The following is a 57,671-nucleotide window of genomic DNA, read 5'->3' on the forward strand; positions in this document are numbered from 1 at the left end:
CTCCTCTCGCATACCGCTACGCGACGAAGCGCGGCGGCATCATTCCATTTGAAGTCGCGAACGCGACGCGCTCGCTCCTCTCTCCTCTCGCATACCGCTACGCGACGAAGCGCGGCGGCATCATTCCATTTGAAGTCGCGAACGCGACGCGTTCGCTCCTTTCTCCTCTCGCATACCGCTACGCGGCGAAGCGCGGCGGCATCATTCCATTTGAAGTCGCGAACGCGACGCGTTCGCTCTTCGTCCGTTCCGTCGATCAATTATCAAACAAGCGATGCCCCGCGCCGCATCGCACCCTACAGGCCGGGAGGGACTCGAACCCCCAACCGCTGGTTTTGGAGACCAGTGCTCTACCAATTGAGCTACCGACCTACGCTCCACCCGCTCGTGCCTTGCTGAGGGTGACTGACGGGAATTGAACCCGCAACCCCCGGAGCCACAGTCCGGTGCTCTAACCGATTGAGCTACAGTCACCATGGAAGAGCATAGCCCTCATGCTCTTACAAGCAGACTCGAAGCTTAATCGAACTCGATCCCGCGATCAATCTCCGCGAGACCGCTGAGACCTGCGAACTCCTCGAGATCCTCGAGATGTTTTGCGGCCAGCGACTCAGAACGACCGGCCGCCTTCGCGCACCGTCGCTTCGCGCACCGTCGCGTCGCGGACGGTCACTTCGCCCGCTCCTGATACTCGCCCGTCGACGGATTCACCTTCACCTTGTCACCCGTCCCCACGAACTCCGGCACGTTGATCGTCACGCCATTCTCGAGCTTGGCCGGCTTCGTCGACGCGGTCTTCGTCGCCGTCTTCATCACCGGCGCCGTGTCCACGATCTCCAGCACCAACGAGTTCGGCAGCTTGATGCCCACCGGACGGCCATCGTAATACTCGGCCTGAATCTTCATCCCCGGCTGCATCCACTGCGCGTTGTCGCCCAACGTCTCCTCGTCCATCTCGAGCTGATCGTAGTTCTCCGTATTCATGAAGTGGTACGTATCGCCACCCTGATACAGGAACTCGAGATCGTGCGTTTCCATCGACGCCGGATCGATCGAGTCCGCGGCGCGAAAGCGATGCTCGAAGCTCGAACCCGTCCGAAGATTCTTGAGCTTCGCCTGCACCATCGCGCGCAAGTTTCCAGGGGTGTGGTGGCGAAATTCGACGATGCGACACGGTTCGCCCTCGAACACGATCACCATGCCGCGGCGAATCTGGGTTGCCGGAATTGCCATAACGCTGAACTCGATCGGGAAAACGGGTGAAAAACGCGAGGAAATCAGGACTAAAGCAAGACAGCCTTTGAACTTAGACAGTGTCAAGGACGAGGTCAAGCGCGCTGGGCGCTGGGCGCTGGGCGCTAACGGCAACGGGCGATGGGACCCTCGGTCGCCCTTAGGCTTTCACGCCCGGCGCCCAGCACCCATCGCCCAGCGCAAAACCCAACCATTGCAACTTTCAAATGCTCTAAAGCGTACACCACTCCCGGACGGACTCGGCCCTTGACGAATCCGTCCCACAGATGCACTGTATTATATCACCGATACAGTCTGAGGACGCCCCGATGCACGCCACCGCCCGCGCCATCGCCCTCGCCGCCTCCCTCGTCCTCGCCCGCTCGAGTCTGCTCGCCCCCCGACTCGGCGCGCAACAAGCCCAACAACCCCAGCAACCCCAGCCGCGCACCGACATCGTCCGCGGCCGAGTGATCGGCGCCGACACCATGCCGATCGCCAATGCGCAGGTCACCGCCGTCGACACGGCCGCCAAAGTACCGAAGCAGATGCGCACCGACGCCAAGGGCGCCTTCGCTTTCACCTTCGACAACGGCGGCGGCAGCTACATGGTCGCCGTCACCATGCTCGGCTACGCGCCCCAACGCCGTGTCGTCACCCGCGGCGCCGACGGGAAAATTCCGGATCTCCAATTCAAGATGTCGCAGGTCGCCGCGCAGCTCGGCGCCGTCCGCTCGGTCGGCGAACGGCCGCGCCCGCCGCGCTCCGAAGCCCAGGGCGACGCCGGCGTCGGTGGAACGCAAACCTTCACCTCGCTGTCGAACGGCCTCACGGGGGACGTCACGGGTGATCTCACCGCGGCACTCGCCACCATTCCCGGCATCACCATCACGCCCAGTGCCACGGGCGGCCTCGCCTCGGTCTCGGCGTTCGGAATTCCCGGCGAACAGAATTCCATCACGCTCAACGGACTCGGCTTCGGCGGCAACGTTCCCCGCGACGGCTTCTCGATGAGCGTCGTCTCCGCGTCGTACGACCCCAGCAAGGGCGGATTCGCCGGCGTGCAGCAATCACTCCGCATGCAGTCCGGCAGCAACTTCATCACGCGATCGATCCACGCCACGCTCGATGCGCCGACGCTGCAGTGGACCACGCCCGTCGCCTCGACGCTCAACACGCGCTACGATCAGCAAATCCTGAGCGGGACGCTCGCGGGCCCGATCGTGACGGACCATGTGTTCTACGCGACGTCATACCAGTTGCAGCGGCGAACCAGCGGTCTCACGAGTCTCGCCACGGCGGACGCGGCCTCGCTCGAGGCTCTGCGGATCAGCCCCGACTCGGTCAGCAAACTGTTCATCGCACTCGGACCGAACGGCATTCCGGTTCGCACGCCCGGCGTGCCGTCGCAGCGCGAGAACATGGAGACGCGCCTCGCGACGCGCATCGACTGGATTCCGCATCCGCAACCCGCGCCGTCGGGCGTCTTCTTCTTCGGGCCGCCGAGCGTCACGCAGGATGCGTATTACGTGGAGGCGGGTGGTTCGGTCCGGAACAATGACGGCGCCATGATCGGCGCGACGTCCGTGCCGTCGTTCGGCGGCGCACAGACGCATCGCGACGGCTGGGCGCAATTCACCGCCGCCAAGTATCTCCCGAAGTCGGTGCTCAACGAAACAAGCGTGAGCGTCAGCGGTGGCGTCGACCGCACCGACCCGTACCTCGCGCTTCCCACGGCGAACATTCTCGTCACCTCCAATCTCGACGACGGACAGCTCGGTCTCTCGTCGCTGCAGGTGGGCGGCAGCAGCCAGCCACGGAGCTCGTCGCGCAACTGGCTGACGGAAGTCCGCAATCAAACGTCGTTCACGACGTGGAATCGCAAGCACTCGGCCGCGCTGTCGCTGAGCGCATCCGAAGACGGCTACTCGTTTACGCAGGACGCCACCAACGGCGCGTTCACCTTCAATTCACTGGCCGATTTCGAGAATGGTGTGCCAGCGAGTTTTTCGAGAACACTCACGGACCAGCGGCGGAGCGGCAACGGGATGGCGGCCGCCATCGGCATTGGCGACGTGTACACGCCGAAGCAGCCCGACCCTCAGCGCGGACAGACCGGTCCCGTGATGCAGTACGGCGTGCGGTTCGAGGCGAATCGCATCGGCGTCCATCCGGCGTTCAACCGCGAGGTGGATTCGGTGTTCGGTCTTCGCACCGACCACGTTCCGACGACCACTGGCATTCTGCCGATGCTCGGCTTCCGCTGGCCGGTGTTCGGGAATTACACGACCTCGAGCGGCATCAATTTCGGCACGCGCGGGCAGTTGAGCGGCGGCATTCGCAAATATCGCGGAGCATTCAGCGCGCGAAGCATCGACTCGTACGCGCGACAGACGGGATTGCCCGACGCCGTGCAGCAGCTCTTCTGCGTCGGCTCGGCCGCGCCGGCGCCGACGTGGCAGAACTATGACGCGTCGACGGGTGCCATTCCCGGCGCGTGCGCGGATGGTTCCATCGGCAGCGCGCTCGCCCAGACCACGCCGCCCGTCGCCGTGCTCGCGCCGAATTATCAGTTGTTCGAGAGCTGGCGTCCGGCGCTCAACTTGTTGTATCGCGCCACGGATTGGCTGCAGACCACGATCAACGGAACGTTCGCGTCGAATCGCAACATGGCGTCGCCGGTGGACGTGAACTTCAACGGCGTCCAGCGATTCACGCTGCCATTGGAAGGCAACCGGCCGGTGTATGTCTCGCCACTGAGCGTCGTGCCGACGACCGGCGCGGCGGCGTGGACGGATTCACGCGTGTCGCCGCTCTTCGCGCACGTGGCGGAGACGCGATCCGACTTGCGAAGCGAGTCGTTCACGCTTGGCGGCACGCTCGGCTACTTCCCGATCTCTTTCAACATCACGAGCTGGTCGTTCAACGCCCAGCTTGGCTACTCGTACAGCGACTCGCGCGAGCAATTCCGCGGGTTCACGGGGGGCACCGACGGCGATCCGCGCGAGGTGGGTTGGTCGCGCGGTATTCAGGCGCGTCATTCGGTCACGATGCAGTTCACGGCGCGCCGCGATCGCTTGGGGTACGTGCAGCTCTTCGGGCGCATGCAGTCGGGCGCGGCGTATACGCCGACGGTGGCGGGCGACATCAACGGCGACGGATACTCGAACGACCGCGCGTTCATCTTCAATCCGTCGGCGACGGCGGACACGAGCATCGGGAACGCGATGTCGCGTCTGCTCTCATCGGCGCCGAGCGGCGCGCGCGCCTGCCTCGAGCGTCAGCTCGGCACCGTGGCCGGCCGGGCGAGTTGCGTGGCGCCGTGGGCGTTCACGAATCTCAGCGTGTCGATCAATCCGGATTCGTATCGACTGGGCCTGGGCAATCGCGGCAGTGTCTCGATTCTCGTCAACAACATTCTGAGCGGCGTCGATCAAGCGCTGCATGGCTCGAATAATCTGCACGGGTGGGGACAAGCCGCGATCGCGCAATCGCAACTGCTCACGGTGCGCGGGTTCGATCCGGCGACGCAGCGATTCCTGTATACGGTGAATCCGCAGTTCGGGAGCACCTCCGTGTTCCGCAATACGTTCCGGCAGCCGTTCCAGATTACACTCGATTTCCGGATGGACGTGTCACCCGATCGGGAATCGCAGTATCTCGAGTCGCTGCTTCGGCCGCGCAAGGCCGATGGCGTGAGCGTGTTGAGCGAGCAGCAGATCAAGCAAAAAATTGCGCGCGCGTACAATCCGATCGACGCATTGATCAATGTGAAGGACAGCCTCAAGCTCACCGATTCGCAGATCGACATGATGCGAAAAGGCTCGGCGAGGTACATGGCATCGCGTGATTCGGTCGTGACGCGGATCGCGAAATACCTGGCGTCGCGGAACGGGGACTACAGCGGCGAAGACGTGCGGCAGCGTTGGCACGAGGCGGGCCTGCAAACCTACGCCGCGTTTCTGAACGGCTATCGCTCCATTCTCGCGCTGCTGACGCCGGAACAAGTCGCGCGGGCGAACAAACTGCCGCAGACAGCGGGGCTGATCTCGCAGATCAACTCGATCAAGGAAGGCGACCTGGCGAACATGTTCCGCTCACCGTTGTCGTCGTTGCCGTAGTGATTTCTGTCATCGCGAGCGGAAGCGCGTGGTTTGTCATCCCGAGCGACGGCGCATAGCGCCGGAGTCGAGGGACCTCCGCCCCGACGGAGGAGCTCTCCTCGGCGACCGAGGGGTCCTTCGCTTCGCTCAGGATGACAACTTATCGAACCGAATCCAACACCGGCCGCAGCGCGCGCCACACATTTCCCGCCACGATCTTCTCGCCGGCGTCGTTCGGATGCACACCGTCGCCTTGATTGAGCTCACGCTTGCCGGCCACGTCGTTCAAGAGAAAGGGCAATAACGTCACATGCTCGCGCCGAGCGACGTTGGTGTACAGCTCGTGAATGCCGCCGGCGTATTGCGGACCGAGATTCGGCAGCGCCTCCATCTGCACGAGCGCGATGCGCGCATCGGGACGTGCCAGTTTGACGCGGTGCACGATAGTATCGAGATTCGCCTTCAGCGTCGCGACCGGAATGCCGCGCAACATGTCGTTGGCGCCGGTCTCGATGACCAGCACGTCGAACTTGCCGCGCAGCAGCCAGTCCAGCCTGTCGAGCAGGCCGGATGAGGTCTCACCGCTGACTCCCGCATTCGTAACCTCGAATGGCAGTCCGGCCGAGTCGATCTTGCGCTGAATGAGCATGGGATAGGCGCTGTCGGGGTTGAGCCCGAGCCCCGCCGTGAGGCTGGTCCCCGCAAAGACGATCATGTGCCGTCGTGACGATGTCGCGGGCGCCGCCGGCGCCGCGGGCGTAGTGACACCAGCCTTAGATTTCGCCGTATCGTTGGAGAGCGAGGCGGTCGTGTCCGAGGCGCGCTTCGCGCCGCCGGCGCTGCACGCGGCGCACACCGCGAGGATCGCCGCCAATAACCGTCCGTCGAGTCGCATCCAGGGTCCCATGCTCGTTGCTCGAGATCTCTCCAAGGAATATCGCAGCGGTGACAATACGCTCGCCGTACTCCGCGACGTGTCGTTCACCGTGCCGCAGGGCGCATTTGTCGCCATCATCGGGCCGTCGGGCAGCGGGAAGACGACGCTCCTCGGACTGCTCGCCGGACTTGATACCCCGTCGCGCGGCCAGGTGCTCCTGGACGGTGAAGATTTCACCGCGATGTCCGAAGACGAGCGCGCGCAGTTGCGTGGCCAGAAGGTTGGCTTCGTCTTTCAAAGTTTTCAGTTGATCGCGACGCTCACGGCGCTCGAGAACGTGCAGGTGCCGCTCGAGCTGCGCGGCGAGAGCGGCGCGGCGGAACGCGCGCGCGACTTGTTGCGGCGCGTCGGTCTCGGCGATCGCGTCGACCACTTCCCCACGCAATTGTCCGGCGGCGAGCAGCAGCGCGTGGCCATTGCGCGCGCGTTCGCGAATCAGCCGCGCATCCTGTTTGCCGACGAGCCCACCGGCAACCTCGACAGTGACACGGGAGCGCGGATCGTCGAATTGCTCGAAGCGCTCAATCGCGAATCGAAGACGACGATCATCCTCGTAACGCACGATCAGTCGCTGGCCGCGCGCGCGCAGCGCATCATTCGCTTGAGCGACGGACGCGTCATCTCTGACACTGAAACAGAGCGGGCCGCCTGATGCCCGGCACGGGAAAACTCTTCGGACTTGCGTGGCGGGAGAGCAGAACCGCGCGGCGGCGGTTGCTCCTCTACATGTCGTCGATCTCGCTCGGCGTCGCGGCGCTGGTGGCGATCGACTCATTCTCCGAGAACGTCATTCGCTCGGTGCACGAGCAATCGCGCGCGCTCCTCGGCGGCGACGTGCAGTCGATTCGCCACGCCCCGCCAACGCCGGCGATCGATTCGATGCTCGACTCGCTGCGCTCCCGCGGCATGCCGTCGGTGACGGCGACGAACTTCACGTCGATGGCGCTCGTGCTTCGCTCCGGCGGCACGCGGCTCGTGCAAGTGCACGCGGTATCGGCCGGCTATCCGTTCTACGGAAAGATCGTCACGGCGCCCGCGGCCGCGTGGAACACGCTGCAAGGCGCGCACAACATCGTCGTCGACCCTTCACTGCTCGTCTCGCTCGACGCCAAGCTTGGCGATTCCGTGGTGCTCGGCAACGCGCGCTTTCAGATCACCGGCGAATTGGAGAGCGTCCCCGGCGACGTCGGCATCAGCGCGGCGATCGGGCCACGCGTCTATATCGCCGAGCGGTACGTGCCGGAGACTGGACTCGTGGTGTTCGGCAGCCGCGTGGACTACGAGACGTTGTTCAAGCTCCCCGCGAATGTGGCGCCGAATTTCTTCATCGCGCGCTTCAGCCGGCGGATGCAGCATGGTACGACGGGCAACATGCGCAATGCGGGCTACAATGAATCTCGATTGGCGAGCGCGATCGATTCACTGCACGACTATCTCGCGATCGTCGGCCTCGTCGCGCTGCTGCTCGGCGGCATCGGCGTCGCGAGCGGCGTGCACGCGTTCGCGATGCGGAAGATCGATCCCGTCGCGATCTTCCGCTGCTTGGGCGCCACGAGTTGGCAGGTGCTGGCGATCTACACCGTGCAGGCCGCGATCATGGGCTTCGTCGGGGCGCTCGGCGGCGTTGTCTTGGGACTTGGCATTCAATTTCTGATGCCGATCGCGTTGAAGGATTTCCTGCCGGTCGACGTCGAAGTGCAACTCGCGCCAAATTCGATATTGCTCGGGCTGGGGATCGGCGTCTGGGTCGCGCTGCTGTTCGCCATGCGTCCGCTCGTGGCGCTGCGCAGCGTATCGCCGCTTCAGGCGTTGCGCCGGCAGGCCGACTCCGAGGCACTCAAGCGCGCGCGACGCGATCCGTTGCGCATCGTGTTGTCACTCGCGATCGCGGTGAGCGTGCTCGAGCTGGGACTGAGTCGCGCGAACACGTGGCAGCGCGGCGTCGGCTTCACCGTCGCGATCGCGTTTGCGATCGGCGTATTGTGGATGAGCGCCGTCGCGTTGTCGTGGCTCGCGCGCCGCGCGATTCGGCCATCATGGCCATTCCCGATGCGGCAAGGCATCGCCAGTCTCTATCGTCCCGGCAACCAAACGCGCGCGGTCGTGCTGGCGCTCGGCTTCGGCGTGTTCCTGATGGGCACCATCTATCAAGTGCAGCACAACATTCTGCGCGCGCTCAGCGTGCGCATGGGCGAAGCGCGCGCGAACGTCGTCTTCTTCGACGTGCAGGAGAATCAGCACATCGCGATCGATTCGATCGTGCGCGCGGGGCACAATGAACTGATCGACGAGACACCGATCGTGGCGATGCGCATTGCATCGATCAATGGAAAAGCGACGGCGGACATCATCGCGGAAGTCGAGCGCAGCTGGAAGGCGTCGGGACGCGGCGGTCGTCCGCGCGACCGGCGTGGTCCGTGGGCGCTGCGGCGGGAGTTTCGTTCGACCTATCGCGATACGCTCACGGCGTCGGAGCATCTCGTTGCCGGACGTTGGTTCAATCTCGATCGCAAAGGCGGCCTGGGCGAAGTGTCGCTGGACTCGAGCGTCGCCGGCGAGCTCGGTGTAAAGCTGCGCGACACGGTCACGTGGAACGTGCAGGGCGTCGAGGTGCCGACGATCGTCACGAGTTTGCGCGAGGTGAAGTGGGAGACGTTCGCGCCAAATTTCTTCGCCGTGTTCGATCCGAAATCGCTGGAGCACGCGCCGAAGCAGTTCGCGATTCTCGCGCGCGCCCCAAATGGTTCGGCGATCGCGCATCTCCAGCGCGACGTCGTCGCGGCGTATCCGAGCGTATCGAGTCTGGATCTTTCGCTCGTGCAGAAGACCGTGGCCAACGTGCTCGGCAAGGTGATCATGGCCGTGCGCTTCCTGGCGTTGATCAGTCTTGCGTTGGCGATTCCCGTGCTGTTCAGCGCCGTGTCCGCGACACGACGCGAGCGACTGCGCGAGGGCGTGCTGCTCAAGACACTAGGTGCGACGCGGCGTCAGATCGGACGGATCATGCTGGCCGAATACGCGTTGCTCGGGGCGCTCGGGGCGATAACGGGCGTGGTGTTGTCGACGCTGGCGGGCTGGGGGCTCATCCACTTCATCTTCCGGCAATCCTTCTCGCCGGCGGTGGGGCCGCTGGTGATCGTCGCGGGAGCGATGATCGGGTTGGCGGTGGCGATTGGTCTGCTCACCGGACGCGACGTGTTCGCGGAGACTCCGATGGCGGCGCTCAGGGAGAGCTAGTTCCGGGCGCGGCCGGAGCGTTCCCGTCTATCGGCTGACGGCGACCGGCGCAGGCGGCGTCTGCCCATTCGCCGCCGAGATGCGCGCCGCGCACGCCAGGAACAAACCGGTCGTGAACGCGAGCAGGGCGCGCTGTAGGAATAACTTCTTGTCGAAATGCATGTCGGGGAAAACGAAGGGAGGGATCGTGCTTCTCTATGACGACCGAGCCCGGCTCGGCGTCATGGTTCACTCGACGTAGACCGCTATGCGCGCGGCGGTTCCGTCACGCGTATCGGCGTCGCGCTGGCATTGGACATCGAGCCGTCGCCGCGCTGGCCCGAGCCGCCCAGGCCCCAGCAATACAGGTTGCCCTTGAGCGTCACGCCGCAGGTGTGGCTGCCGAATCCCGTGCTGATCTCTTCGAACTGCTGGCGGCCCACGACCGCCACGGGACGCGTCGCGCATGGCAGTGTGCCGTCGACGCAGCGTTCAGCCAACGCGCTGCCAGGAACACCGAGCTGGCCGAAGGAGTTGTCGCCCCAGCAATACGCCGTGCCACTCGTACTCAGGCCGCACGTCTGAAGAATACCCGCCGTCATCTGCACGAATTGCAGCGCGCCGGCGATCGGTTCCGGCGTCGTGCTGCCGTCCAGCGTGCCGGTTCCCATTCCGCCGCGCGGATTGGCTTCCCAGCAATAAGCGAGTCCCGTGCGATCGGTGCCGCATGTGGTGAACGAGCCCACCGTCACGGACGCGAGCGACGGCGCACCCGGAACCGCCTGCGGTGTGACCTGCGCGCGTGTGAACTCCAATCCATTCTGGCGATACTGCCAGATGGCACCCCAGCAGAACACGCTGCCCGACGTCGTGCGCGCGCACGTGCGCGACTGGCCGGTCGCGACCGAGGCGACGGCACCGGAGAGTGACGCGCGCACCAAGCCGTTCCCCGAGCCCACGCCGCCGTTGCCAAGCTGGCCGCGATCGTTCGAGCCCCAGCAAAAGAGCACGCCGTCGGAACGCACCGCGCACGAATGCGTATAGCCTGCGCTCACCTGCACCCACGGAAGCGTTCCCGGAACCTGCATCATCGTCGGGCCGCCATTGCCGATATCGCTGACCTGCCCGGCGTCGTTGCCGCCCCAGCAGAAGGCGCGGCGGTCCGTGGTGATCGCGCACGTGTGGCGCTGGCCGGCGCTGATCGAACTAAACTTCAGGCCGCCCGGCACGAGCTGCGGCGTGAGACTGCATGCGTACTTGTTGCCCTTCAGCCCACAGGCCGTGTCCGTGCGCGCCAGCCCCAGCTGGCCGTACTGGTTGCTTCCCCAGCAGTAGGCGGTACCGTCCGTCTTGATCGCGCAGGTATGATCGCCGCCGGCCGATACGCTCGCCCAGTCGCTCTGGCCGACGTCGTCGAGCACGGCGAAGCGCCGCACGGGCGCCGTCGTATCGCGGCACGAGATGCAGAAAGCCAGAACGAATGCGCCGGCAACGGCGAGCGCCGCGCGGCGCGCGAGCATGTTCAACGACATTAGCAAACTATAAAACCAGGCTTCGGATGGAGAATTCGGACGAGAACGGCGACCCCGCGGGCGAGGACGATCGGTCGCGACCGCGCAAAACACCAGAGGGGCGCCCGCTGAAGGTTGCTTTGATTTTCGGCGTGGTCGCCGCCACACTGGAGTTGGGACTGCTGCTGTGGTTCGCCTACTGCTAGTGGACGGCGCGGCCGGTCATAAAGGAGGACGGTTGAACCGGCCCTGACCCTGACGACCGCCGCGTGCTCCAGCAAGCAGCTGTTGGCAGTTGAAGTTCGGTGGGAAGTGATGCGTGCTGTCGGCCGTAGCTGCCCGGCACGTCTGAAACAGGCGCGCACCGGCATTCCGGACCATCATCTCCAGGTGAATGCTATCGGCCGCCGCGGGAAAAAGCAGCCGGAACATCTGCGTCTCGGACGAGAGGTCGCGCAGCTCGGACCGCACGTGAGGCACGTCGGCGGCCTGCATGAACTGATTGGCGCGCACGGCGTGGCCGCGGATTTCTTCACCCAGCAAACGAATGCGGTCCGCGTCGGTCGCGGAGGGCCCGAGCGTGCGCGCGGCGCCCGAATCGCCGTTGGCGCGGAGCCAACTGTGTCCGCCGGCCCGGGCGAAGGCGCGGCCAGTCACGCTGGGGGCGGTTGGCGGCGTGGAGGTGGCGGCCGGTGTTGAGTCTGTTGAGTCGGGCCTCGGCGCCGACGCGGGCGTCGGAGCAGCCGGTTTCGTTAGGTGCGGTACAGCTTGCTGCGCAACGTGCTGGACGGCGGGCCGAGAGCCCGCTGTCTGCGCACCGCGCTGCGCGACCGGCTGAGAGTCAGCCTTCGGCGCGACCGGTGGTGTTGCCGAGGGAGCGGCCCGAGTCGCGGGGGCCGTGGCGACAACCGCAGCCGCCGACGGTACGAACGCGTGCTGTCGCGAGCGATAGACAAGGTACCCCGCGTCCGCGCCGCCCACCGTCGCGAGCACGATACCCACCGCGACGAGCGATGCGCGCATCGGAGACCGGCTGGGCGTCGCTGGAGGAGGTGGAGGAGGACTGACGCGCACCGTCGGCCCCGACAACCGTGCGGTCTTCTGCTCGACGCGCACCGTTGCCGCGGGATCGAATCCGGCGATCGCCTTCACGACGTCATTCCCGAAATCGGTGACCGACTCGTAGCGATCCGCCACGTCGGGCGCGAGCGCGCGATCGAGCGCCGCCTGCAATGCCGCCGGCCACGCCACGCGCGGCGCAGTCTCCGCCAGCGTGTGAGGCTTCGACGTCAGGCGCCGCACCAGCGTCTCGCGCGACGTCACCTTCGGATAGGGCAGGTCGCCCGTCAGCATGTTGAACAACACGAGACCCAGCGAATACAGGTCCGTGCGCGAATCCAACCGTTCGCCCGCGAGCTGCTCGGGGCTCATGTACTCGGGCGTGCCGAGCGATACGCCGGCGGTCGTGACGGTCTGCGACCCCGAGCCAGGATCGCCGCTCCCCTGCACCGTCTTCGCGATGCCGAAGTCGACGACCTTCACCCAGTCCGAACCATCATGATGATGCCCGATCATGATGTTGTCGGGCTTGAGATCGCGATGCACGATCCCCAAGTGATGCGCCGCCGAAAGCGCGTCGGCGATCTGCTTCGTCAGCGCCGCGGCGCGCGCCGGCGGCAGCGGCCCGAATCGCTCGACGTTGCTGCGCAGCGTCTGCCCCTCCACGAATTCCATCGCGAGATAGAGCACGCCATCCTCCGTCTCGCCGAAATCATAGATCTGCGCGACGTTCGGATGATTGATGCGGCTGGCGTTCGCGGCTTCGCGATTGAATCGCGTGATCGCGTCCGCCGAGAGCGCGAGATTGGGGCTCATCACCTTGACGGCGCTCTTCCGGCCCATGCGAACGTGCTCGGCGAGATAGACGCGGCCCATGCCGCCCTCACCGAGCACTTCCAGGATTTGATAGCGGTCGGCGACGACCCGCCCGATCAGCCGGTCATCGCCTTGGGGTGGCACACTCACCAATCGCACCTTGAGCTGGGCTTCCTAGAGAGACGCCGTCCGCGCGGCAATGTTACGCTAAGGATCGGCGCCAAGGGGCGGAATCAGGGGTCGCGACGGCCCCGTCCGCTTGATTCCATCTCCGTTCAGACGTCTTCAGATGGATCCCCGACGCGCCGATACTGGTCTGCATGGAGATTCTCGTCGCCCGACAGCCCGTATTTGACCGCCGGGAGCAGCTCTACGGCTACGACCTGGTGTTGCGCCGGGCCGGCCAGGGCGACTCCGCGGAACCGCTCCCTGAGCAACTCGTTGCCGACACCTTTCTTGGCATCGGCATCGATCAGGTCGCGGCGGGGCGTCGCGCATTCGTGACCGTCGATCGCGACATGCTGATGGGCGGCGCGGTTCGCCTGCTTCCCGCTGACCGCGTGGTGCTTCAACTCTCCGGCCGCCTGACGGACGATCCCGAGCTGCTTCAGGTCTGCGATCAGCTGGTGTGGAGCGGCTACCGCTTCTCGCTCGAGAGCGATCGCCCCGAGGAGCTCCCCGAGGAATTTCTGCGCCTCGCCGAGATCGTGAAGATCGACGTCTCGAACACGGAGCGGCAGTTCCTGAGCGATCTCGCGGCGTGGCTGCGCGGCTTTCACGTGCGCATGCTCGCGAAGCACGTGCGGCATCGCATCGAACGCGATCTGTGCACCAACATCGGCTTCGAGCTGTTCGAGGGCTATCGCTTCACCGCGCCGGAAACGTTGACGCGCCGCGACCTGCCGATCGAGCACGTGATGACGTTCCGTCTCCTCAAGATGGTGCGCGACAACAAGACGCAGGACGGCGAGATCGAGGAAGTGCTGCGCCGCGACGTCGCGCTGTCGTACAAGCTGCTCCGCATGGTGAACTCGGCGACGGTGGGTGGACGCGACATCTGGTCGATCGGCCACGCGCTGCGCCTGTTGGGACGCGAGCAGGTGTCGCGGTGGCTCGGACTCCTCCTGGTCACCGACGGCGCGAAGGACGGCGTACGCGCCGAGTTGATGAATCTCGCGCTCGTGCGCGCGCGCATGTGTGAGATGCTGGCCGATGCCTCGGGCGTACCGCGCGCGCGCGGCCCTCTGTTCCTCGTCGGCATGCTGTCGATTCTGGATCAGCTGCTCGAGACGCCGATGGAAACGCTGTGCGACTCCATGGAGCTGGCGCCCGACGTTCGCCTGGCGCTCCTCAAGCGCGAAGAATTCTACGGCGCGACGCTCGGCCTGGTCGAAGCGTACGAGCAAGGCTCGTGGGAGCAGGTCGATGCGCTGGCAACCACCGTGGGCGTGAGCCCGGTGGCGCTCGCCCCGATGTATCTCGACGCGCTGGCATGGGCATCTGAGCATCAGAAACCCGTGGAGCCGGTCAAGGTCGCGTTGTAAGCGATTTTTCGCGCAACGTTTGCGCGGAAAGCACTGTCGAATTGATCGATCACGGGCTAACGTCGCAGTCACCTGCGACCCCGTGACTCCGACCAATGCATCGACTTCTTTCTCTGCTCACTCTTCCCTCACTGCTCGCCGGGCGTGCCGTCGCGCAGAATGCGCCGAGCACTCCTCCCGGCGCCGACTACGTCATTCACAATTTCAAATTCGAGAGCGGCGAGACGCTGCCCGAGCTGCGGCTGCACTACATCGCACTTGGGCACCCGCGCAAGGATGCGCGCGGCATCGTACGCAACGCCGTCGTGATCAACCACGGAACCGGCGGCAGCGGCGCCGGTTTTCTGAGCCGAACGTTCGGCGGCCAGTTGTTCGGCCCCGGCCAGCTCCTGGACACGAGCAAGTATTACATCGTGCTGCAGGATGGCATCGGCCACGGCAAGTCGAGCAAGCCGAGCAACGGCATGCATGCGCACTTTCCGAGCTATACCTACGACGACATGGTCGATGCGCAGCACGAGCTGCTTACCAAAGGGCTGGGCGTGAATCATCTGCGCCTGGCCATGGGCACCTCGATGGGCTGCATGCACGCGTGGGTGTGGGGCGAACGCTATCCCGACTTCGTCGACGGGCTGGTGCCGCTGGCGTGCGCGCCGACGCAGATCGCCGGCCGCAATCGCATGATCCGCACGATGATCATGGATGCCATCCGCAACGATCCGGGCTACGACGGCGGCGAGTACACGACCGAGCCGCGCGGCCTGCGCGACGCCGAAGGGTTCTTGTTCATCATGACGTCGGCGCCCAAGGTGCAGCAGAAGCAGGCGCCGACGCGCGACAAGGCCGACTCGGTGATCCGCGCCTATCAGGATCGCGGATCGCGCACAGCGGACGCGAACGACATGCTCTACCAGTTCAACGCGTCGCGCAACTACGACCCCTCGCACGATCTGGAGAAGATCACGGCGCCGGTGCTGGCCATCAACTCGGCGGACGACTTCGTGAATCCGCCGGAGTTGGGCCTGATGGAGCAGCTGATGCCGCGGGTGAAGCACGGCAAATACGTCCTGCTGCCGATCACCGACCAAACGCGCGGACACGGCACGCATTCGCTGCCGGCGGTGTGGGGCGGGTATCTCGCGGAGTTCTTGAAGAACTTACCAGAACGGTAATATGAATATCAATAACACCGTGTCGTGCCAAGCGAGCGAGGCCGCCGCGAGCGGGGCGGTCGCCGTCATCCCGAGCGGCGGCGCGCAGCGCTCCCCCCTCTTTGTCATCCCGAGCGCAGGCGCGCAGCGCCGCAGTCGAGGGACCCCTGTCTCAGCGGAGCGCTGCATACGGCTCCTCCGTCAGGACGGAGGTCCCTCGACTCCCCTTTCCCTTCGCTACGCTCAGCGTCAGGGTCGCTCGGGATGACAACACTATCCCACCGCGTCCTTGCTGCAATGCTGCTTTTGTTGAGCGCGGCAACCACCGCCCGCGCCCAAGCCGGCACCCGCGCGCCGATCATCCTCGAGCTGCCCGCCGGCGTGCGGACGCTGGGATTGGGCAATACCGGCGTCGCGGGCCGCGACGACGACGTGATCTTTTACAATCCGGCGCAGGTGGCGGTCGCGAACGGATTCAGCGTCTCCGGCGAGCGCTTCTCGACAAGCGCGGGCAGCGGCGCTCTCTCGGCGGTCACGCGGTTCAACGGCGGCGGCATCGCGATCGGAATGCAGATGCTGAATTACGACCTTCCGAATTTCTTTCCCGCGTCGCGGCTCTCGATTCTGGACGGCGGCCTGACCCCCGCCATGTCCGCGGAAGCCATCATCGCGTTCGCCCAGCCGATCAAGGGCACGCGCGTCGGCATCGCGGCAAAGTACGCGGAAGACGACATGTCGTCGATTCGTCTGGGCAGGGCGCTCGCCGACGTCGGCGTGTCTCGACTGTGGTTCGGCAACACGATCGGGCTGGCCGTTCAGAACATCGGCGAGGATCTGGGTCGGAACGCCGTTCCTCCCGACACGCATCTGCCCACGCGCACCACGCTCGGCGTCTCGCGCGGTACCCAAGCCGGCCCGCTCGATCTGTTCGGCACGGCGGCGGTGTCGATGCTCCGTACCGATCGCGTCGATGCCTCGGGGGGTCTCGAGGCCGCGTATAGTTGGCTGAGCGGATATAGCGTCGCGCTGCGTGCGGGCGTCCGCCGCCGCGACGTCGGCATCGAGCCGCTCACCCTGGGCGCCGGCCTCACGATGGACCGTATGACCTTCGACTACGCCATGGAAACGCTCAGCAACCAACGGTTGGGCCACCGCTTCGGCATTCGGGTTCGCTAATGCGCCGTTTTCTCCCCGTCCTGATCACCGTGGGCGCCGTCGCGGCCGCCTCGTGCACGCAGGCGCTCAAACTCAGCAAGGACGACTCAGAGGTCGTTCTCTCGCACCAGTTGATCTCGGCGCCCAATCCCGGCGAGAAAGGCAGCTACGCGGTCAAGACCATGTACTACGGCAGCGGCACGGACAAGCGCCGCCGCGAGTACCGCGACTCGGTGACGATCAAGACGAGGTCCGTCGACGGGTCGCCGTTCGTGTCGACGACGCCGGACAACGCCAGGGACCGCGAGAAGGACTGGGGCTTCGGCTTCAGCAAGATGCCGATCAACGGGCGGGTGTGGTATCCGGTCGGCGACGGCCCGTTCCCGCTCGTGCTGATCGTCCACGGCAATCACGACCCGCTCGACTACTCCGATCCTGGATACGGCTACCTGGGCGAGCTGCTCGCCTCCAGAGGATTTATATTAGTATCCGTTGATGAGAATTTCATCAACGGCAACCTGCGCGGCGAGAGCGACGGGCGCGCGTGGCTCCTGCTCAAGCACCTCGAGGACTGGAAGCGCTGGAACGACAGCTCGGCCGGGCCGTTCTCGCACAAGGTCGACATGCATCACATCGGGATCATGGGCCATTCGCGCGGCGGCGAGGCCGTGGGCATCGCCGCCGCGTTCAATCGCCTGAGCCACTATCCCGACGACGCGAACATCAAGTTCAACTTCAATTTCGACATCAAGGCCGTGTTCGCGATCGCGCCCGTCGACGGCCAGTACAAGCCCGCCGGCATGTGGACGCCGATCGAGAACGTGAACTACATGGTGATTCACGGCTCGCACGACGGCGACGTGTCGTCGTTCAACGGGCTGCGCACCTTCCAGCGCATCAAGTACACCGACGGGAAGCCGTACTTCAAGGCGGCGTGGTACGTGTATCGCGCCAACCATGGCCAGTGGAACACCGTGTGGGGCAACAAGGACAACGGCCCGCGGAGCGGGCGGTCACTCGATCTGCGCGGACTGCTCACGCCCGACCAGCAGCGGCAGTTCAGCAAAGTCGTAATCGGCGCGTTTCTCGAGACGACGCTGCACGATCGCACGGAATACCTGCCGATGTTCCGCGATCATCGCGTCGCCGGCGCGTGGCTGCCGAAGACGATGTACATCACGCGCTTCGAGGAAAGCGGATTCAAGCCCCTCGCCACATTCGAGGAGGACGTCGACGTCACCACCGGCTCCGTGCCGGGTGTGACGATCAGTGCCGAAAGTCTCGCGACATGGAAGGAAAACGCGCTGAACCTGCGCAGCGGCCAGAACGATCCCATCAACACGCAGGTCGTCACGCTCGGCTGGAACAATCACCTCCGGTCCGATACGACGAAGCTCGGCAAGCCGGCGTCGTACACGATTGCGTTGAGCGATTCACTCACGACCGCATACACGATCGGCCGGGAGTCGTCGGTGTACTTGTCGCTCGCGCCAACCGATGCGAAGCCCGGGCCGCGCGCGCCGGCGCGCGACTCCACCCGGCGCGCCGACAGCACGCGCGGCGGCGGACGAAACGCACCACGTCGCCCTGCCGCGAAGGACGCGCCGAAAGACACGACGCCCGTCGATCTCACGGTGGAGTTGACTGACGCCTCGGGCCACACCGCGCGGCTGCCGCTGAGCAAGTTCGGCGTGCCGCGCCGCCCGCTCGAGATTCACATTCTCCGCCGCGCGGACCAGGAACGCCAACGCTTCCCGACGACGTACGAGATGGTGTTGCAGACGTACGTCATGCCGATATCCGATTTCGTGCAAGCCGCCCCGCAATTCGATCCCGCGCATTTGCGCTCGATTCGCCTGGTGTTCGATCGCTTGCAGGCGGGCACGGTGGTCGTCGACGACATCGGGGTGTCGGGACGTGCCGGGCCGTTCGAGACGCTGGGAGAACCGTAGCGCGACTACGTAATCCCCGCCCCAATGAACTCTTTCACGCGCGTGAGCAATGCTTCCGCCGTGAACGGCTTCGCGAGCACCGCCTCGGAGTCCGCGAACGCTCGCCGGACCGATTCCTCGTCCATGTAGCCGGACATCAGAAGCACCGGCGTGCCGGGCTGCAGCCGATGGAAGTGCTGCACGAGCTCGCTGCCGTTCATGCGTGGCATCATCACGTCGGAGATGAGCAGGTCAACCGGCTCCGAGAGTTTCTTGAGCGTGTCGAGCGCATCGACGCCGTCGCAACCTTCGAACACCTTGTAGCCCGCGTCGACGAGCAGACGCACCGTCAGCGCGCGCACGCCCTCGTTGTCTTCGGCAATGAGGATCGTGTTCCCCGCCGATGAGCGCGGCGTCGTACCGATCGCGCCATGCTCGCCGCTGCTCGAGACGACGGTCGCCGGAAGATGAATGGTGAACGTGGTGCCGGCGCCGACGCTGCTCGCCACGGAGATGTGTCCGCCGCTCTGCATCACGATACCGTACACTGTCGCGAGACCAAGTCCCGGGCGCCCGTTCGGATCCTTCGTCGTGAAGAACGGCTCGAACGCGCGGGCGCGCGTGTCCTCATTCATGCCCACGCCGGAATCGGTCACCTCGAGCACCACGTACTTGCCCGGCGGGATCACCGCTTCGCCCGGGTTCGGCTCGATGACGACGTTGCGCGTCTCGATGTGCAGGCGGCCGCCGTCGCTCATCGCGTCGCGCGCGTTCAACGCGAGATTGAGCAGCACCTGCTCGAGCTGGCCCGGATCGGCGCGCACCGTCCACACGCTGCCGTCGAGCGCGGTCTCCACCGCGATCGTCTCGCCGAGCAGGCGGCGGACGATCTTGGTCATGTCCTCGACGATCGCGTTGATGTTCAGCGGCTCCAGCCGCAGGATCTGGCGTTTGCTGAAGGCCAGCAGCTGTCGCGTCAGCGCCGCGGCGCGTTCCGTCGCCTTGAGGATTTCGGCAATGTCCTTGCGGCGCGGATCGCCCTGCTCGACGCTCCGCGCGAGCAGATCGCTGAAGCCGCGAATGGACGTGAGCAGATTGTTGAAGTCATGCGCCACACCGCCCGCGAGCTGGCCGACCGCTTCCATTTTTTGCGCCTGGCGCAGCTCTTCTTCCATGCGGCGCCGCTCGGTGACGTCCCGCGACACGGAAAGGACTTCGGCCGCCATACCCGTCTTCGCGTCGCGCACCGCCTGGCTCGTCGTCTCGAACCAGACGTAGTGCCCGTCGCGCCGGCGAACGCGATACGTGAAGGTCTCGATGCCGTGGTGGCCGAGCAGCCGCGCGCTCGCCGCGCGGACGATCTCGAGGTCGTCGGTATGACAGAACTCGAATACCGAGCGGCCAACCAGCTCCTCGGCGGGAAAGCCGAGCAGCTCGAGACAGACGGGCGACGTGTAGAGGATCGTGCCGTTCGGCAGCGTCCGCGCCAGCATGTCCGTGGAATTCTCGGCGAGGAAGCGATGCCGCTCCTCGCTCTCGCGCAGCGCCAGCTCGGCGTTCTTGCGTTCCGTGATGTCGCGCGCGACGGCGAAGAGCGAAACGACGCGGCCGTCGCGCTGCTCGATGTGCACGTTCTGGCCAATCCACAGCTCGCGGCCATCGACCGCGATCGCGGGAAATTCCCAGTATGTGACGGGAATGCGCTCGGTCATCTGCCGCTTGTACAGCTCGATGCCCTGCGCATGATGGTCGCGGCGCACGAAGTCGAGGTACATCCGTCCGACGATGCCCGCCTCATCGGCCTTGAAGCCGAGCAGTCGCGAGGCCACCGGATTGGCGTAGGTGAAGATGCCGTGCGGGTCGATGCGGTAGATGCCGTCACTCGCCGACTCGACCAGCAGCCGATACCGCGCCTCGCTCTCGGCAAGAGAATTCTGAATTTCCTTACGCTTGGTGATGTCGCGCGACGTGATCGCGATGCCGTCGTCCACGCGCACGATCTGGTGCCGGACCCACAGCTCCTGGCCGTCGTCGTCCTTGAAACAGAGCTCTTCCTCGATCGACTCCCCGGTCTCGACCACGCGCGCCATCTTGGCGAGGAGTCCGCTTTCGCCGATCGTCGCCGCGATGTCCGTGGCGAGCTGGCCCACGAGCTCGTCTCGGCGGCGTCCGAGGAACGCTTCGCCGCGCTCGTTCACCTCGACGATGCGAAAGTCGACGATCCGCCCGCCTTCACGCACGCTCTCGCACAGAAAGAACGCGTCGAGGCTTGCCGCGATCGCGCCGCGAAAGCGCGTCTCGATGACCGCGAGCGACATGGAGTCGTCGCTCAACGGCGAAGATGCCGACGAAGTCGACGCGGAATGCGGGGGATTCACGACGATGAGACGAAGACGCGAGGCGGAGGAAACGAGTCTCTCCGCAATCGTCTGCAGGGTGACTGCCCCTAATTTGCGTGAGTTGCAGAGGATGGCAACTGTCAGAGACACAATCGCGCATGCTCCCACTGACGCTGAAGGTTTTTCGGGTCGTCGCACTCGTCCAGCTCGTGTCGCGGCCGGGACATCCTGTCCGTTCGCAGGCGCCGGTTTCCGCGCCGGACTCCGCGCGACTGGCGCGCGATGTCCGCTCCGCGCAATCGTCCTTCGAGGGGTTTCGCCGCTCCCGCCTGCCTACCGGCGACCGAATGGGCGGCGAATGCGACGTTCGAATCGGCCGCTACTGCTACTGGCGAGGCGACGACGAAGAACCGGATCCGCCGGCGGAGCCCAAAGCAATAGGCGAACGCCGCAGGTCACTGCTCCGCTTGCTCGACAGCGTTGGGTCAATAATTCCGGGCGACGCGTGGGTCGCCGGTCAATACGTCCGCTACCTCGTGGAGGCTGGTCGGTACGACGACGCGCTTTCGTACACGCGGCGATGTGCCGCGGGTACGAGCTGGTGTCTCGCGCTCGCGGGCTACGCCGCGCATAGCGCCGGCAAGTTCGCGCTGGCCGACAGTGCGTTTCACGCCGCACTCGCCGCGATGCCCGATGCCGAGCGCTGCCGTTGGCTCGATATCTCGGACGTGCTTGACGATCCGCTGCGCGACCGATTCAACCGCATCCCGTGTGAACGGCGCGAGGCGTTCGTGCGGCATGTGCTTCGAATCGGTGCACCTTTGTATTCAGTCACGACGTCGGATTTGCTCACCGAGCATTTGTCGCGACTGACGCGCGCGAAAATCGCCGAGCGTGCGGCGACAGTCGACGGTGAGTCGTGGGCGGACGATCAGCGGGAGCTCGTCATTCGCTACGGCTGGCCGCGCTGGTATACGCGATGGGAGCCGGCGTTCGGGTCGCAGATGCAGCGATCCATCACCGGCCACGACGTGGGCATGCCGTTCGATTTCATTCCGTCATTGCGCGCGGTCGACAGCGTGAGTGAAGCGTCGGACGACGACTGGCATCTCGACGACGCGCGCGCGATGACGGGCTACGCGCCCGCATTCGCCAAAACGGTGCATTCGCTGCCGGCGCAGCTCGCGTTCTTTCGTCGCGGCGACTCGCTGCTCGTCGTCGCCGCGTGGGATGCGCGGCGCGATACGAGCATGCTCGGGCGCGTCGTAAATGCGTCGGTGGCGGCGCTCGATGATTCTGTCGTTCGAGTTTCGCGCGCCGACAGCGTGCAGGCGCGCGGAAGAATGTCGGCGACGTTCCGAATGGATTCGGGCATCGTGAGCCTCGAGCTGCTTGCGCCGCACGAGCGCCGCGCGGCGCGAAGGCGACATGGTTTCGCCGCGCGGTCTCCGTCGGGCGTGGCGCTCTCCGATCTTCTGCTCTACACGCCCGGCGACTCCACGCCCGGCAACCTGGCCGAGGCGCGCGATAGTGCGTTGGCATCCGATGAGGTCAACGCCTCGCATCCGATCGGTGTGTTCTGGGAGACGTACGGCCTGCGAGCGTCGGGACAGCCCGTGAAATTCACGTTGAGCGTCGAGCAAGTTGGCGTGACATGGCTCCGCCGCGCGGCGGAGCGCATGCATCTCTCCGATCGGAGCAGCGCCGTTCGCATCCAGTGGGACGAGGTGCCGCGCCAGCAGAATGGAATCGCGCCACGCGGTGTTCGGCTCGATCTTTCACGACTGCGGTCAGGTCAGTATCGCGTCCAACTGACGGCGGCGGCCGCCGGTGCGGAGCCTGTTGTCACGACGAGACTGGTTCGCGTTCGCTGAGCACGACCTCTGCAACAGAAACGCGCGGAGGTTTCAACTTCATGAAACGAAAGAAACGCCCCAGCCCGCTCGAGAGTGCCGCGCGCGGTGCGATCGCCGGACTCGTTGGCGGCGGCGCGCTCGTGCTGGCGCATCGGTCCGTGCTCCCGCGCTTGCCGGACAGAAAAAAGCCGCGCGTCGACCCGTGGGACAAACAGGTTGCTTCGCTCGCCGGCCGGGTCGGGTGGGCGATGACACCCCGCTCGCGCATGGCCACCGGCGTCGCTGCACAGATCGCCGCCTCCGTCATCCTCGGCGCCGCCTATACGCTGATCGTCGAGCAGCTCGAGCCGCCCAAACACGCCGAACAGTTGCTCGACGCGGGGCTGGTGTTCGCGGCGTCATTGATTGCGCCGGAGCTCGAGCGAACGCGAAAGCCTCGCGGCCGGCGGAGACAGCTTCAACGCAAGGCGCTCGAGCGCATCAACGGGCCCAAGGTGTTCGGGAAGGCAACCACCGTCACGCTGAAGGCGCTCGCCCGCTACAGCGCCCGCTACAGCGCTTAAGTCGCTCTGGCGAGGAGCCCGGACGCTGACCCAGATTCATGGCGCCCCTCCTCACCGAGTGATTCGTATGCGCCGCACCTTCGCCGCCGTCCTCGCCTCGTCGTTCGTCGTTTGCAGCGTCGCCGCGCCATGTCGCGCGCAGTCGCGACAAGCCGGCAATGCGGCGTCGAGCGCAGCGAGCACGACGTTCACCGCCGAGGATGCGCTCGCGGTGAATGCAGCGACGATCGGCGATCTCACCCCCGACGGCCGATACCTCGCCGTCATCTCGACGATGCGCCGCGATCAATTCGGCCAGGATTTCCGCCGCGACGGAGATCCCAGCTACGCGCGCTCGATTCCGGCTCGCCTGCTCGTGATCGATACGAAATCAGGCGAGACACAATCCGTGTTCGCTGATAAGAAGAGCGTCAAGGACGTGCGCTGGTCGCCCGACGGCAAACGCCTGGCCATGTTCATCTTCAACGGCGGCGTGTCGGAGCCGGTGATCTGGGATCGCGCGACCGGAAAGTCGACGACCGCACGCTTGCCCGCCGGAAAATACGTGGCCGAGAACAGCGACCTGCGCTGGTCGGCGGATGGGAAGCAGCTCGTGTTCGCGGTTCACACGACGGACTGGCGGAAGAAAGCACGCGACACATTCGCCAACATGACGACGGGTCCCGTGTTCGTGCAGTCGAGCCTCGATCCGTTTCTCGCGTGGGATGACATTCGCCGCATGGCGAACGTGCGCAGCGTCGTCGCGCTCGATCTCCAGACGAATCAGCTGCACGAGCTGATTCCCGAAGTGATGGTGAGCAACTACACGCTCGCTGAAGATGGAACCGCCATCACCTTCAATCGGGACATTCAGAAAAAGACCGACTACGACAGCTTCGGGTCGGAGACGTCACTGCACTCGCGAGCCGTGAACGGCGGAGCCGAACGCACGATTCTGCCGACCACGAAAGGCATGCAGGTTCAGTTCGCGGAAGACGGGAAGCATTACGCATACTCGAAGGATGGCCGCGTATACGTCGGCTCCATCGACGACAAGGACGCACGGCTTCTCGTGGGTCCGCCTGAAACTCGGCGCGGCGAACCGCAGGACACCTCGAAGGCTGCCCGCGAGCGCCTGGCGAAGGAGCGCTTCAGTCTGGTGCGCTACAGCCCGGCGGGCGACGCGTTACTCGTGTCGAATCGCGAAGGAATGTGGCTCGTCGACGTCGGCTCCGGCACTCGCGAGCAAGTCATCGCGACGGACGATTCGAGCGCGACGGCCCCGCGCATCGCGTTCGCCGCATGGAGCGACGACGGCCAGCATCTGTATCTCACGAAGGCGTCGCGCCAGAAGTGGGAGCGCGGCGTCGTCCGCTACGACCGTCCAAACAAGTCGCTGACGGAGCTGGTGAAGGACGGCCGTGTGTATTCGGGGCTCAGATTATCGAAGGACGGCAAGACGGCGGTGCTCGCGATCGCGAACGGCAATCGGCCGGCGGACATCTACGTCGGAAACGCCGACCTCACGGACCTGCGGCGCGTCGTGGAGTCGAACCCGCAGCTGGCGCAGAAGCAGATCGGCGGCACGGAGCTGGTGTCGTTCCTCGACGCGGACGGCCACCCGAAGAACGCGGTGGTCTACTACCCTGCGGATTATCAGAAAGGCAAGGCATATCCCACTGTCTTCGAGGTCTATGAGGATTTCTTCGACGACAACTACGACATTCGGGCGAACGTTCTCACCGGGCACGGATATGTCGTCGTGCATCCCTCCGTCGACTTCGACATCGGATTCCCGGGCGAGGCATGGCTCAAGGGCGTCACCGCCGCGGCGAACAAGTTGATCGAGATGGGCGTCGCCGATTCGGCGCGCCTCGCGGTACAAGGGCAAAGCTACGGCGGCTATGCGGTCAATCTTCTCGTCACGCAGACCAACCGGTTCAAGGCGGCGGTGAACATCTCCGGCAAGGTCGATCTCATCAGCTTCTACACCGACAGCCCGCGACTCGGCGTGCGGAACGTGAACGCCGCGGAAAAGACGCAGGATCGCATTGGCGCCACGCTGTGGGAGCAGCCGCAGAAATACGAGGCGCACAGCGCGATATTATATGCGGACCGCATCAAGACGCCGCTGCTGCTCATCACGGGCGAGCAGGACTCGAACGTGCCGGCCGACAACACCCGAGAGATGTATTACGCGCTCAGACGGCTCGGGAAGGAAGTCGTGTGGGTGAACTACATGAACGGCGGTCACGGCGGCGGTACCGCGTCGGCGGACGATTTTCTGGACATGCAGCGCCGGATTCTCCAATGGTACGATACCAAGCTGAAGCCGGCGGGCAGCAAGGTGGCCAGCAACTAAACCGCTAGGCCTGTACGCAAACGAGTGAGTATCTTAGCTTCGAGGGCATGGGCGCCAATCAGATGACTCCGGCCGATTCGACAGAATCCCACGCGGTTGCGCGTTCGATGAACGCGGTGCGCAGCATTGTGCGCGCACTCCGCATCAACACGCGCGCGATCGAGCTGAAGATGGGCATCAGCCTGGCGCAGCTGTTCGTGCTGCAGCAGCTCGCCGAACGTTCGGCGGCCTCGCTTAACGAGCTGGCCGAGCGAACGGCGACACACCAGAGCTCCGTCTCGGTGGTGGTCCGCCGTCTGGTCGAGCGCGGCTTCGTGTCGCGCACTTCGTCGACGAGCGACAAGCGGCGCATCGAGATCGAGCTGACGGATGCCGGGCGCCGGCTGCTCGAGGGCGCACCGATGACGATTCAGGTGCAGATGATGACGGCGCTGCACCGCATGGACAGCCACGAGAGCAGGACGCTGGCCGATCTGCTCGAAAAGTGGCTGCGGGAGTCGAAGATCGACTTCACCTCGCCGCCGATGCTCGGCGAGCTCGAGGAAGTGGAGAGCTGACACTCCGACAAGGTCCGACAACTTCTGGCCAGATCAGTTTCGAGACTCGGTCAGGTGTTGTCGGATGGTGTCGTGTTGCAGCTTAACCGCCCCCGCGCGACAGGCTCTTCCAATCCCGCTGCCGCGCGATCTCGATCCCCGAGATGCACGCCGCCAGCCACACGAAGCCCGCGGCCACGCCAGCGCTGACGTCGCTCACGTACCCTTGTCCGAGATACAGACGGGCCGTGACGATCGCCACGATCAGCGCTGTTGCCAGAATTATAATGAGCATACGCATAACAGCGCCCTTCACGGCAGCGTAGAGGAGATACGCCAGCATGCCGAAGCCGAGCACCACGCCGAGCGCGTGACCGCTCGCGAGGCCCGTTCCCCAGTCGAGCAGCACCAGGTCCGCGAACGGCAGCTCCGACCGCCGCACGACGAATCGCAGCGACGCGTCGAGCAGCGAACCGCCGATGAACGCCACGACCCAGCCCGCGAGCTCGAGCCCGCGCCGGCGGACCGCATACCAGATCGCGCCGGCGAACAACAGCAGCGTCATCGCGCCGCGAGCCCCGAGGCTGCTCAGCACATTGAAGGCATCGAACACCGACGGCGCGAGCGATTGCCGCAGATAGTTGGCGACGGTCACGTCGAAGCGAGTGAGCGGCGACCCTTCGACCAACCCCTCGGTGATCGACGCGAAGATCGCGATGACCGCCAGGCTGATCACGAAGCCGATGCCCAGGTGCACGGCGAGATACTCGCTGTGGGCGTAGCGTCCCGACAGAATCTGAAACGCGCGCGGGTGGCGACGACGCATTCCACTGACGCGCGGACCGGCGGCGGCGCGCTCGAACGACTCCTCGAGCGACGCGACCACGCTCGTGCGATTCTTCGCGAACCAGCGCCACAGGAAGACCACCGCGACGACGACGGCGATGAGCAGCGCCAGCACCAGGCTCACGCGCCCGATGTCGTGCACGAGACGCGGCAGATTCCGTCCAAAGACGTATCCAAGAATGCTGAATGCCGCCACCCACACGCTGCCGCCGATCGCGTTGTAGGTCGCGAATTGGCGCATCGGCATCTGCGTGATTCCGGCGAAGATGCCGACGAAGCTGCGCACCACGGCGACGAATCGCCCGAGCAGCACCGTCTTCGAGCCATGCTGGTCGAAGAAGCGGCGCGTGCGCTCGAGATGCTTCGGGCTCAGGCCCACCCACTTCCCATGACGGTGCACGAACCTCGTGCCGCCGCGGGCGCCGATCCAATACCCGGTGTGGCCGCCGAGGATGGTGCCGATGGCGCCCGCGATGATCACTCCGGCGAGCGAGAGCGTCCCTCGTCCGGCCAGCGCGGCCGCGGTCACGAGCGCGGTCTCGCCGGGCACCGGCACGCCGGCACCCTCGACCAGCAGGAAGAGCGCGACGAGAACGTAGCCGTAATGGGCAACCCACTGGCTTACGACGTCGAGCATTCCGTGTTCAGCAGAGCGGGTGGGTAGACACGCGGCATGCGAAGCTGGAAACTTAGGCGTCTCCACGACGATAATCGATGCTCGACATACTGAACCTCGACAGTTTGGAAGCGCGGGCGCGCGAGCGCCTGGACCCGATGCTGTTCGACTACATCGCCGGCGGCGCGGCCGACGAATGGACGCTGCGCGAGAACCGCGAGGCCTGGTCGCGCTACCAATTGTTGCCGCGCATGCTGCGCGGCGTCTCGGCGCGATCGCTCGGCACGACTGTCCTCGGAACAGCCGTATCCATGCCCGTCCTCGTGCCCCCGATGGGCTTTCATGGCCTCTGTCATGATGACGCCGAAGAAGCCACTGCCGCCGCCGCGGCGGCGGAGCAGACGATCTTCTGCGCGAGCACCGTCTCGAACTGCAGTCTCGAGGCGATCGCGAAGGCATCGGACGGGCCGCGATGGTTTCAGTTGTACGTCTATCGCGACAAGGCGATCACGCGCTCGCTCGTCGAACGCGCGGCCGCGGCAGGCTATTCCGCGCTCTGCCTCACGGTCGATACGCCGATGGCCGGGCCGCGCGAGCGCGATCGCCGAAACAACCTGCGCATGCCCGGCCACCTCGAGCTCGGAAACTTCTCGGCCGAGCATACGGCGATGCATCATCACGGCGGCGGCGAAGGGTCGTCGCTCGCGGCGTACATCGCGTCGCAGTGGGATCCGGGCCTGACGTGGGACGACGTCGCATGGCTGCGGTCGATCGCGCCGATGCCGGTCGTCGTGAAAGGAATTCTGGCTCCGGCAGACGCCGCGCTCGCCATCGAGCATGGCGCGGCGGCGGTGATCGTTTCGAATCACGGCGGCCGACAGCTCGACTCGGTCCCCGCCCCGATCAGCGTGTTGGAACGCGTCGTCGAGGCAGTCGGCGGACGCGGTGACGTCCTGCTCGATGGTGGAGTACGCCGTGGGACGGATGTGCTCAAGGCACTCGCGTTCGGGGCACGCGCTGTGCTCGTCGGAAGGCCTGTGTTGTGGGGGCTGACGCTTGGCGGCTACGACGGCGTACGCGCGGTGCTTCAGCACATTCGCGCGGAAACGGACCTCGCGATGGCACTCGCGGGCTGCGCGAAGATCACCGACGTCACTCGGGAACTGATCGCATGACAGATACGACGAATTCGGCGAACGTAACACTCGACCCCAAGACCACGGCGCTGGTCGTGATCGATCTGCAACAAGGCATCGTTGGCGCGCAGACCGCGCCGTACACCGCGGCCGACGTGGTGGAACGGTCGGCGCGTTTGGCGAAGCGGTTTCGCGAAGCCGGAGCGACAGTGGTGCTCGTGCACGTCGATCCCGGTCCGAATGGCGTGTTGTTTCCGCGGCCGCTGGCCGACATCGAGCGGCCGCGCATGGCCTCGAACCCCGACTTCGCGACGATCGTGTCCGACGTGGGCCCCGAGGCGGGCGACGTCGTCGTCACGAAGCACTCGCCGAGCGCGTTCTTCGCGACCGATCTCGAGCTGCAGTTACGGCGGCGAAAGATCGACACGATCGTGCTGTGTGGCATCGCGACCAACATCGGCGTCGAAGCGACGGCGCGCACCGGGTATGAGCACGGGTTCAATCTCGTGTTCGCGTCGGACGCGATGACGGCGCGCGATGGAGAGCTGCACGAGATCGTGGTCAGGAAATTCTTTCCGACGATCGGGCGGGTGAGGACAGCGGAGGAGATTCTTAAGGCAATGTCATCCTGAGCGAAGTAAGCGCACTATTGTCATCCCGAGCGAAGGCGCACAGCGCCGAAGTCGAGGGACCCCCGTCTCGACGGAGGAGTTCTCCTCGGCGGAAGGGGGTCCCTCGACTCGCTGACGCTCGCTCGGGATGACGATTGCTCTCTAATGTGTAATCTTGATCAACCACGCCCCGATGATCGGGCCGCGCGGTCCTCTTCCCCGCCCGTTCGCCGGCGGCGTCGCACCGGCCGGCGGCGGGCCATACTCCGGCGTAAACACGTACGCCGCGTGCGACTTTGTATCGACGCCGATCGTGCGCGCGCCGCGCATCGTCTGCACCGTGGCGATCACGGTGTACTTGTCCGGCGAATCTTCGTGCACGACGGTCACGTTGCCGTCGCCGCTCGGGATGTACATCAGCTTCTGCGACTGGTCCCAGCCAAGCGCATCGACGCTGCCGCCATTCTTGATGCGCGCCACGATGTTTCCGTTCGACGCGTCGAGCACCAGCGATTCATCGTCGCACGCCGAGAAGATGCGATTCGCCGCGCGATCCATCGCGATGCCCGTGGCGCCCTCGCACGTCGCATAGTGCCCGATCACCTTCCACGTCTTTGAATCGATGACGTCGATCTGCTTGTTGTCTTCGTTGTTGATGAAGATGCGATCCTTGCCGTTGCTCACGCCGCCTTCGGGACCCTTCCCCGACAGCTCGATCGTCGTCACGACGTCGCCCGTCTTCGCGTCGATCACGATGGTGCTGCCGATCGGCTTGCTGTGATTGATCGTCAGGATCTTGTCCGTCGCATCGTCGTACATGATGCCGTCGAGACCGTCCTTGCCCGCGTGGATCTTCTTGATGACGTCGAACGTCTTCGGGTCGAACATCGTCGACGTCGAATCGCCGCCGTTCGTCGTGAAGCCGTGATTGTCCTTCACCGAGAAGGCGGCGCCGTGCACGCGCGGCGTATCCAGGATGTCGTGCAGCACTTTGCCCGTCGCACCGTCGACGACCATCATGTGCGTGCCGCGCGATACATATACGTTGCCGCTGCTCGGATCGACGGCGACGTAATCGAACGCGCCCTCGCCGCCGATGTTGAACTTCTCGGTCTTGAACGTTTGCGCCGCGAGCAGGCTGGGAGCGGCAGCCATGCCTGCCAGTGCGGCGCCGAGCAGAATGCGTCTCATACGGACCTCGATGGAGTGGAAAGCTCTGGAGCGGGAGACAAGGGAGTCACGGGAGACAAGCGATGTTCCCGGCCGCGGATCGCGACGAGCAGCGTGGGAACGACGAACAGCGTGATCGGCGTGGACAGCGCGAGGCCGCCGATGACGGCGAGCGCGAGCGGCTTCTGCATTTCGCTGCCCGAGCCGAGGCCGAGCGCGAGCGGCAAGAGACCAAAGAGCGTACAGAGCGTCGTCATGAGGATGGGACGCAGGCGAATACGCGCCGCCTCGCGAATGGCCGGCTCGAGCGCTTCACCGTCGACACGCATGCGATGCCGCGTGAAGTCGAGCAGAATGATGCCGTTCTTCACGATCAGGCCGACGAGCAGAATCAAGCCCATGAACGACGACACGTTCAGCGGCGTGCCCGTGATGAGCAGCAGGAACATCGCGCCGACGAACGACAGCGGCGCCGCGAGCAGCACCACCAGCGGTTCGACGAATGACTCGAACTGAATCACCATCACGGCGACGACGCTCAGGCTCGCGATCGCCAACACCAACAACAGCGCATGAAAGGCCGCCTGCTGGTTGGCGTACTGCCCCGCGATCTCGAGGCGCACGCCCGACGGAGGCGGGTTGTCGGCGACGACTTTCTTCACGTCGTTCATGATGGTGCCGAGCGAGCGGCTGCTGATGTCCGCCGTCACGTCGATCATCTGCTGCTGATTCTCGCGCAGCAGCTCGGCGCGCGACTCGCCGGTTTGAAATGACGCGAGGGCGTTGAGTGGAACGGCCGTGTGCGTCGTCGAGGAAATGATGGGCAGCGATCCGAGCAGCAACGGATTGTATCGCACGGAATCGGGCGCGCGCACGCGAGCGCCGACGGAACGATCCTCCAACCGAACCGCGCCCGCATCGGCGCCGAGCAGCGCACTCGATACTTGCGCGCTGACTTGATCCGGCGTGAGTCCAATACGATTCGCTTCCGCCTCGTCGATCGTCATGGACATCTCGGCGCTCGGCTCCGAAACGCCGTTGAAGAGATCTTCGACACCGTCGACCTTCGCCACCTTTTCGCCCAGCTTCGCGCCGTAGGCTTCTAGCTGGTTCAAGTCCGCTCCGAAGAGCTTGATCTCGACCGGGCGCGCCGCACCGGCGAGATCGTTGATCACGTCGGACAGAATCTGCACGAACTCGACGCGCAGCCGCGGCACCGCCGCCTGAATCTTGGGCCGAACGTCATCGATCACCTCCTGGCTCGAGCGATCGCGCTGACCGGGATCCTTGAGCCGGACCGCGATGTCACCGCGATTTTGCAACGTCGCGAACAATCCCAGCTCCGCGCCGGTTCGGCGCGACGTGCCGGCGATCTCGGGCGTCGCCAGCAGCTTGCTCTCGACGATGTGCACCATACGGTCGGTTTCGTTGAGCGCCGTTCCGCCCGGACTGTAATAGTCGAGCACGAACGCGCCTTCGTCCATCTCGGGCAGGAAGCCCGAGCCAACGAACCGGTGCACGACCACTCCGGCGATCACGAGCACGACCGCCGCGCCGATCATCAATCGCGTGTGGTGCAGCGACGACGCAAGCGCGCGCTCGTACTTGTCGGACAGCGCGTCGATCGCGCCGCCGACGCGCGCCAGGAATCCGCGCGGCCGCCCAGTGGCGTCAGGCTCGGCCTGCTCGACGTCGAGATATTGCTCGCTCAACAGTGGAATGATCGTGAGCGCGAGCAGCAGCGAGATCATCACGGCGATCGTCAGCGTGATCGACAGCGCGTGAAAGAATTGGCCTTCTACACCAGTGAGCAGGCCGAGCGGCAGAAAGACGACGACGGTGGTGATCGTCGACGTCGTCACCGGCCAGATGAGCTCCTGCACGGCTTCGCGCACCGCGGTGTCGCGATCGGGATTGATGCGCAGGTGACGCACGATGTTCTCCGTCACGACGACCGCGTCGTCGATGACGAGTCCGATCGCGATCGCCATCGCGCCCAGCGTCATGAGGTTGAACGTCTGCCCGAGCAGCGACATCACGTAGACGGTGATCGCCATCGTCAGCGGAATCGACGACGCGCTGATCGCCGTCACCCGGCCATGTCGCAGAAAGAGCAGCAGGATGATCACGGCGAGTATGGCGCCGATCAGCATGGCGTCGCGCACCGACTTCACCGCGTCGCGCACGAGCGCGGCTTGATCGTACACCGGCTTGAGCTTAACGCCGGACGGCAGCGTCGACGCGAGGTTCTTCGCGATGTTCGCGATGCTGTCGGCGATCTGCACCGTGTTGCCGCCGAGCTGCCGCGTGATGTTGAGCAGCGCGGCGGGCCGCCCGTCGCCGGCCACGATTCGCACGTGATCCTCGGTCCCCGGCGTCACCGTGGCGAGGTCGCGTACCCGCAACCCGTGCGCGACGACGACGTTCGCGATGTCGTCGGCCGACTTCGCTTCGTTCGTCGTGACGATGAGATATTGTCGATAATCCGCCGGCACGCGCCCCACCGCCTGCACCGTCGTCGACGTCTTGATCGCGTTCGCCAGATCGTCGTACGTCATACCCTGTGCGGCCAAGCGGCCCGGATCGGCGACGATCTCGATCTCGCGCACGTCGCTCGCCTGCACGTCGACGCGCCCCACGCCGGGTACGCGCGAGAACAACGGACGAATCTGATACTGGGCGATGTCGTACAGCGTCGGCGGGTCGCCGCCCTCGAGATTGTATGAGAGAATTGGAAAGAGCGACGGCGTGAGGCGCTCGACTTCGATCTCGACACCGGCCGGCAGCGTGCCCGACACCTGGTTCACGCGCGCCTGCACTTGCTGCAGCGCGTACTGCATGTCGGTGCTGCCGGAGAAGGTCACGTTGATCTCGCTGCCGCCGCGAATCGACCGCGATTGCACGCGCGTCACTCCCGGCACGACCCCCACCGCTTCCTCGATCGGGCGCGTGATCGCGAACAGAATCTGCCGCGCGCCGAGCGCGGAGCCCTGCGTCACGACCGTGATCCGCGAGAATTGCAGCTCGGGATAGATCGCCGACGGCAGCTGCAGCGCCGCCCAGATGCCCGCGGCACTGAGCAACGTAACCACGAGATAGACGAATCGCCGCTGCTCCGCGAGCAGCGCGAACCACGTTCGGTTGCGCGTCGACGTCATGACTTGTCGCTGTCGGGCTTCGCGGCACCCTTCGCGGCGGGTGTCGCGGCTGGCGCCGCACCACGTCCCACGGCCGGCACCGGCGCAGCCTTGAGCGGCTCGACCTTCGCGCTGTCCGACATGCCGTACGCGCCATACGTCACGATGCGCTCGCCGGCCTTCAATCCCTCCGTGATCTCGGCAACCTTGTCGGTGCGGCCGCCGACCTTCACGTCACGCTCGTGCGCGACATTGGTCGCATCGACGACGAACACCTTGTACGCCTCGCCCTCGGGCACCAATGCCTCGAGCGGAACGACGATGGCATTCGGCACCGTTGCCACCGCGACCTGCCCGAACACCGTCTCGCCGATCTTGAGCGGCCGACGGGTCGTCGGCACCTGCACGCGAATCTGCACGCCGCGCGTCGCGGTGTCGATCGTCGCACCGATGTCCGTCACGCGACCGATGCCGAGCGGCTCGCCCGTCGCGCTTTGTCCGGCGGAAAGCGTGACGACAGCGCCGCGCTGCACGCGCCCCGCCGCACTCGGCGTGAGCGTCAGCAGGATGTCGAGCGTCTGCGGATCGGAAATCTCGACGAGCGGCTGCGACGGATCTGCCGATGCGCCGAGTGTGGCGTTCATCTTCGTGACGACGCCGGCGATCGGCGAGCGCAGCGTGGCGAGCGACGCCTCACGCTCCGCCGTCGTCAAATCAGATTTCGCGCGCGCCAGATCCGCGGCCGCCGTTTCGGCATCCTTACGCGGGACGATCCCCTCGTTGGCAAGGCGCTCGGAACGCTCGTAGTTGCGCGAGGCCGCGTCGACCGCGCTCTGCGCACTCTTGAGCGCCGCTTCGAAGGTCGTGGGATCGAGCGTCACCAATGGCTGGCCGACCGCGACGGCTTGGCCGGTCGAGACATTCACACTCGCGATGCGGCCAGGCGCGCCGGCGCTCAACGTCGCGACGTGTCCGGCGCGACCGACGACGACACCGATCGCACCCACTGTCTCGGTGAATGCCTGGGGCGCGACGACGATCGTGTTCGCGTTGACCACCGCCGGCGGAGCATCGTCGTCGCCCGCTTTCTCGCCGCCCTTGCAGCCGACGGAGATCGTGCAACAGACCAGCATCCAGACCGATCGTCTCATGGCAACGGAGTCGTCGAAGTGAGTGAGAAGATTCGCAGCTCGGCCGTGGCGATCCACGCCGCCGCGAGATCGTCGATGTATTGCGAGATGACGTCGCGCGCGCTGCGCTGTGCCTGGAGCACGTTCGGCAGCGACTGCGCGCCCTCGCGATATGCCGTGATGGACATCTGCGCCACCCGCTCGGCACTCGTCACGAGCTGGCGGTCGCGCTCGACGCGCGCCAGCGCGTTCGATCGCTCGCGGATCGCGTGCGCGATCTGATTTCGAGCCTCGACCTGCGCGAGCGTCAACTCCGCCTGCGCGCGAATGCGTTCGGCTTGTGCCTGCGCGATTGGACCGCGGTTGCGATCAAATAGTGGCAATCCGATACCAATTCCGAACGTCGGAAGAATGCCAGGCTCCGCCTCCGGATCGCCGCCCGTCTCGATGCCGCCGGTAATGCTGAACTGCGACCACACCGAACGCCGTTGGAGCCGCTCGCTCAATTGCGCGGACTCGAGCGAAAGGCTCGCGGCGGACTCGTTGAGCGTCACCTGCCCCGTCGTCGCCGGCACGGGTGGTGTGGCGAGTGAATCCGTCGCGTTCACTTTCAGCGCGTCGCTCGCGATACCCAGCACCGCTTGCAGGTCGAGCAGCGCGGAGATCCACGTCAGCGAGTCCGCCGCGGCGGCGTTCGCCTGCTGTCCGGCGTTGACGCGCGCCAGCTCCACATCCATGTCGGCCGCATCGCCCGCGTCGCGGCGCCGCTCGACCATGTGCAGCAGGCTATCCGCGTCGAGCGCGTTGCGGCGCGATAGTACGAGCTTCTCGCGCGCGGCAATGGCGTGCGTGTACGTCGTGTCGGCGTCCAGCGCGATCGACGCGCGCGCGAACTGATACCGCAGTTGTGCCGCTTGCACACCGACCTGCGCGGCGCGAATGCGCAGCTGCCGCAGCATCGGAAAATCGATCGGCACGTCCACCGTGAAGTGATACCGCGGGCGCGCCTTGCTGTACGCCGCGCTCAGCGTGGGATTCGGCAGCGCGCGCGCGCCGATCAGTGCCGCTGTCGCGACCGCGGTGTCGGCGCGTGCCACGCCCAACCGGGCACCGCGATCGAGTGCGGTCTCGACGGCGCTCGCGCGCGAGTATGGAGTGGCTTGTGCATGAATGGACGCGGCGGGAATGACACAGGCCGCGGCCAGGGCAATGCGAAGTCGCATGTCCTCGGGTTTGGGGCGTGACGCCGAAGCCTACGGCGCAAACCTGTCAGGAGAATGACAGCGAGGCGGAATCGGCCGGGGGAAAGTGAACGGCGACCCTGGTGCCTTGTCCAGCCTCCGACGCCACGTCGATGCGCGCGTCATGCGCGTCGGCAATCCATCGCGCGATCGAGAGGCCGAGGCCGGCGCCTTGCGCGGCATCACCACTGCCGCGCGTGCGCGCGGGATCGCCGCGAAAGAATCGCTCGAAGATTCGCGGAAGCTGGTCGGGCGGAATACCACAGCCCGTGTCCGCCACACGCAGCGTCGGCTGGCCGTTCACCGACTCGACGTCGACGCGCACCTCGCCGCCCGCACCGGTGAACTTGACCGCGTTGTCGAGGAGAATGAGCACGAGCTGTCGAAGCAGCGCGGGATCGCCGGCGACAGGCGCTTCGTCGAATGCGCCGACGTCGAGCCGCACGCCCTTGCGATCGGCGATCGCGCGTGCGGCGGTCGCGGCATCCAGCGTGATGTCGTCGAGGAAAACGCGCGCGCGTTCGATCGGTCGCTCGCCCGAATCCGCGCGGGCGAGCGTGAGCAAATCCTCAACGATTCTCCCGAGCCGCTCCGCCTCGTGCTCGATGCCGAGAAGAGCCTCCGTATAGTCCTCGGGATTCCGCGACCGCTGCAGCGCGATCTCGGCACGGCTGCGCACGACGGTGATCGGCGTGCGCAGCTCGTGCGCGGCGTCAGCCATGAACTGGCGCATGTGGTCGATTGCGCGCTCGACGGGTCGCGTGGACTGGCGCGCGACGAACCACCCGCCTGCCGACCCCAGAACGACAGCGAACAACGCGGCTGCACCGAATGCCGCGATCAGCGTCGTGTATCGATCCTCGAGCTCGACCTCGTCGGCGACGGCGACCGCGACGTACGTGTCCCGGCCCGCGCGAAACGCGCGCGCCTGCGCACGGAGAATGCGATCGGCACCGACGCCGTGCGATGCCGACGCCGTCCCGGCTCGCGCCGCTCGACTCGCGACTTCGCCGACCCACGGCTCGGTCAGTGCGCTGTCGGACGCGAGGAGCGCACCGCCGGCGGAATACACGAGCAAATGACGATCGGGCACGCGGAGTGCGCGCGGTGCCTCGGTCACGCCTCGCTCCTGCGCGACGCCGGCGAGATGTGCCGATGCATCGCGCAACGACGCATCCAGATCGGCGTCGAAGCGCTGCGTGATCGCCGCGAACACGCCGATGCCCAGCAGCGTGAGGATGACGAGGATCGTGCCGGCGTACCACGCCGTGAGTCGCAGACGCAAGCCACGCAGCGACGTGGTCAAAATGGGACGCCGCTCCAGCGTCTCGCTCACGGACCGAGGCGGTAGCCGGCGCCGCGCAGAGTGTGAATCAGCTTGACGTCGAACTCGTCGTCGATCTTGCGGCGCAGCCTCCGCACCAGCACCTCGAGCACGTTCGTGAACGGGTCGTGATTCTCGTCCCACACGTGCGCCGTGATCGCCGCGCGATCGACCACCTGCCCCGCATGCCGCGCGAAGAATTCGAGGAGCGCGAACTCTTTCGCCGTGAGCTCGATGCGCGCCCCGCCCCGCCGCACCTGGTGCGAGCGCATGTCCACCTCGAGATCCGCGACGCGAACGACTTCCGGAAGCGTCGACGGCGGCCGGCGCGCGAGTGCCCGAATGCGCGCCACGAGCTCGCGAAACGCGAACGGCTTCGGCAGGTAATCGTCGGCGCCGGAATCCAAACCGCGCACGCGATCCTCGACGGCGTCGCGCGCCGTCAGCATCAGCACCGGCGTCGCGACCCCCCGCGCCCGCAGGGTGCGACAGAGCTCGAATCCGTCGCCGCCGGGGAGCATGACGTCGAGCACGATGACGTCGAACGCGCCGAGGATGGCGCGCGATTTCCCGCCGTCGAACGTGGATTCCCGAACGACCTGAAACCCGTCTTCCGTCAGTCCTTCGCGAAGAATCGAGGCCAGCTCGGCGTCGTCCTCGACGAGGAGAATGCGCATGCGTTATTCGTAGCGCAGTGCGGCGATGGGATCAAGCGACGACGCGCGCCGGGCAGGCCAGACTCCGAACAACACGCCCACACCCGCCGCGAAGAGAAACGCCAATACGATCGACGTCGGACCAATCGCGGTGCTCCACCCGAACGAGTTGCGAAGCACGACCGCGCCGCCGACACCCAGCACGATGCCGATCGTGCCGCCGAGCAGACACAACGTCACGGCTTCGACCAGAAACTGAAACAGAATCGTTCGCTTCGTGGCGCCGAGTGCCTTCCGAATGCCGATCTCGCGCGTACGCTCGGTCACCGACACGAGCATGATGTTCATGATGCCGATGCCGCCGACCAGCAGCGACACCGCGGCGATGCCCGCCAACAGGCTCGTGAACACCTGCGTCGTCTCACCCAGCGTCGCCAGCAGGTCCGCCTGATTGCGAATGCGAAAATCATCGGCATCGTCCGGCCGCAGATGATGTGAGCGCCTCAGCGCCTGACCGATCTCGCCCATCGCTTCCGGCAACGCGGCTTCGTTCTCCGCGAGCGCGAAGAGGTCGTCCAATCGCTCCGTCTTGAACAGGCGATATCGCCCCGTGCCGAACGGAATGAACACTTGGTCGTCGGCGCTGCCGAATCCCGCGCCCGCTCCCTTGGACTGCAGCACGCCGATGACCTGAAACTGCATGCCGCCAATGCGCACGTTCTCGCCGATCAACGCGCCCGGGTCGCGAACGCCGAGCAGGCTCGGCACGTTCGAGCCGAGCACCGCGACGCGCTGCCGTCCGATGTCTTCACCCGAGGTGAACATGCGGCCGCGGTCGATCACGAAGTGTTGCACCTGCGCGAAATTCGCCGTCGCGCCGACGATCTTGGTACTCGCATTGTGATCGGTCCACTGGATCTGCAGATCCTTGTCCTGCTGCGGCTCGACGGCAAGCACATGCTCCGCGTGCTCGTTGATCGAGGCCACGTCGTCCATCGTCACGCGCTTGCGGACGTTCGTCTGGATGCCGTTCGTGCGCACCCACTGCGCGTCGATTTGGAGGGTGGTGGTACCGAGCCGAGCGATGCGATCGCGCACCGACGCCTGCGCGCCGTCGCCCAGGGCGATCATGGCGATGACCGCGGCCACTCCAATCACGATACCCAGCATGGTGAGCAACGAACGGAGCACGTTCGCGCGCAGCGCAGCGAACGCGATCTGTATGACTTCGAGCGGCACGACGGACGTTCCTCGGGCGGGTGGAGGCGGTGCTACCGCCGGAACGTATGGCGGCGACCTGTCACGAGGATGACAGCGTAAACCCTCTGTGATGGAGGACGATTCCCGCCACGCTGATGCAGATCGCCAGCCAGGCGGCCCCAGCGGCCCATCCGCCCAGCACGTCGCTCGGGTAGTGAACGCCGAGATAAATCCGGCTGGCGCCGACGAGCATCACGAAGATCGCGGCGGCGCCGATCGCGACCGCGTGTCCACCGCGCCCAAGCTGTCGTGAAACGAAGAGCAGATAGACGAGCATGCCGCAGCCGATGATCGACGCCATCGCGTGACCTGACGGAAAGCTGAACGAATTGCCGGTGAGATACTGCGTGCCATAGGGCGGACGCGTGCGATGCACGACCGCCTTGAGCAGCCGTTCGAGCAAGCCGCCGCCCGCGAACGCCGCGACCCACGTGACGAACAGCGTGGGCCATCGCCGCGCGAGCAGATAGATACCGCCGACGATCGCGAGAATGGTCATCGCGACGGGAGATCCAACGCGCGACATGAAATTGAAGAACGCCAACCCGGCCGGCGTGGTCTGCGCATGGATCATTCGGTCCGCGAACTTGTCGAAGCGAACGAGAAATGCGTTGTCGAGCACCGCATCGAGCAATGATGCGAACAGCCACAGCGCGCCCGCGACCACGACGAGCCCCAGCGTCAAATGCAGGCCGAGAAACGTGGACGTGTCGAGGCGTCGTTCGAGAAATTTCCTGAAGTGGACCGGCGAAACGTTCAAGGTTTCTTCTTTCCCTTCTTCGCCTCGGCCCTCTCCGCCTTCGCCTCGGCTTGTTCGGCCGCGGCGCTCTCGTGCTGCACCTTGCCGATCATTTTGCCTGTTTTGGCGTCGACGTTGACTTCGTCGGTGCCCGACTTGCCGGCGGCCTTCACGTCCATCGAATAGATGAGCCGGCCGCCTTCGCGTTCGAGCTCGATGCTCGACACTTTCCCGTTCGGCACGGCCTTCTTCGCGACCGCGATCGCGGCGGCTTCAGTGACCCTGGCTTGCCGCGCGAGGGAATCCGGAAGATCCCGCTTGTAGCTCGGCTGCTGCGCCAACGCGGGGGTCGCGGTGAATCCGATCGCGGCCACGCCCCCGAACAGCGTCAGACGTCGCATGAGACTCCTCCCGAGATGAAGTACGTGAAGTACGTGAAGCACGTGAAGCATGTGAACCATGTGAAGCAATTCGTGAACGCACCGTGCGCGTGAGGAAGCTGATGGAACGTACCTGTCCGCAGCGTGACATCGAATCGACCGACACTCCGGACTCAGCCACGGTCAGATATTTGCTTTCGCGCAGGGTATGATCGCCGCCCTGCTCCTGACCGCCCTGATCGCGAAGGCCGACACGAATGCCGACTCGAGCGCTACGTGCAAGGGCGAGCGCGTGTCGGCCGTTTCGATCAACGCTCGGCGCCCCAGCTTTGGCGGCAGCGCGAGCAAATGGCGGACGATCGCGCACGCGTTGGGTCTCCATCACGTGACGACCCGGTCGGGCGTCATTCGCGCGTTTTCGTTCGTCCACCCGGGCGACGAGTGCACCACCCAGCGCATGCAGGAGACCGAGCGCGTGCTTCGCGCGCTGCCGTTTCTCGCCGACGCATCCGTTCGGGCGGTGCCCTCCGACAGCGGCATGGTCGCTGTCGAGATCGAGACGACGGACGAAGTGCCCGTGCTCGCCGCCGGTGGGTTGCGACACGCCGTTCCCACTTCCTTCTCGGTCGGCAACGAAAATCTGTTCGGGTTGGGTACGATGGTCGACTTCGGCATCGGCAGCAACTCGCCCTACCGCACGTCGGGCTTCGTCAGAGGTTCCGTGTACGGCGTATTCGGCAGCCCAACGCTCGCCACCGCCAACGCAACGCGCGAGCGACTCGGCGATCATGTCGATCTCGCGCTCTCGCGACTCCTGCTGTCCGATCTCCAGCGCGTTGCCTGGAATGCGACGTATCGCGCCGGCGACGACTTCCCGATCGTCGTGAGGCCGGTGGGCGACGACCAATCGGTTGAGGTCCACGATCACCGCTGGTCGGTCGGCACGATCCATCGCGTCAACTTCGGCGCCACGCCATTCCTCATCGGTCCCGTAGTGCTCGGCAACTCGATATCGCCTGCCTCGACGTCGATCGTCGTGTCCGACTCCGGTGCGGTGGTGCAGCGCGACAGCGCGTTGCTCGCGCGCTTTCAGCCGTTTCACGCGATGCGTCTGGGCGCGCTCGTCGGCGCACGGCGCGTTCGGTTCGTCACGCGGAACGGATTCGACGCGCTCTTCGCGCCACAGGATTTGATGGTCGGATGGCAGGCCGGCACGCTCGCCGCACCGTCGCTGACGCACGACGGCGGACACGACTTTCTTCTGGCGCCGAGTATCTACGTCGGAGCCGCGTCACGCAGGACAGCGATTCTTGCCGACCTCGAGGGAGAAGCCCGCCGCGAATTCGACAGCGGCACCACGGCGACCATCGCCAACGTGCACGCGACCGCTTACGTGAAGCCGAGCGAGCGGCTGCTGCTGTCGGCGGAAGACAATTTTTCCGTCATCGACCGCGCCGCGTTGCCGACGCAGCTCACGATGAGCGATGCACTCGGTGGTCCGCGCGGTTTCGCCGGCTCGCCGCTCCTTGGCGCGCGGCGCGACGTGCTTCGTCTCGAGGCGCGCTTCGCCGTTCCCGCTCTCGTACACCGCGCCGATCTCGGTGTCGCGTTATTCGCTGATGCAGGTTGGATCGACGCCGGCAACGTACCCTTCGGCACGACGGGCACCGCGCACAGCGTTGGCTTCAGTCTCATCGGCGCATACCCGACGCGGTCGAAGCACACGTATCGTCTCGACGTCGCCTTTCCGACCGGCGGTACGGGAGGTACCGGCATTCACCGCGTGCAGGTGCGGTTCATCAACGGCGATCCCACGTCGAACTTCGCCGTGGAACCGGGCGACGTGACACAGGCGCGCATGGCGCCCGTGCCCTCGTCGCTGTTCACATGGCCCGGTCGTTAGGCGAAACGCTCGCGCTATTTCCCGATCATCAAAATCGTGAACGATCCCGGAATCGCCGGGGCGAAACCGCCGCGTCCACCGCCCGGCGGCGGCGGCGGTGCCGGTCCCCGCTCCTGGCTCATCGCGAAAACGTGGCCCGTCTTCGGATCGAACGTGATCGTGCGCGCGCCGTTCATCGTCTGAAGATTCTGCTCGACCTCGAACGTCGCGGGGCTGGTCTCCTTCACCACCGTCAACGTCCCGTTGCCGTGCGTGCTGAACGCTTCCATCGTCGCGGGATTGAACGTCGCCCCGTCGGACCCGCCGGCCAGCGGCAGTGTCGTCAGAATCTTTCCATCCTTTGCGCTGAGGATCACCATCTTCGGCTGCGCCGGCTGCACCGGCGGATTGCCGGATTGGGCGCACGCGGCGAACAGCACGTGATTCTTCGTGTCGATCGCAAGGCCGTTGCATCCGCCGACATCGCCGAAGGAGTAGTGTGTCGTCGTCTTCATCGCTCGCGTGTCCACGACGGCGACGCCACCCTCCGGCCGATCCTGCATCACGACGTACAACGTGCCGTTGCCGTCGGACACCGCTTGCTCGGGTGTGCCGCCGAGCGGAATGCGTCCCAGCACCGTGCCGGTCTTCGAGTCGATCACGGTGGCGTCTTTCGTCGGATGACTGAAAACGTAGACGCGATCGTTGAAGTTGTCGAAGTAGATGCCATCCGGACCGACGCCCGAATCGATCGGGATGCTCTTGATGATCTGCAGCGACTTCGTGTCGAACATCGTGATCTGCGGCCGGCTGCTCGAAAACCCGTGTCCGGATTTTGGATCGACCGCAACGCCGTTGCCCTGCGAGTTTGGCGCGGTGAGAATCTGACCGACCGATGTGAGATCATCGAGGTTGTACACCTCGATGCGCGGCGCGACAGCCTCGCGCGCGGGTGTGCTGTCGGTGGCCGCCGCCGCGCGAATGCCACCGCGCGGGATGTACAGGCGGCGTCCGACGGGATCGGCCTGGATGTAATCCCAACCGCCTTCGCCGCCGACACGGGCGCGCGTCAACACCTTGTACGGTGATTCACTGAACGACACGGGCTGCTGCGCTGAAAGCGTCGCGGCAACGCCGAGTGCGCCGAATGCGCAGAGCAGCGGAATGCGAGTCATGATCGAGCCCTCGTGCGAGGAGATGAACCTGCCGCCAAAGCTACTACCAGTTAGCGGCGCTGCACCACCAGCACCACGAACGAGCCGGGTATGACCTTCGGCCGTTGTCGCGATCCCGCGGGTACCCCGCCTTGCAGTCCGAGATCACCACTCGCCGACGGCTCACTCCGCCCGCAACGCGCGTACCGGATCGACTCGACTCGCCCGGCGCGCCGGAATCCACGCCGCGATCACCGACACACCAATGAGCAGGCCCGCCACCGCCGCGAAGGTGAACGGGTCATACACGCTCGTGCCGAACACCATCGTGCGCATCACTCGCACCCCGAACATGGCGACGCCGAATCCGATCGCCGTGCCCATGACGGCCAGTGTCACACCTTGACCCAGCACGAGCCGCGTGACGCGGCGTGGATCCGCGCCGAGCGCAACGCGAATGCCGATCTCGCGCGTCCGCTGCAAGACGAGATCGGCGAGCATGCCGTACAGACCGATCACGGCCAACAACGCGGCGAGCCCCGCAAATGCACCGAGCAGGAAGAACGTGAACTGTCGCGGAGCGAGCGCCTGGTCGACCACGTGCTCCATCGTGTCGAACTTGGGAGGCGCGAGCGCCGGGTCCATGCTTCTCACGATCGCGATGATCGTCGGCTCGAGTGATTCAGCCGGCGTCGTCGCGCGAACGATCACGGTCTCGAACGTCTCGACGCCCGATTGCCCGATCGGGAGATAGGCGGTCGGCGCGGCGCCCTGCTCCAGATCGTCGTGCAGAACGTCCCTCGCCACGCCGACAATGCGGAGCGGATGATCCAAATACGGGAGCGTTCGCCCCAATACATCCGTCGTGCCGAACATACGACGCGCGAGTGCCGCGTCGACCACCGCGACGGGCAAGGCACCTGCGCGATCGGCGTCGGTGAACGTGCGTCCGTGCAGCAGCGTCGCGCCGATCGTCTCGAAGTAGTCCCGGCCCGCCGCCACCACGTCGATCCGCGGGATCGTATCTCCGTTGACGTCGTGCGTCCCGTACCGCATGCGCACGCCGTACGCCAGCGGCGGACCATCGGTGAGCGCCGCCGACCGAACGCCGGGAAGGCCGCGAACACGCTCGATGAGCGTTCTATAAAACACGTCCGGCCGCGCCTCGGTGTACCGGCTCGACGGCAATCGGATACCGAAGAGAAAGGCGCCGCTCGGACGGAATCCCGGGTCGATCGCCGCCACCCGCCAGAACGTTCGCGCAACCAGGCCGGCGCCGGTCAGGAGCACGAGCGCCGTCGCGAGTTGCGCTACCACCAGCAGCCGTCGTACGACGAGTTGCGCGGCGCTGCCGGCGCTTCGAGGCGCCGAGGTGGCCAGAGCGGCGTGCACGTCACCGCGCGACGCGACGATGGCGGGCACCAAGCCGAACGCAACGCTCGTCGCGACGGCCATGAGCAGTGTGAAGAGCAACACCGCGCTGTCGATGTGAATCCCTTGCATGTTCCCGACCGACGCCGGACTCAAGCGAATGGCGTACGCCACGGCCCCGCGCGCCACGAGCAATCCGGCGAGTGCACCGCCGAGCGACAAGAGCACGCTCTCACATAACAAGCCACGCACGACACGCCAACGTCCCGCGCCCAGCACGAGACGCAGCGACAATTCACGCTGCCTCCCGGCCGCGCGAGCGAGCGTGAGATTGGCCAGATTCGCGCACGCGATGGCGAGCAGCACGCCGACGGCGGCGAAGAGCACGAGCAGTGGTTTCCGGCGATTGCCGTATCGCCGCTCGTGCAGCGTCATCAGAATCGGCCGCAGCCCTTGCTCGGCGCCGATTCGGTCTTCGCGCACTCGCTCGGTGATCGTCGTCAGTTCGGCGCGCGCCGCATCCATGGTATAGCCCGACCGCAGCCGAGCGATCGGCGTGTAGAAGAACGTCGCGCGCCCGGTCGGCGGCTCGATCCGATACGGCCGCCACCACTCGGCGCCGCGATCCTGAAACCACGCGGGCATGACGCCCACGATCGTCGCGGCATGGCCATCGACGCTCGCGCTCTTGCCGACGATCGCGGGATCGGCGTTGAACGACGCGCGCCACAGTCGCTCGCCAAGGATGATCGCGGGAATGCCGGGCTGCCGAAGCTCGTCGTCATTGAACGTTCGCCCGAGAATCGGAGTCGCGCCAAACACGGCGAAGTAGTCGCGCGTCGCGCGCGCGCCGGGTACATCGACCGCGCCATCGGGTAGCGCGAACACGGCGGTGGTATATGACGTCGCGGCGAGATCGACCGACTTCGCCGACTCGAGCCACGCGAAATAGTTACGATCGTCGACGACGTGCCGATCCTCGCCCGGCCGGCCGAGCGAGATCGCGACGATGCGATCGGCATCGGGATATGGCAGTGGACGGAACACCACCGCGTTCACGATCGTGAACATCGCGCTGTTCGCGCCGATGCCCAGCGCGAGCGTGAGAATCATCGCGATGGTATACGCAGGCTTGTTGCGAAGCGTACGCATCGCGTAGCGGAGGTCCGTTGCCCATTGCTCGATCTGTGGCAGGCCGCGCCGTTCGCGCACGGCCTCGACGGCGAGCGTCACGCCGCCGGCCGCGATGAGCGCAGCCCGCCGAGCTTCGTCCGGCGACATGCCTCGCCGTACATGCTCGGCGATGTCCATCTCGAGATGCGCCTCGAGCTCGGCGCGCAGATCGTCGTCGGCCCGTCGGGAGCCGAGTGCCGCGCGGCCGGCGCCCACGAGACGAATGACGAACGCGCGCACGCCGCGCAGCGCGCTCATGCGCGCTCCGGCCGCAGCGCGAAGAACGACTCGATGAGCTGTGCCGTCTCGCGCCATTCTCGCGTCTCACGCGCGAGTTGCTTCTGGCCGGCGGCCGTCAGATGGTAGAATTTGGCGCGCCGGTTGTTCTCCGACGCGCCCCACTCGCCATGAATGAAGCCTTCCTGCTCCAGTTTGAGGAGCGCCGGGTAGAGCGTTCCGTAGTTGAGCGCCAGGCGGTCGCCGCTCGTTTCCTCGATGCGCCGCGCGATGCCGTAGCCATGCAGCGGCCCGAGGACCTCGAGGGTACGCAGCACCATGAGCGACAGTGTGCCCTGCTGGACGTCGATGCGGTCCGCCACGGCGACTCCCGTATGGGTTACCCATATGACTACCATGTTTCCTATTGGAAAGCAATAGGGACCGGGGGCATGGCTCTTGACGCCCAGGCTATCCCATGCCAGGTTGTGATACATCAATTATTGAGGCATCATCATCAAATGGCTCAATCATGGAAGTAATGCCGGGCACGCTCGACACCCTCATCCTTCGCGGTCTCATCTGGGGGCCACGGCACGGCTACGCCGTCGCCCGGTGGATCGAGCAGAGCTCTGGCGAGGCGCTCGTCGTGCTCGACGGCGCGCTCTACACCGCCCTGCACCGCATGGAAGAGCGCGAGCTCATTGCCGCGGAGTGGGGAGTGTCGCCCACCGGCCGGCGCGCCAAGTTCTATCGGCTCACGCCGCGAGGCCGCGCTCACCTCAAGCAGGAAACGCGCGGGTGGGACGACTACGTCGACGCGGTCGCGCGCGTGATGCGCACACGCACACAGCCCACGTGATTTCCGGAGTCCGGCCATGCCTGCACTGCCCGACGAACCGCGTTGGCGCCGCTACCTCCGCTTTTGGCGGCGCAACGTAGCCGCCGACGTCAACGACGAGCTGGCGTTTCATTTCGAGCAGCGCGTCGCCGAGTTCATGGCGGCGGGCGCGACGCGCGAGGCTGCGGAGTGCCGCGCTCGTGAGCGATTCGGGAACGAACGCCAGGCGCGCGATGAGTTGCTGAGCATCGGCAAGCGCGTGAATCAGCGGCGCGATCGCATGCAGGTGCTCGACAACGTGTGGTACGACGCCGTGTTCGCGGTGCGCGGGTTGCGGCGATCGCATGGGTTGGCCATCGCATGCATCGTGACGATTGCGCTCGGAGTTGGGGCGAACGGCGCCATGTTTTCGTTGGCCGATCGATTGTTCAATCGGCCGCCCTCGGGAATTGTGCGCCCGGACGAACTGCGCCGGCTCTATGTGCGAACGACGTGGACCGTCGGTGAAGTCGCCGGAATCCGCGACATCTTCCCCTATCCCGTGTACACGCTGCTCGACAGCAGCCTCGCGCCGCGCGCACAGGTTGCGGGATATACCAAGCCGGACACGGTGCCGGCGGTCGTCGATAACGCGCCGATGACGCTGCACGGCGCGTACGTGACGACCGGGTACATGTCGGCACTCGGCGTGCACCCGGCGATGGGCCGCTTCTTCGCGCCGGACGAGCAGGTCATGGGCGCGCCCGCGTATGTCGCGGTGATTAGCGATCGGCTCTGGCATCGCGTGTTCGACGCCGCGCCGAACGTCATCGGGAAGGTCGTGGAGATCAATCGCCAGCGTACGACAATCATCGGCGTCGCGGCGCGCGGGTTCGACGGACCGGATCTCAGCGCCACCGACGTCTGGATGCCGTTCGCGTCGATCCCCGAGTCGCTCAACGATCACGATTGGTATACGAGCTATTTCTCGGGCACGCGCATGCGGCTGCTCGTGCGCGTTGCGCCCGGCACGTCGAACGAATGGCTCGAGAGCGCCGCGACGACGATCGTTCGCCGCACAGTGGTGCCGGAGGGCCGCGGCGCCACCACCAACGCCGTGCGCGACACCGGCGGGGTGATGCTGGCCGGACCGATCCTCGAGTCGCTGGCGCCGTCGATCAAGCCGGTTCCCGAAGTCGCGATCGCGCGGCGGCTGATCGGTGTCACGATCATCGTGTTGCTGATCGCGTGCGCGAACGTGGCGAGTCTGTTACTGGCTCGGGCAATGGGACGGCGCCGGGAAATCGCGGTGCGCATCGCCCTCGGCGTGTCGCGGGCACGCCTCGTGTCGCAGCTTCTGTGCGAAGGAATCATTCTCGCGGCCGTTGCGGCGGTCGCCGCGCTCATGGTCAGCGTGTGGGCCGGCAATGCGCTGCGCGCGTTGCTCATGCCGGCGACGTATTGGACCGATTCCGCGATCGACGCGCGCGTCGTCGCATTCATTGGTTTCATCGCGATTGCGACCGGCGTGCTCGCCGGGTTGGTGCCCGCTGTGCAAGCGAGTCGCCCGGAGCTCACGGAGGCGCTCAAGAGCGGCGCACGCGACGGCGGTGCGGGCGCGCACCGTTCGCGGCTGCGGCAACTGCTCCTCGTGGCGCAGGTGGCGATGACGGTTCTGTTGCTCTATGGCGCCGGCCTCTATGTGCATAGTCTCATGCGACTGCGCGCGATCGATCTCGGGTTCGACGCCGATCGGGTAGTGTATGGATCAGCGTATCCGCTCGATTCCACCGGCCGTTATTTGGACTGGGGACGCTTTCATTCCCCACAAATCGGCCTCGGTCTCATGGCGGCCGGTAAGCGGCTCGAGGGTGCGCCGGCCATCCAGGCGATGGCGCTCAGCACGGGTGGCCCGATGGAAGGCTACTCGATGATCGGCGTCTACTTTGCCAACGGCGAGCGGGTCCCGAGTCTCGACAAGCGCGATCCCACGTGGAATGCCACGACCTCTACCTATCTCGCGGCGACGGGGGCGAAGATGGCGCGCGGCCGATTCTTCACCGATGCCGATCGCGACGGCGCACCCGTGCTCGTCGTGAACGAGACGGCAGCGCAATTCTACTGGCCGCGGCAGGATGCCCTTGGCAAATGTCTTCGCGTGCTCACCGCCAAGGAACCGTGCAGCGTCGTGATAGGCGTCATGCGCGATTCACACGTCTCCGATGTCGTCGAGAAGCCGGTGATTCAGCTCATTACGCCCTTCGGTTATGACCCCGCCGGCCGGCCGCGCGGACCGAACACGATCATTGCGCGCGCGAAACCAGGACAGACAGCGGTCGTCGAACGGCTCATTCGCGGCGAGCTCACGCGCGTATTTGGCCGAACGGCGGTCGCGTACGTACAATCGGTTCCAGCACTCATGGAGCCGCAGCTTCGCCCGTGGCACGTCGGGCTGCTCCTCTTCGGCGGCTTCGGGCTCCTCGCGCTCACCGTCGCCGCTCTGGGCACCTATAGCGTTCTCTCATACTCCGTCTCTCAACGGCTGCACGAGATCAGCGTGCGCATCGCGCTTGGCGCACGCGGCGCGGACGTATTGCGCCTCGTCGTGGGCCAGGGCGTCCGCCTGACGATGATCGGCGTCGCGCTCGGACTGCTGATCGCGCTCGCCGTGTCGCGCGTGATGCAAACGCTGCTCTACGATACCTCGCCGCGCGAACCGCTCGTGACACTCGGCGTCGCGGCGCTGCTCGTCGCCATCGCCGCGGTGGCGAGCGCGCTGCCGGCGCTCCGGGCGGCGCGAGTGGATCCCGTCGGCGTGCTACGGGCGGAATGAGGCTCCGCGTTCTGCGTCGTCCTTATCGCAGAAGATTCCGCTCCCAGAACTCGATCATCGTTTGATACAAATGGCGGCGCGCCGGGCGATCGCCTATCTCGTGCTTGCGCATCGGATAAACCATGTAGTCGAACGTCTTCCCCGCCCGCACCAGCGCGTCGATGAACGCCTGCTCGTTCTGCGGATGCACGTTGTCGTCGTATGACCCGTGCACCAGCAGCAATCGGCCGTGGAGATTCGCCGCTCGCAACACCACGGATGCGCTGTCGTAGCCCGCCGGATTCGCCTGCGGCATGCCAAGGAATGCCTCGGACCATTTGGTGTCGTAATAGCGCCAATCCGTCACAGGCGCCACGGAGATACCGGCCGCAAACTGCGTCGTGCGCGTGAGCAAATTGAGCGTCACGTAGCCGCCGTTGCTCCATCCCCACACGCCGATGCGTGAGGAGTCCACCCACGGCTGCGATGCGAGCCACGTCGCCGCATCGCCAAGGTCGGCGACCTCGGAGCGTCCGACAGTTCCATAGGCGACGTCTTCCAGCCGCTTGCTGATCGCGGTCGCCGCGCGGTTGTCGACCTGCACGATGAGGAAGCCTTTGTCGACCAGCAATTGGTACAGAAGCGTCCACGAGTACCACGCATCCTCGACGATGGGCGACGACGCCCCGCCGTAAACCTCCATGATCACGGGATAGCGATGCGTCGCATCGAAGTTCCGCGGGCGCCTGATCGTCGCCGGCATTAGAAACCCGTCGCGCGCCGGAATGCGAATGAGCTCGGGATACGAGATGTTGAAACTCGCCAGCGCACCCGTGTTCGAGGCCAGCTCAATGCCAGATGTCGTCGCGCCGGCACCGCGGACCTCGAGCGTCGGCGGCTGGTCGGCGGTCGAGTGAACGTCGACGAACCATGTTGCATCCGGCGACATGCTGATCTGGTGCGTGCCGTGCGTCGTCGTGAGACGTGTCAGTCCGCTGCCGTCGAGATGAACGCGGTACAAATGCCGCTCGGTGGGCGACTGGCGCATGGACGTGAAGTACATCCAATCGTGCGCTTCGTCGACGCCGAGGACGGATTGCCTCACCCATGGTACGCCGCCCGACGACGCCTCGGCAAAATCGCCGCTCGTGACCTGGTTCAGCAGCCTGCCAGTGTCGTCATACCGATAGACGTGGTAGTAGCCGTCGCGCTCCGAGGCCCAGAGGAACGACTTCCCGTCGCGCAGGAAATGCAGGTCGTCGTGAACGTTCACCCAGGCCGAGTCGTGTTCGTCCAGAATGTGCATCGCTCGGCCGCTCACTGGATCCGCAAACGCGAGCGTGAGTGTATGCTGATCGCGCGTGAGCGTTTCGATCGCAAGGCGCGCCGAGCCCGGAAGCCAGTTCACGCGCAACAGCAGGCCGTTGGCCGCGTCGACGTGCATCCACGCCGGCGTCGACGGATTTCGCACGTCGATCACGCCGACGCGTACGCGCGGGTTCGGGTCGCCCGCCTTGGAATACCGCTGCGTGATGATGCGCGGATGCACGGGCGCGACGTCCACGAACGTCGCGATCGGCACGCGCGACTCGTCGGTTTGCAGAAACGCGATGCGCTTGGAATCAGGCGACCACCAGTAGCCGACGTCGTGGCGGCCGAACACTTCCTCCCAATACAACCACGAGAGCGTGCCGTTGAGCGTGGTCGCCGATCCGTCATGGGTGAGACGTGTCTCACGATGCGTGCGCACATCGACGACGAACAAATCGTTCTCGCGCACAAAAGACACCATGCGCCCATCCGGCGAAAAATCGGCCGAGTGCTCCTCGGTCGGCGTGTGCGTCAAGCGATCGAAGCGCGCCGACGCGAGATCGAGGACAAACAGGTCGCCGTCGATGACGTAGAGCGCGTGCGCACCGGTCGCATCGAACGCATCCGGCCAGTCGAGCGCAACCTGCCGGGCCGAGGCCGGGACCAGCGCGTTGAGACTGGCGATCGCGGAGTGTGCATCGACCATCACATGTCGCGCCCCCGTCGTCAGATCGACTCGCTCGATGGTTCGCTCCGTCGGCGACCGCCGAGCGTCGAACATGACGAGCCCGCCGCTCGCGAGCCAGCCCGTTTGCGGCAGCTGGGCGACGCGTCGTCCCGAATCGCTCAGCATCCAGTCGAGCGTCATCGCGCGCGAACCGCGCTGCGCGCCGGCGCGAGCAGTCGCCAACGCGCCACAGACGACGAACGCCCCGATACGAAATCGCAGTGTCATGGCCGAGAATCTCGGACACAGCCGTCATGCCGTCCAGATCGCTGCTCGCTGCTCGCTGCTCGCTGCTCGCTGCTCGCGCCGCGGTCCGCACTTTGCCGCCATGCTCCGCGCACGTCACCACGATTCAACGGAGCACATTCATGACCAACGACAAACACAGCAACCCCGGCAAACTCGGCGGAAAACGCGTCGCCATTCTCGCCACCGACGGCGTCGAGCAAGTCGAGCTCACCGAGCCGCGCAAAGCGCTCGACGAAGCAGGCGCGAAGACCACGCTCATCTCACCCAAGAGCGGAAAGATCAAAGCGTGGCAGCACGATCACTGGGGCGATCAACTCGACGTCGACCTCGAGCTCGGCTCAGCCAGGCCCGACGACTTCGATGCGCTGCTCCTTCCCGGCGGCGTGATGAATCCCGATCACCTGCGCCAGGACACGCGCGCGGTGGAGTTCGTCAAACAGATCTTTCAAGCGGGCAAGCCTGTCGCCGCGATCTGTCATGGACCGTGGCTGCTCGTCGAAGCCGGCTGCGTGCGCGATCGCACCGTCACGTCGTGGCCGTCGTTGCAGACGGACATTCGCAACGCCGGCGGCGATTGGGTCGATCGCGAAGTCGTGACCGACGAAGGACTCGTCACCAGCCGCAAGCCGGACGACATCCCGGCGTTCAACAAGAAAATGATCGAGGAAATCGGCGAAGGTATTCACGATCGCCAAAGCACCTCGACGTCGGCGACGTCGTCGAGGTCAGCCCGGCCGCATCCGTCGGATGAGAGCAGTCGTCTCGGGTGAGGGCTCGGCGCCGAAGTCGGCCTTGAGCCGCTCGGCAAACTCGTCGTAGAGGCGGAGCGCCCCCGAGCGATCGCCGGCGCGGTCCATCAACGACACGGCGCGCCGCAGCACGCGTTCATCGTCCCACGAGAAGCGTGCGGCGCGGCGCGCCCACTTGGTGGCGATGGTGTACGAGGAATCCTTCTCGAACATCTGCGCGAGCGCGAGCGCGGTTCCACCGGCGCGCTCGCGCAGATCGTTGCGCTGGTCGTCGAGCCAGCGCTCGAAGTCGGCGCATCCGCTCAGGTGAAAGCCGGGCATGAGATCGCCGCGGTAGAGGTCCATCGCCCGCGCGAGCCGTCCGGCTTCGACGTGCGTGACGAACTCCAGGGCGTCGCATGTCACGGCACCCTCGGCCAGGGCGATCTCTTCGTCGCCGCGAGATAGTAGCATTTCGCTACCAACCGCGCCCCGGATGAAATGGACCGCTTTGCGCAGCGCCGTCCGCGAGTGCGCCTGATCCAGCTCCGGCCAGAGCAACGCCACGAGATGGTCGCGCCGTTGATACCGCCGCGCCGAACCGGCGAGCGCGAGATACACGAGCAGCGCGACCAGTTTTGGCTGCACCAACACCCGCTCGGCGGCCGCCGTTTCAATCCCGCGCAGCTCGATGCCGCCCAGCAGCTCGAGCGAAAGCGGTGTGGCCGGAGTGGGTGAGGCCGTCATGCGAGAGCACGCGAAATGGTGTGGGTGAACCGAACTGGAGCGCGAAGGAACGCAAAAGGAACGGAAAAAGATCGCTCACGGGTCACCGCGGGAACAGTGGCGGAACTGCCGGACGATAGACTGGTTGCCGAAGTCGATGCAGCTCGCGGCACGCTGTTCGCCGCCTGCTGTATCCGTTGCGAGGCAGTACCGAGCGGAGCACGAGAGAAGGACGGGAGATACACGAGCGAAGCACGAACAACAAAGGACCTCCGCAATGACGGAGGTCCTTGTTGTTTACAGCCAGTCTTACATCGGAGCCGGTTCGGGACGATGCGACCCCGGCAGCTGTGCCTCGCGCGGCGGCGTGACGCCGGGCGTCGGCCCCGCCGTGACCTTGCGGCGCGAGAACCGCTGCTGCCACTGGTCGAGATACGTATAGAAGACGGGCGTCACGTACAGCGTCACGAGCTGCGAGAACGCCAACCCGCCGACCACCGCGACGCCAAGCGGGCGGCGCGTCGACGCGCCCGCGCCCCAGCCGACCGCGATCGGCACCGCGCCCATCAGGGCGGCCATCGTCGTCATCATGATCGGACGGAAACGCACGCTCGCCGCTTCGAGAATCGCTTCGGCCGGGGAGCGAGTACCGTCGCGCCGCGCTTCGATCGCGAAGTCGATCATCATGATCGCGTTCTTCTCCACGATGCCGATGAGCATGATGATCCCGACGAACCCGTAGATGTCGAGATCGAGGCCGCAGAGAATCAGCGTGACGAGCGCGCCGAATGCCGCGAAGGGCAAGCCCGTGAGAATGGTGATGGGATGAATGAAACTCTCATAGAGCACGCCGAGGATGACGTAGATCACGAACACGGCGAGCAGCATGAGGAGGAGCAATCCCTGCTGCGTGGTCACGAAGGCCTGCGCCATGCCGGAGAAGTTGGCCGCGACGGTGTTCGGAAGCACGACCTTCGAGAGCTCCTGAATCTTCTGCACCGCCGTGCCGATCGACGTGCCCGGCTCGAGATTGAACGAGACGGTCACCGACGGCAGCTGGCCCGAGTGATTCACCGTCACGGGGCCAACGGAGTAGTTGAACTTGGCGACGGTGCTGAGCGGGACGAGCGGTCCGCGCGACGAGCGCACCCAGAGCTTGCCGAGCGCGCCGACGTCCTGTTGATATTGCGGCAGGAGCTCCATCACGACCCAGTACTCGTTCGTCGACGTGTAGATCGTCGACACCTGTCGCTGGCCGAATGCGTCGTAGAGCGTGTTCTCGATCTCGCTCGCGGAGACGCCCAGCTGGCCCGACTGCTCGCGATCGATGTCGACCGTGACCTGCGGATTCTCGATCAACAGGTCGCTCGTGACGTCGACCAGGCCCGGGATCTGCCGCATGCGGCGCTCGATCTCGCGCGCCGAGGTGTTGAGCGCGTTGATGTCGCCGCTCTGGAGTGTGTACTGGTACAGCGACTTCGAGGCGAGACCACCGATCGAGATCGCCGGCGGATTCTGAATGAACACGGCGATATCCGGCACCGCGGACGTCGCGCGGGTCAGATCGTGCGCGATCTGCTCGGCGCTGCGCTTGCGCTCTTCGATCGGCTTGAGATCGATCGTGAGCTGGCCCTGGTTCGCCGCCGCGGTCGTGCCGACGGACGACGTCACCGAGCGCACGTCGGGATCCTTGCGCACGACGTCGGCGACCTGTTGCTGATGCTCGACGAGCGCGTCGAACGACACGCCTTCCGCGGCTTCGGTCGTCGCGAGCAGCTGGCCGGTGTCGTCCGTGGGGAAAAGTCCCTTGGGCGTGGACCAGAATAAGTAACCCGTTGCTACTAATATGACGAACGAGAACACCAAGGTGAGCGGACGCCGGTCCATGACCCAGGCCAGCGTCCGTTCATAGAAGCCGAGCATGCCGTCGAAGAACCGTTCGCTGGCCTGGTAGAGGCGGCCGTGCGTCTTGCCGTGATCGGACTTGAGGAACCGGCTCGACAGCATCGGCGTGAGCGTGAGCGACACGAAGCCCGACACGAGAATCGCCACGCCGATCGTCACCGCGAACTCGTGAAACAGCTTGCCGATGATGCCGCCCATGAACAGAAACGGGATGAACACCGCGGCGAGCGAGAACGTCATTGAGAGAATCGTAAAGCCGACTTCGGCCGCGCCGTCGACCGCAGCTTCCATCTTCGGCTTCCCCATCTCGAGATGCCGCACGATGTTCTCGAGCATCACGATCGCGTCGTCGACCACGAAGCCGACCGCGAGCGTGAGCGCCATCAGCGACAGATTGTCGAGCGAGTAGTGCAGCAGATACATCACCGAGAACGTGCCGATGATGGACATCGGCAGCGCGAGGCTCGGGATGATCGTCGCCGACCAGTTGCGGAGAAAGACGAAGATGACGGCAACGACGAGGAAGAGCGTGAGCTCGAGCGTGAATGTCACGTCGTCGACGCTCGCCTTGATCGTCGCCGACCGGTCGTACAGCGTCGATACTTCGACGGACGGCGGAATCTCGGCCTTGAGCTTCTCGAGCGCCGTCTTGACGTGATTCGCGACGTCGACGGTGTTGGTGCCCGGCTGGCGCTGAATCGCGAGCACGATCGCGCGTTCGCCGTTGAACCAGCTGGCGGTTTTGTTGTTCTGGACGTCGTCGGTGATCTTGCCGATCTCCGCGAGGTGCACCGGCGCGCCGTTGCGATACGCCACGATCATGTTGCCGAATTCGCTCGCGCTGTCGAGCTGCCCGGTGGCCTGCACGGTGAGCGCGGTCTTCGGTCCATACAGCACGCCCGTGGGCATGTTGACGTTCTGCTGCGTCACGGCGTTCGCGACGTCCTCGAGCGCGATGTTGCGCGTGGCGAGCTGAGCCGGATCGAGCTGGAGACGCACGGCGTATTTCTGCGCGCCGTACACGAGCACCTGCGCGACGCCGCTCACCATCGAGAGCCGCTGCGCGAGCGTCGTCTCGCCGAACTCGTCGAGCGTCGAGAGCGGCACTTCGGTGGACGTGAGCGCGAGCGTCAGAATGGGCGCGTCGGCGGGATTCGTCTTCTGATACGACGGCGGAATGATGCCTTGCGGCAGTTGGCGTCCGGTCTGCGCGATGGCGGCCTGCACGTCCTGCGCGGCGGCGTCGATGTTCCGGTCGAGCGCGAACTGAATGACGATCTGCGTCTGCCCGAGGCTCGACGTCGACGTCATGTTGTCGATGCCGGCAATGGTCGAGAACTGTTTCTCGAGCGGCGTGGCGACGGTCGCGGCCATCGTTTGCGGGCTCGTGCCGGGCAGCGACGCCGTGACGGTGACGGTCGGGAAGTCGACGTTCGGCAGATCGGAGACCGGCAGCTGCCGGTAGGCGACGATGCCGAACACGAGAATGCCGATCATGACGAGCGTCGTCATGACGGGGCGTTTGATGAATAACGTCGTAGAGGTCATCGACTACTCAAAAAAGAAAGGCAAAGGCGAGTGGAAAGCGCGAGTGGAAACGGCGAATGGAAGCATCGATTGGAAACGGCGAATGGAAACCGCGCCGCCGTTTCCAATCGCTCTTTCCATTCGCTTTCTCCAATCGCTCTTTCCCATCGCTCTTTCCATTCGCTCTTCTAACCAAAGCCACACTCAATCGCCTGCCACCGGCACCGGCTCGGTCACAGCCACCGCCCGCGCGGCGCGGCGGCCGAGCCAGGTCTGCAATTCATCGAAGTACGAGTAGAACACGGGGGTGACGTACAGCGTCACGACCTGCGAGAATGCCAGGCCACCCACCACCGCAATGCCGAGCGGACGCCGCGATGCGGCGCTCGTGCCGACGCCGATCGCGATCGGCAGCGTGCCCGCGATCGCCGACACCGTCGTCATCATGATCGGACGGAAACGCACGCTCGCCGCTTCGACGATCGCCTTCGCCGGCGAGATGCGTTCGCTCCGCTGCCGCTCGAGCGCGAAGT

General features: G+C 65.5%; 40 protein-coding genes and 2 tRNA genes (1 of these 42 running past the window's edge). 17 read left to right on the forward strand and 25 right to left on the reverse strand.

Translation table 11 applies throughout. The features are described 5' to 3' along the window. Positions 1-299: 299 nt before the first annotated feature. The 3 genes from VN706_18435 to efp form a co-directional block, all read right to left on the reverse strand. Positions 300-372: transfer RNA gene (locus VN706_18435), tRNA-Trp, on the reverse strand. Between the two features lie 28 nt (positions 373-400). Beyond that, positions 401-474 (reverse strand) — tRNA-His (locus VN706_18440). A 195-nt stretch (positions 475-669) separates the two neighbouring features. After that, positions 670-1,233: an elongation factor P gene (efp, locus tag VN706_18445; protein ID HXT17625.1), complete on the reverse strand. Its 564-nt coding sequence runs from the start codon at positions 1,231-1,233 to the stop codon at positions 670-672. Between the two features lie 329 nt (positions 1,234-1,562). Here efp and VN706_18450 point away from each other — a divergent pair, with 329 nt between their 5' ends. Next, entirely contained in the window at positions 1,563-5,354 is a 3,792-nt protein-coding gene (locus VN706_18450; GenBank protein ID HXT17626.1) for a carboxypeptidase-like regulatory domain-containing protein, read from the forward strand. A gap of 142 nt (positions 5,355-5,496) precedes the next feature. Here VN706_18450 and VN706_18455 read toward each other — a convergent pair whose 3' ends face one another. Beyond that, positions 5,497-6,051 carry an arylesterase gene (locus VN706_18455; protein ID HXT17627.1) on the reverse strand — a complete coding sequence of 185 codons (555 nt, stop codon included), beginning with the start codon at positions 6,049-6,051 and terminating at the stop codon, positions 5,497-5,499. A 46-nt stretch (positions 6,052-6,097) separates the two neighbouring features. Between VN706_18455 and VN706_18460 the strand changes: the two genes are divergently transcribed. Both VN706_18460 and VN706_18465 read left to right on the forward strand, forming a co-directional pair. Further along, positions 6,098-6,925 (forward strand): ABC transporter ATP-binding protein, encoded by an 828-nt coding sequence (locus tag VN706_18460; protein ID HXT17628.1) that lies wholly within the window; start codon positions 6,098-6,100, stop codon positions 6,923-6,925. Further along, positions 6,925-9,510, forward strand: coding sequence for an FtsX-like permease family protein (locus tag VN706_18465; protein ID HXT17629.1), 2,586 nt, complete (start codon positions 6,925-6,927; stop codon positions 9,508-9,510). The genes VN706_18460 and VN706_18465 overlap by 1 nt, the downstream gene beginning before the upstream one ends. A 27-nt stretch (positions 9,511-9,537) precedes the next feature. On the opposite strand, the gene VN706_18470 is transcribed toward VN706_18465, so the two are convergent. The 3 genes from VN706_18470 to VN706_18480 form a co-directional block, all read right to left on the reverse strand. Then, a complete protein-coding gene (locus VN706_18470) occupies positions 9,538-9,672 on the reverse strand; it encodes a hypothetical protein (GenBank protein HXT17630.1) in 135 nt (44 codons plus the stop codon). 83 nt (positions 9,673-9,755) lie between these two features. After that, entirely contained in the window at positions 9,756-11,021 is a 1,266-nt protein-coding gene (locus tag VN706_18475) for a hypothetical protein (GenBank protein ID HXT17631.1), read from the reverse strand. Positions 11,022-11,222: 201 nt separating this feature from the next. Further along, positions 11,223-13,025, reverse strand: a complete 1,803-nt coding sequence (locus tag VN706_18480) for a serine/threonine-protein kinase (protein ID HXT17632.1) — start codon at positions 13,023-13,025, stop codon at positions 11,223-11,225. A gap of 170 nt (positions 13,026-13,195) precedes the next feature. On the opposite strand from VN706_18480, the gene VN706_18485 reads away from it, so the two are divergent. From VN706_18485 to VN706_18500, 4 genes are all read left to right on the forward strand, one after another. After that, complete coding sequence (locus VN706_18485; protein HXT17633.1) at positions 13,196-14,419, forward strand: HDOD domain-containing protein; 1,224 nt, start codon at positions 13,196-13,198, stop codon at positions 14,417-14,419. A 95-nt stretch (positions 14,420-14,514) separates the two neighbouring features. Next, entirely contained in the window at positions 14,515-15,591 is a 1,077-nt protein-coding gene (locus VN706_18490) for an alpha/beta fold hydrolase (GenBank protein HXT17634.1), read from the forward strand. Positions 15,592-15,867: 276 nt separating this feature from the next. Continuing rightward, positions 15,868-16,746: a hypothetical protein gene (locus VN706_18495; protein HXT17635.1), complete on the forward strand. Its 879-nt coding sequence runs from the start codon at positions 15,868-15,870 to the stop codon at positions 16,744-16,746. Further along, the gene (locus VN706_18500; protein HXT17636.1) at positions 16,746-18,677 is read left to right on the forward strand and encodes a hypothetical protein; all 1,932 of its coding nucleotides are present in this window, start codon (positions 16,746-16,748) and stop codon (positions 18,675-18,677) included. Before VN706_18495 ends, VN706_18500 begins: the two co-directional genes overlap by 1 nt. Before the next feature lie 5 nt (positions 18,678-18,682). Here the strand turns inward: VN706_18500 and VN706_18505 are convergent, their stop codons facing one another. Further along, positions 18,683-20,989 carry a PAS domain S-box protein gene (locus VN706_18505; GenBank protein ID HXT17637.1) on the reverse strand — a complete coding sequence of 769 codons (2,307 nt, stop codon included), beginning with the start codon at positions 20,987-20,989 and terminating at the stop codon, positions 18,683-18,685. 164 nt (positions 20,990-21,153) lie between these two features. Here VN706_18505 and VN706_18510 point away from each other — a divergent pair, with 164 nt between their 5' ends. From VN706_18510 to VN706_18525, 4 genes are all read left to right on the forward strand, one after another. After that, on the forward strand, positions 21,154-22,869 hold the full coding sequence (locus tag VN706_18510; GenBank protein ID HXT17638.1) for a hypothetical protein: 1,716 nt from the start codon (positions 21,154-21,156) through the stop codon (positions 22,867-22,869). A 41-nt stretch (positions 22,870-22,910) separates the two neighbouring features. Continuing rightward, positions 22,911-23,414 carry a hypothetical protein gene (locus tag VN706_18515; GenBank protein HXT17639.1) on the forward strand — a complete coding sequence of 168 codons (504 nt, stop codon included), beginning with the start codon at positions 22,911-22,913 and terminating at the stop codon, positions 23,412-23,414. A 67-nt stretch (positions 23,415-23,481) separates the two neighbouring features. Beyond that, positions 23,482-25,755, forward strand: coding sequence for a prolyl oligopeptidase family serine peptidase (locus VN706_18520; protein HXT17640.1), 2,274 nt, complete (start codon positions 23,482-23,484; stop codon positions 25,753-25,755). Positions 25,756-25,871: 116 nt separating this feature from the next. Then, on the forward strand, positions 25,872-26,312 hold the full coding sequence (locus VN706_18525) for a MarR family transcriptional regulator (protein HXT17641.1): 441 nt from the start codon (positions 25,872-25,874) through the stop codon (positions 26,310-26,312). 82 nt (positions 26,313-26,394) lie between these two features. Here the strand turns inward: VN706_18525 and VN706_18530 are convergent, their stop codons facing one another. Then, positions 26,395-27,774: a bifunctional DedA family/phosphatase PAP2 family protein gene (locus VN706_18530; GenBank protein HXT17642.1), complete on the reverse strand. Its 1,380-nt coding sequence runs from the start codon at positions 27,772-27,774 to the stop codon at positions 26,395-26,397. Between the two features lie 77 nt (positions 27,775-27,851). Here VN706_18530 and VN706_18535 point away from each other — a divergent pair, with 77 nt between their 5' ends. Together VN706_18535 and VN706_18540 are read left to right on the forward strand one after the other, a co-directional pair. Beyond that, on the forward strand, positions 27,852-28,928 hold the full coding sequence (locus tag VN706_18535; protein ID HXT17643.1) for an alpha-hydroxy acid oxidase: 1,077 nt from the start codon (positions 27,852-27,854) through the stop codon (positions 28,926-28,928). After that, complete coding sequence (locus tag VN706_18540) at positions 28,925-29,521, forward strand: hydrolase (protein HXT17644.1); 597 nt, start codon at positions 28,925-28,927, stop codon at positions 29,519-29,521. Before VN706_18535 ends, VN706_18540 begins: the two co-directional genes overlap by 4 nt. A gap of 141 nt (positions 29,522-29,662) precedes the next feature. Here the strand turns inward: VN706_18540 and VN706_18545 are convergent, their stop codons facing one another. The 9 genes from VN706_18545 to VN706_18585 form a co-directional block, all read right to left on the reverse strand. Then, positions 29,663-30,691, reverse strand: coding sequence for a hypothetical protein (locus VN706_18545; GenBank protein HXT17645.1), 1,029 nt, complete (start codon positions 30,689-30,691; stop codon positions 29,663-29,665). Beyond that, complete coding sequence (locus tag VN706_18550) at positions 30,688-33,828, reverse strand: efflux RND transporter permease subunit (protein HXT17646.1); 3,141 nt, start codon at positions 33,826-33,828, stop codon at positions 30,688-30,690. Before VN706_18550 ends, VN706_18545 begins: the two co-directional genes overlap by 4 nt. Beyond that, complete coding sequence (locus VN706_18555; GenBank protein ID HXT17647.1) at positions 33,825-34,958, reverse strand: efflux RND transporter periplasmic adaptor subunit; 1,134 nt, start codon at positions 34,956-34,958, stop codon at positions 33,825-33,827. Before VN706_18555 ends, VN706_18550 begins: the two co-directional genes overlap by 4 nt. Then, positions 34,955-36,160 (reverse strand): TolC family protein, encoded by a 1,206-nt coding sequence (locus tag VN706_18560; GenBank protein ID HXT17648.1) that lies wholly within the window; start codon positions 36,158-36,160, stop codon positions 34,955-34,957. The genes VN706_18555 and VN706_18560 overlap by 4 nt, the downstream gene beginning before the upstream one ends. Positions 36,161-36,206: 46 nt before the next feature. Next, positions 36,207-37,514, reverse strand: coding sequence for a HAMP domain-containing sensor histidine kinase (locus VN706_18565; protein ID HXT17649.1), 1,308 nt, complete (start codon positions 37,512-37,514; stop codon positions 36,207-36,209). Then, positions 37,511-38,179, reverse strand: coding sequence for a response regulator transcription factor (locus tag VN706_18570; GenBank protein ID HXT17650.1), 669 nt, complete (start codon positions 38,177-38,179; stop codon positions 37,511-37,513). Before VN706_18570 ends, VN706_18565 begins: the two co-directional genes overlap by 4 nt. Before the next feature lie 3 nt (positions 38,180-38,182). Next, positions 38,183-39,397 carry an ABC transporter permease gene (locus tag VN706_18575; GenBank protein HXT17651.1) on the reverse strand — a complete coding sequence of 405 codons (1,215 nt, stop codon included), beginning with the start codon at positions 39,395-39,397 and terminating at the stop codon, positions 38,183-38,185. A gap of 61 nt (positions 39,398-39,458) precedes the next feature. Next, positions 39,459-40,178 (reverse strand): phosphatase PAP2 family protein, encoded by a 720-nt coding sequence (locus VN706_18580; protein ID HXT17652.1) that lies wholly within the window; start codon positions 40,176-40,178, stop codon positions 39,459-39,461. Beyond that, positions 40,175-40,558, reverse strand: coding sequence for a PepSY domain-containing protein (locus VN706_18585; GenBank protein HXT17653.1), 384 nt, complete (start codon positions 40,556-40,558; stop codon positions 40,175-40,177). The genes VN706_18580 and VN706_18585 overlap by 4 nt, the downstream gene beginning before the upstream one ends. Before the next feature lie 187 nt (positions 40,559-40,745). Between VN706_18585 and VN706_18590 the strand changes: the two genes are divergently transcribed. After that, positions 40,746-42,440: a hypothetical protein gene (locus VN706_18590; protein ID HXT17654.1), complete on the forward strand. Its 1,695-nt coding sequence runs from the start codon at positions 40,746-40,748 to the stop codon at positions 42,438-42,440. Positions 42,441-42,454: 14 nt separating this feature from the next. Here VN706_18590 and VN706_18595 read toward each other — a convergent pair whose 3' ends face one another. The 3 genes from VN706_18595 to VN706_18605 all read right to left on the reverse strand — a co-directional run bounded on the left by VN706_18595 (position 42,455) and on the right by VN706_18605 (position 46,716). Further along, the gene (locus VN706_18595) at positions 42,455-43,594 is read right to left on the reverse strand and encodes a hypothetical protein (GenBank protein HXT17655.1); all 1,140 of its coding nucleotides are present in this window, start codon (positions 43,592-43,594) and stop codon (positions 42,455-42,457) included. Between the two features lie 162 nt (positions 43,595-43,756). Further along, positions 43,757-46,375, reverse strand: a complete 2,619-nt coding sequence (locus VN706_18600; protein HXT17656.1) for an ABC transporter permease — start codon at positions 46,373-46,375, stop codon at positions 43,757-43,759. Next, the gene (locus VN706_18605; protein HXT17657.1) at positions 46,372-46,716 is read right to left on the reverse strand and encodes a PadR family transcriptional regulator; all 345 of its coding nucleotides are present in this window, start codon (positions 46,714-46,716) and stop codon (positions 46,372-46,374) included. Before VN706_18605 ends, VN706_18600 begins: the two co-directional genes overlap by 4 nt. Before the next feature lie 149 nt (positions 46,717-46,865). Here VN706_18605 and VN706_18610 point away from each other — a divergent pair, with 149 nt between their 5' ends. Both VN706_18610 and VN706_18615 read left to right on the forward strand, forming a co-directional pair. Beyond that, positions 46,866-47,195, forward strand: a complete 330-nt coding sequence (locus VN706_18610) for a PadR family transcriptional regulator (protein HXT17658.1) — start codon at positions 46,866-46,868, stop codon at positions 47,193-47,195. Between the two features lie 16 nt (positions 47,196-47,211). Continuing rightward, positions 47,212-49,986 carry an ADOP family duplicated permease gene (locus VN706_18615; GenBank protein ID HXT17659.1) on the forward strand — a complete coding sequence of 925 codons (2,775 nt, stop codon included), beginning with the start codon at positions 47,212-47,214 and terminating at the stop codon, positions 49,984-49,986. Between the two features lie 22 nt (positions 49,987-50,008). On the opposite strand, the gene VN706_18620 is transcribed toward VN706_18615, so the two are convergent. Further along, on the reverse strand, positions 50,009-52,231 hold the full coding sequence (locus tag VN706_18620; protein ID HXT17660.1) for a S9 family peptidase: 2,223 nt from the start codon (positions 52,229-52,231) through the stop codon (positions 50,009-50,011). Between the two features lie 140 nt (positions 52,232-52,371). Here VN706_18620 and VN706_18625 point away from each other — a divergent pair, with 140 nt between their 5' ends. Beyond that, the gene (locus tag VN706_18625; GenBank protein HXT17661.1) at positions 52,372-53,022 is read left to right on the forward strand and encodes a type 1 glutamine amidotransferase domain-containing protein; all 651 of its coding nucleotides are present in this window, start codon (positions 52,372-52,374) and stop codon (positions 53,020-53,022) included. On the opposite strand, the gene VN706_18630 is transcribed toward VN706_18625, so the two are convergent. The 3 genes from VN706_18630 to VN706_18640 form a co-directional block, all read right to left on the reverse strand. Further along, positions 52,978-53,727: a BTAD domain-containing putative transcriptional regulator gene (locus tag VN706_18630; GenBank protein ID HXT17662.1), complete on the reverse strand. Its 750-nt coding sequence runs from the start codon at positions 53,725-53,727 to the stop codon at positions 52,978-52,980. The genes VN706_18625 and VN706_18630 overlap by 45 nt on opposite strands. Before the next feature lie 288 nt (positions 53,728-54,015). Continuing rightward, entirely contained in the window at positions 54,016-57,159 is a 3,144-nt protein-coding gene (locus VN706_18635; protein ID HXT17663.1) for an efflux RND transporter permease subunit, read from the reverse strand. Between the two features lie 183 nt (positions 57,160-57,342). Beyond that, positions 57,343-57,671, reverse strand: partial view of an efflux RND transporter permease subunit gene (locus VN706_18640; protein ID HXT17664.1) — the end only. 2,782 nt of this gene lie beyond the right edge of the window; 329 of the gene's 3,111 nt are visible here — the last part of the coding sequence; its start codon lies beyond the right edge, outside the window; the stop codon is at positions 57,343-57,345.

This window comes from Gemmatimonadaceae bacterium, from assembly GCA_035606695.1.
Lineage (GTDB): Bacteria > Gemmatimonadota > Gemmatimonadetes > Gemmatimonadales > Gemmatimonadaceae > JAQBQB01.

Bases quoted from the DNA above. Each gene is read 5' to 3' on its own strand.
- VN706_18500 (HXT17636.1), top strand. From the start codon at position 16,746: ATGCGCCGTTTTCTCCCCGTCCTGATCACCGTGGGCGCCGTCGCGGCC.
- VN706_18635 (HXT17663.1), bottom strand. From the start codon at position 57,159: ATGACCTCTACGACGTTATTCATCAAACGCCCCGTCATGACGACGCTC.
- VN706_18455 (HXT17627.1), bottom strand. From the start codon at position 6,051: ATGATCGTCTTTGCGGGGACCAGCCTCACGGCGGGGCTCGGGCTCAAC.
- VN706_18545 (HXT17645.1), bottom strand. From the start codon at position 30,691: ATGAGACGCATTCTGCTCGGCGCCGCACTGGCAGGCATGGCTGCCGCT.
- VN706_18540 (HXT17644.1), top strand. From the start codon at position 28,925: ATGACAGATACGACGAATTCGGCGAACGTAACACTCGACCCCAAGACC.
- VN706_18600 (HXT17656.1), bottom strand. From the start codon at position 46,375: ATGAGCGCGCTGCGCGGCGTGCGCGCGTTCGTCATTCGTCTCGTGGGC.
- VN706_18550 (HXT17646.1), bottom strand. From the start codon at position 33,828: ATGACGTCGACGCGCAACCGAACGTGGTTCGCGCTGCTCGCGGAGCAG.
- VN706_18470 (HXT17630.1), bottom strand. From the start codon at position 9,672: ATGCATTTCGACAAGAAGTTATTCCTACAGCGCGCCCTGCTCGCGTTC.
- efp (HXT17625.1), bottom strand. From the start codon at position 1,233: ATGGCAATTCCGGCAACCCAGATTCGCCGCGGCATGGTGATCGTGTTC.
- VN706_18485 (HXT17633.1), top strand. From the start codon at position 13,196: ATGGAGATTCTCGTCGCCCGACAGCCCGTATTTGACCGCCGGGAGCAG.
- VN706_18450 (HXT17626.1), top strand. From the start codon at position 1,563: ATGCACGCCACCGCCCGCGCCATCGCCCTCGCCGCCTCCCTCGTCCTC.
- VN706_18585 (HXT17653.1), bottom strand. From the start codon at position 40,558: ATGCGACGTCTGACGCTGTTCGGGGGCGTGGCCGCGATCGGATTCACC.
- VN706_18595 (HXT17655.1), bottom strand. From the start codon at position 43,594: ATGACTCGCATTCCGCTGCTCTGCGCATTCGGCGCACTCGGCGTTGCC.
- VN706_18465 (HXT17629.1), top strand. From the start codon at position 6,925: ATGCCCGGCACGGGAAAACTCTTCGGACTTGCGTGGCGGGAGAGCAGA.
- VN706_18475 (HXT17631.1), bottom strand. From the start codon at position 11,021: ATGTCGTTGAACATGCTCGCGCGCCGCGCGGCGCTCGCCGTTGCCGGC.
- VN706_18515 (HXT17639.1), top strand. From the start codon at position 22,911: ATGAAACGAAAGAAACGCCCCAGCCCGCTCGAGAGTGCCGCGCGCGGT.
- VN706_18530 (HXT17642.1), bottom strand. From the start codon at position 27,774: ATGCTCGACGTCGTAAGCCAGTGGGTTGCCCATTACGGCTACGTTCTC.
- VN706_18570 (HXT17650.1), bottom strand. From the start codon at position 38,179: ATGCGCATTCTCCTCGTCGAGGACGACGCCGAGCTGGCCTCGATTCTT.
- VN706_18590 (HXT17654.1), top strand. From the start codon at position 40,746: ATGATCGCCGCCCTGCTCCTGACCGCCCTGATCGCGAAGGCCGACACG.
- VN706_18510 (HXT17638.1), top strand. From the start codon at position 21,154: ATGCTCCCACTGACGCTGAAGGTTTTTCGGGTCGTCGCACTCGTCCAG.
- VN706_18555 (HXT17647.1), bottom strand. From the start codon at position 34,958: ATGAGACGATCGGTCTGGATGCTGGTCTGTTGCACGATCTCCGTCGGC.
- VN706_18615 (HXT17659.1), top strand. From the start codon at position 47,212: ATGCCTGCACTGCCCGACGAACCGCGTTGGCGCCGCTACCTCCGCTTT.
- VN706_18490 (HXT17634.1), top strand. From the start codon at position 14,515: ATGCATCGACTTCTTTCTCTGCTCACTCTTCCCTCACTGCTCGCCGGG.
- VN706_18520 (HXT17640.1), top strand. From the start codon at position 23,482: ATGCGCCGCACCTTCGCCGCCGTCCTCGCCTCGTCGTTCGTCGTTTGC.
- VN706_18610 (HXT17658.1), top strand. From the start codon at position 46,866: ATGGAAGTAATGCCGGGCACGCTCGACACCCTCATCCTTCGCGGTCTC.
- VN706_18495 (HXT17635.1), top strand. From the start codon at position 15,868: ATGCTGCTTTTGTTGAGCGCGGCAACCACCGCCCGCGCCCAAGCCGGC.
- VN706_18630 (HXT17662.1), bottom strand. From the start codon at position 53,727: ATGACGGCCTCACCCACTCCGGCCACACCGCTTTCGCTCGAGCTGCTG.
- VN706_18620 (HXT17660.1), bottom strand. From the start codon at position 52,231: ATGACACTGCGATTTCGTATCGGGGCGTTCGTCGTCTGTGGCGCGTTG.
- VN706_18625 (HXT17661.1), top strand. From the start codon at position 52,372: ATGACCAACGACAAACACAGCAACCCCGGCAAACTCGGCGGAAAACGC.
- VN706_18560 (HXT17648.1), bottom strand. From the start codon at position 36,160: ATGCGACTTCGCATTGCCCTGGCCGCGGCCTGTGTCATTCCCGCCGCG.
- VN706_18535 (HXT17643.1), top strand. From the start codon at position 27,852: ATGCTCGACATACTGAACCTCGACAGTTTGGAAGCGCGGGCGCGCGAG.